Source organism: Mariniflexile soesokkakense, assembly GCF_039650365.1.
In the GTDB taxonomy this organism is placed as follows: domain Bacteria; phylum Bacteroidota; class Bacteroidia; order Flavobacteriales; family Flavobacteriaceae; genus Mariniflexile; species Mariniflexile soesokkakense.
The window spans coordinates 519,043-576,713 of the sequence record NZ_JAZHYP010000001.1; the positions used below are offsets into that span (position 1 = coordinate 519,043).

Annotated in this window: 53 protein-coding genes, 6 tRNA genes and 1 riboswitch (2 of these 60 only partly in view); of the genes, 19 read left to right on the forward strand and 40 right to left on the reverse strand. The window is 33.5% G+C overall.

The genetic code is table 11. The features are described from left to right. From VP395_RS02355 to recR, 3 genes are all read right to left on the reverse strand, one after another. Positions 1 to 1,140, reverse strand: partial view of a dihydrolipoamide acetyltransferase family protein gene (locus VP395_RS02355; protein ID WP_346240105.1) — the 5' portion only. 198 nt of this gene lie to the left of the window's left edge; 1,140 of the gene's 1,338 nt are visible here — the first part of the coding sequence; the start codon lies at positions 1,138 to 1,140; its stop codon lies beyond the left edge, outside the window. 85 nt (positions 1,141 to 1,225) lie between these two features. Beyond that, complete coding sequence (locus tag VP395_RS02360) at positions 1,226 to 2,326, reverse strand: glycosyltransferase family 2 protein (protein WP_346240106.1); 1,101 nt, start codon at positions 2,324 to 2,326, stop codon at positions 1,226 to 1,228. A gap of 7 nt (positions 2,327 to 2,333) precedes the next feature. Beyond that, entirely contained in the window at positions 2,334 to 2,951 is a 618-nt protein-coding gene (gene recR, locus VP395_RS02365; RefSeq protein WP_346240107.1) for a recombination mediator RecR, read from the reverse strand. 90 nt (positions 2,952 to 3,041) lie between these two features. On the opposite strand from recR, the gene VP395_RS02370 reads away from it, so the two are divergent. After that, complete coding sequence (locus VP395_RS02370) at positions 3,042 to 4,499, forward strand: sodium:solute symporter (protein ID WP_346240108.1); 1,458 nt, start codon at positions 3,042 to 3,044, stop codon at positions 4,497 to 4,499. Here the strand turns inward: VP395_RS02370 and VP395_RS02375 are convergent. After that, positions 4,476 to 4,838: a CoA-binding protein gene (locus tag VP395_RS02375; RefSeq protein WP_346240109.1), complete on the reverse strand. Its 363-nt coding sequence runs from the start codon at positions 4,836 to 4,838 to the stop codon at positions 4,476 to 4,478. The two genes, VP395_RS02370 and VP395_RS02375, sit on opposite strands and share 24 nt — an antisense overlap. 92 nt (positions 4,839 to 4,930) lie before the next feature. On the opposite strand from VP395_RS02375, the gene VP395_RS02380 reads away from it, so the two are divergent. Next, positions 4,931 to 7,399: a TonB-dependent receptor gene (locus tag VP395_RS02380; RefSeq protein WP_346240110.1), complete on the forward strand. Its 2,469-nt coding sequence runs from the start codon at positions 4,931 to 4,933 to the stop codon at positions 7,397 to 7,399. A gap of 474 nt (positions 7,400 to 7,873) precedes the next feature. On the opposite strand, the gene VP395_RS02385 is transcribed toward VP395_RS02380, so the two are convergent. Further along, entirely contained in the window at positions 7,874 to 8,881 is a 1,008-nt protein-coding gene (locus VP395_RS02385; protein ID WP_346240111.1) for a 3-oxoacyl-ACP synthase III family protein, read from the reverse strand. A 242-nt stretch (positions 8,882 to 9,123) separates the two neighbouring features. On the opposite strand from VP395_RS02385, the gene htpG reads away from it, so the two are divergent. The 4 genes from htpG (at position 9,124) to VP395_RS02405 (ending at position 15,190) form a co-directional block, all read left to right on the forward strand. After that, positions 9,124 to 11,034 (forward strand): molecular chaperone HtpG, encoded by a 1,911-nt coding sequence (gene htpG, locus VP395_RS02390; RefSeq protein WP_346240112.1) that lies wholly within the window; start codon positions 9,124 to 9,126, stop codon positions 11,032 to 11,034. 107 nt (positions 11,035 to 11,141) lie between these two features. Continuing rightward, a complete protein-coding gene (locus tag VP395_RS02395) occupies positions 11,142 to 11,777 on the forward strand; it encodes an MOSC domain-containing protein (protein WP_346240113.1) in 636 nt (211 codons plus the stop codon). 68 nt (positions 11,778 to 11,845) lie between these two features. After that, positions 11,846 to 12,805, forward strand: a complete 960-nt coding sequence (locus VP395_RS02400; RefSeq protein WP_346240114.1) for a tRNA dihydrouridine synthase — start codon at positions 11,846 to 11,848, stop codon at positions 12,803 to 12,805. Between the two features lie 159 nt (positions 12,806 to 12,964). Further along, the gene (locus VP395_RS02405) at positions 12,965 to 15,190 is read left to right on the forward strand and encodes a B12-binding domain-containing radical SAM protein (RefSeq protein WP_346240115.1); all 2,226 of its coding nucleotides are present in this window, start codon (positions 12,965 to 12,967) and stop codon (positions 15,188 to 15,190) included. 38 nt (positions 15,191 to 15,228) lie between these two features. Here the strand turns inward: VP395_RS02405 and VP395_RS02410 are convergent, their stop codons facing one another. From VP395_RS02410 to VP395_RS02420, 3 genes are all read right to left on the reverse strand, one after another. Continuing rightward, positions 15,229 to 16,092 carry a hypothetical protein gene (locus tag VP395_RS02410; RefSeq protein WP_346240116.1) on the reverse strand — a complete coding sequence of 288 codons (864 nt, stop codon included), beginning with the start codon at positions 16,090 to 16,092 and terminating at the stop codon, positions 15,229 to 15,231. Further along, positions 16,092 to 16,898 (reverse strand): HipA family kinase, encoded by an 807-nt coding sequence (locus VP395_RS02415; RefSeq protein ID WP_346240118.1) that lies wholly within the window; start codon positions 16,896 to 16,898, stop codon positions 16,092 to 16,094. The genes VP395_RS02410 and VP395_RS02415 overlap by 1 nt, the downstream gene beginning before the upstream one ends. 327 nt (positions 16,899 to 17,225) lie before the next feature. After that, the gene (locus VP395_RS02420; RefSeq protein ID WP_346240119.1) at positions 17,226 to 18,089 is read right to left on the reverse strand and encodes a bestrophin family protein; all 864 of its coding nucleotides are present in this window, start codon (positions 18,087 to 18,089) and stop codon (positions 17,226 to 17,228) included. Positions 18,090 to 18,566: 477 nt separating this feature from the next. Between VP395_RS02420 and VP395_RS02425 the strand changes: the two genes are divergently transcribed. Together VP395_RS02425 and VP395_RS02430 are read left to right on the forward strand one after the other, a co-directional pair. Further along, positions 18,567 to 19,805 (forward strand): DEAD/DEAH box helicase, encoded by a 1,239-nt coding sequence (locus tag VP395_RS02425; RefSeq protein ID WP_346240120.1) that lies wholly within the window; start codon positions 18,567 to 18,569, stop codon positions 19,803 to 19,805. A 114-nt stretch (positions 19,806 to 19,919) separates the two neighbouring features. After that, entirely contained in the window at positions 19,920 to 20,846 is a 927-nt protein-coding gene (locus tag VP395_RS02430; protein WP_346240121.1) for a sterol desaturase family protein, read from the forward strand. A 123-nt stretch (positions 20,847 to 20,969) separates the two neighbouring features. Here the strand turns inward: VP395_RS02430 and VP395_RS02435 are convergent, their stop codons facing one another. Continuing rightward, a complete protein-coding gene (locus VP395_RS02435) occupies positions 20,970 to 21,635 on the reverse strand; it encodes a M15 family metallopeptidase (protein WP_346240122.1) in 666 nt (221 codons plus the stop codon). A gap of 44 nt (positions 21,636 to 21,679) precedes the next feature. Here VP395_RS02435 and VP395_RS02440 point away from each other — a divergent pair, with 44 nt between their 5' ends. Together VP395_RS02440 and VP395_RS02445 are read left to right on the forward strand one after the other, a co-directional pair. Continuing rightward, positions 21,680 to 22,039, forward strand: coding sequence for a DoxX family protein (locus VP395_RS02440; protein ID WP_346240123.1), 360 nt, complete (start codon positions 21,680 to 21,682; stop codon positions 22,037 to 22,039). A 585-nt stretch (positions 22,040 to 22,624) separates the two neighbouring features. Beyond that, positions 22,625 to 23,326, forward strand: a complete 702-nt coding sequence (locus VP395_RS02445) for a DUF4369 domain-containing protein (RefSeq protein WP_346240124.1) — start codon at positions 22,625 to 22,627, stop codon at positions 23,324 to 23,326. 64 nt (positions 23,327 to 23,390) lie between these two features. Here VP395_RS02445 and VP395_RS02450 read toward each other — a convergent pair. Both VP395_RS02450 and VP395_RS02455 read right to left on the reverse strand, forming a co-directional pair. Next, positions 23,391 to 23,464: transfer RNA gene (locus VP395_RS02450), tRNA-Thr, on the reverse strand. 59 nt (positions 23,465 to 23,523) lie between these two features. Then, positions 23,524 to 23,793, reverse strand: a complete 270-nt coding sequence (locus tag VP395_RS02455) for a hypothetical protein (protein WP_346240125.1) — start codon at positions 23,791 to 23,793, stop codon at positions 23,524 to 23,526. A 432-nt stretch (positions 23,794 to 24,225) separates the two neighbouring features. On the opposite strand from VP395_RS02455, the gene VP395_RS02460 reads away from it, so the two are divergent. Continuing rightward, positions 24,226 to 24,591 carry a hypothetical protein gene (locus VP395_RS02460; RefSeq protein WP_346240126.1) on the forward strand — a complete coding sequence of 122 codons (366 nt, stop codon included), beginning with the start codon at positions 24,226 to 24,228 and terminating at the stop codon, positions 24,589 to 24,591. 38 nt (positions 24,592 to 24,629) lie between these two features. On the opposite strand, the gene VP395_RS02465 is transcribed toward VP395_RS02460, so the two are convergent. Genes VP395_RS02465 through idi form a run of 3 tightly spaced genes read right to left on the reverse strand, consistent with a single transcriptional unit; the run spans position 24,630 to position 26,588 of the window. After that, entirely contained in the window at positions 24,630 to 25,601 is a 972-nt protein-coding gene (locus VP395_RS02465) for a type I phosphomannose isomerase catalytic subunit (protein WP_346240127.1), read from the reverse strand. A gap of 55 nt (positions 25,602 to 25,656) precedes the next feature. After that, entirely contained in the window at positions 25,657 to 26,067 is a 411-nt protein-coding gene (locus tag VP395_RS02470) for a 6-pyruvoyl trahydropterin synthase family protein (RefSeq protein WP_346240128.1), read from the reverse strand. Then, entirely contained in the window at positions 26,064 to 26,588 is a 525-nt protein-coding gene (idi, locus tag VP395_RS02475) for an isopentenyl-diphosphate Delta-isomerase (protein WP_346240426.1), read from the reverse strand. The genes VP395_RS02470 and idi overlap by 4 nt, the downstream gene beginning before the upstream one ends. Before the next feature lie 118 nt (positions 26,589 to 26,706). Between idi and VP395_RS02480 the strand changes: the two genes are divergently transcribed. Beyond that, the gene (locus tag VP395_RS02480; protein ID WP_346240129.1) at positions 26,707 to 28,293 is read left to right on the forward strand and encodes a peptide chain release factor 3; all 1,587 of its coding nucleotides are present in this window, start codon (positions 26,707 to 26,709) and stop codon (positions 28,291 to 28,293) included. Between the two features lie 138 nt (positions 28,294 to 28,431). Further along, complete coding sequence (locus tag VP395_RS02485) at positions 28,432 to 28,665, forward strand: (4Fe-4S)-binding protein (protein WP_346240130.1); 234 nt, start codon at positions 28,432 to 28,434, stop codon at positions 28,663 to 28,665. Positions 28,666 to 28,716: 51 nt separating this feature from the next. On the opposite strand, the gene VP395_RS02490 is transcribed toward VP395_RS02485, so the two are convergent. From VP395_RS02490 to VP395_RS02605, 24 genes are all read right to left on the reverse strand, one after another. Further along, complete coding sequence (locus VP395_RS02490) at positions 28,717 to 29,034, reverse strand: DUF3467 domain-containing protein (protein WP_346240131.1); 318 nt, start codon at positions 29,032 to 29,034, stop codon at positions 28,717 to 28,719. A gap of 89 nt (positions 29,035 to 29,123) precedes the next feature. Then, positions 29,124 to 33,425 carry a DNA-directed RNA polymerase subunit beta' gene (gene rpoC / locus VP395_RS02495; protein WP_346240132.1) on the reverse strand — a complete coding sequence of 1,434 codons (4,302 nt, stop codon included), beginning with the start codon at positions 33,423 to 33,425 and terminating at the stop codon, positions 29,124 to 29,126. A 74-nt stretch (positions 33,426 to 33,499) separates the two neighbouring features. Next, the gene (gene rpoB, locus VP395_RS02500) at positions 33,500 to 37,312 is read right to left on the reverse strand and encodes a DNA-directed RNA polymerase subunit beta (RefSeq protein ID WP_346240427.1); all 3,813 of its coding nucleotides are present in this window, start codon (positions 37,310 to 37,312) and stop codon (positions 33,500 to 33,502) included. Positions 37,313 to 37,437: 125 nt separating this feature from the next. After that, a complete protein-coding gene (gene rplL, locus VP395_RS02505) occupies positions 37,438 to 37,815 on the reverse strand; it encodes a 50S ribosomal protein L7/L12 (protein WP_346240133.1) in 378 nt (125 codons plus the stop codon). A 66-nt stretch (positions 37,816 to 37,881) separates the two neighbouring features. Next, positions 37,882 to 38,403, reverse strand: coding sequence for a 50S ribosomal protein L10 (gene rplJ, locus VP395_RS02510; protein WP_346240134.1), 522 nt, complete (start codon positions 38,401 to 38,403; stop codon positions 37,882 to 37,884). Between the two features lie 19 nt (positions 38,404 to 38,422). Then, positions 38,423 to 39,112 (reverse strand): 50S ribosomal protein L1, encoded by a 690-nt coding sequence (gene rplA, locus VP395_RS02515; protein WP_346240135.1) that lies wholly within the window; start codon positions 39,110 to 39,112, stop codon positions 38,423 to 38,425. 20 nt (positions 39,113 to 39,132) lie between these two features. Beyond that, complete coding sequence (gene rplK, locus VP395_RS02520) at positions 39,133 to 39,570, reverse strand: 50S ribosomal protein L11 (protein ID WP_209655996.1); 438 nt, start codon at positions 39,568 to 39,570, stop codon at positions 39,133 to 39,135. Between the two features lie 76 nt (positions 39,571 to 39,646). Beyond that, on the reverse strand, positions 39,647 to 40,201 hold the full coding sequence (gene nusG, locus VP395_RS02525; RefSeq protein WP_132216628.1) for a transcription termination/antitermination protein NusG: 555 nt from the start codon (positions 40,199 to 40,201) through the stop codon (positions 39,647 to 39,649). Between the two features lie 9 nt (positions 40,202 to 40,210). After that, positions 40,211 to 40,405 carry a preprotein translocase subunit SecE gene (secE, locus tag VP395_RS02530; protein WP_346240136.1) on the reverse strand — a complete coding sequence of 65 codons (195 nt, stop codon included), beginning with the start codon at positions 40,403 to 40,405 and terminating at the stop codon, positions 40,211 to 40,213. Between the two features lie 120 nt (positions 40,406 to 40,525). Next, positions 40,526 to 40,598: transfer RNA gene (locus tag VP395_RS02535), tRNA-Trp, on the reverse strand. Between the two features lie 61 nt (positions 40,599 to 40,659). Beyond that, complete coding sequence (gene tuf / locus VP395_RS02540; RefSeq protein ID WP_346240137.1) at positions 40,660 to 41,847, reverse strand: elongation factor Tu; 1,188 nt, start codon at positions 41,845 to 41,847, stop codon at positions 40,660 to 40,662. A gap of 66 nt (positions 41,848 to 41,913) precedes the next feature. Then, positions 41,914 to 41,985: transfer RNA gene (locus tag VP395_RS02545), tRNA-Thr, on the reverse strand. Between the two features lie 118 nt (positions 41,986 to 42,103). Continuing rightward, positions 42,104 to 42,176 (reverse strand) — tRNA-Gly (locus tag VP395_RS02550). 75 nt (positions 42,177 to 42,251) lie between these two features. Beyond that, a tRNA-Tyr gene (locus VP395_RS02555) sits at positions 42,252 to 42,333 on the reverse strand. A 73-nt stretch (positions 42,334 to 42,406) separates the two neighbouring features. Then, positions 42,407 to 42,480: transfer RNA gene (locus VP395_RS02560), tRNA-Thr, on the reverse strand. A 100-nt stretch (positions 42,481 to 42,580) separates the two neighbouring features. After that, positions 42,581 to 42,883: a ribosome hibernation-promoting factor, HPF/YfiA family gene (hpf, locus tag VP395_RS02565; RefSeq protein WP_346240138.1), complete on the reverse strand. Its 303-nt coding sequence runs from the start codon at positions 42,881 to 42,883 to the stop codon at positions 42,581 to 42,583. Positions 42,884 to 42,919: 36 nt separating this feature from the next. Next, positions 42,920 to 43,810: a tyrosine-type recombinase/integrase gene (locus VP395_RS02570; protein ID WP_346240139.1), complete on the reverse strand. Its 891-nt coding sequence runs from the start codon at positions 43,808 to 43,810 to the stop codon at positions 42,920 to 42,922. Between the two features lie 121 nt (positions 43,811 to 43,931). Continuing rightward, positions 43,932 to 44,126, reverse strand: coding sequence for a 30S ribosomal protein S21 (gene rpsU, locus VP395_RS02575; RefSeq protein ID WP_346240140.1), 195 nt, complete (start codon positions 44,124 to 44,126; stop codon positions 43,932 to 43,934). 85 nt (positions 44,127 to 44,211) lie between these two features. Beyond that, entirely contained in the window at positions 44,212 to 45,378 is a 1,167-nt protein-coding gene (locus VP395_RS02580) for an acyl-CoA dehydrogenase family protein (protein WP_346240141.1), read from the reverse strand. A 14-nt stretch (positions 45,379 to 45,392) separates the two neighbouring features. Further along, positions 45,393 to 46,274 carry a ComEA family DNA-binding protein gene (locus VP395_RS02585; protein WP_346240142.1) on the reverse strand — a complete coding sequence of 294 codons (882 nt, stop codon included), beginning with the start codon at positions 46,272 to 46,274 and terminating at the stop codon, positions 45,393 to 45,395. Positions 46,275 to 46,283: 9 nt separating this feature from the next. Continuing rightward, positions 46,284 to 47,960, reverse strand: coding sequence for an alanine/glycine:cation symporter family protein (locus VP395_RS02590; protein ID WP_346240143.1), 1,677 nt, complete (start codon positions 47,958 to 47,960; stop codon positions 46,284 to 46,286). A gap of 104 nt (positions 47,961 to 48,064) precedes the next feature. After that, entirely contained in the window at positions 48,065 to 49,087 is a 1,023-nt protein-coding gene (locus VP395_RS02595; RefSeq protein ID WP_346240144.1) for a potassium channel family protein, read from the reverse strand. Positions 49,088 to 49,090: 3 nt separating this feature from the next. Further along, positions 49,091 to 49,318, reverse strand: coding sequence for a PspC domain-containing protein (locus VP395_RS02600; protein WP_346240145.1), 228 nt, complete (start codon positions 49,316 to 49,318; stop codon positions 49,091 to 49,093). A gap of 52 nt (positions 49,319 to 49,370) precedes the next feature. After that, positions 49,371 to 50,642 carry a DUF2851 family protein gene (locus VP395_RS02605; protein WP_346240146.1) on the reverse strand — a complete coding sequence of 424 codons (1,272 nt, stop codon included), beginning with the start codon at positions 50,640 to 50,642 and terminating at the stop codon, positions 49,371 to 49,373. Positions 50,643 to 50,724: 82 nt separating this feature from the next. On the opposite strand from VP395_RS02605, the gene VP395_RS02610 reads away from it, so the two are divergent. The 6 genes from VP395_RS02610 (at position 50,725) to VP395_RS02635 (ending at position 56,397) form a co-directional block, all read left to right on the forward strand. Then, positions 50,725 to 51,120, forward strand: a complete 396-nt coding sequence (locus VP395_RS02610) for a DUF2721 domain-containing protein (RefSeq protein ID WP_346240147.1) — start codon at positions 50,725 to 50,727, stop codon at positions 51,118 to 51,120. Positions 51,121 to 51,146: 26 nt separating this feature from the next. Next, on the forward strand, positions 51,147 to 53,231 hold the full coding sequence (locus tag VP395_RS02615; RefSeq protein ID WP_346240148.1) for a beta-galactosidase: 2,085 nt from the start codon (positions 51,147 to 51,149) through the stop codon (positions 53,229 to 53,231). A gap of 31 nt (positions 53,232 to 53,262) precedes the next feature. Further along, positions 53,263 to 54,072 (forward strand): amidohydrolase family protein, encoded by an 810-nt coding sequence (locus tag VP395_RS02620; protein ID WP_346240149.1) that lies wholly within the window; start codon positions 53,263 to 53,265, stop codon positions 54,070 to 54,072. Beyond that, on the forward strand, positions 54,072 to 54,554 hold the full coding sequence (locus tag VP395_RS02625) for a CIA30 family protein (protein WP_346240151.1): 483 nt from the start codon (positions 54,072 to 54,074) through the stop codon (positions 54,552 to 54,554). The genes VP395_RS02620 and VP395_RS02625 overlap by 1 nt, the downstream gene beginning before the upstream one ends. 80 nt (positions 54,555 to 54,634) lie before the next feature. Next, positions 54,635 to 54,744, forward strand: a riboswitch (TPP riboswitch). A 59-nt stretch (positions 54,745 to 54,803) separates the two neighbouring features. Next, positions 54,804 to 55,409 (forward strand): nicotinamide riboside transporter PnuC, encoded by a 606-nt coding sequence (gene pnuC / locus VP395_RS02630; protein WP_346240152.1) that lies wholly within the window; start codon positions 54,804 to 54,806, stop codon positions 55,407 to 55,409. Beyond that, positions 55,378 to 56,397 (forward strand): acyl-CoA dehydrogenase family protein, encoded by a 1,020-nt coding sequence (locus tag VP395_RS02635; RefSeq protein WP_346240153.1) that lies wholly within the window; start codon positions 55,378 to 55,380, stop codon positions 56,395 to 56,397. The genes pnuC and VP395_RS02635 overlap by 32 nt, the downstream gene beginning before the upstream one ends. 444 nt (positions 56,398 to 56,841) lie before the next feature. On the opposite strand, the gene VP395_RS02640 is transcribed toward VP395_RS02635, so the two are convergent. Together VP395_RS02640 and VP395_RS02645 are read right to left on the reverse strand one after the other, a co-directional pair. After that, a complete protein-coding gene (locus VP395_RS02640; protein WP_346240154.1) occupies positions 56,842 to 57,246 on the reverse strand; it encodes a hypothetical protein in 405 nt (134 codons plus the stop codon). A gap of 293 nt (positions 57,247 to 57,539) precedes the next feature. Then, positions 57,540 to 57,671 carry the end of a helix-turn-helix domain-containing protein gene (locus tag VP395_RS02645; protein ID WP_346240155.1) on the reverse strand. 225 nt of this gene lie beyond the right edge of the window, so 132 of the gene's 357 nt are visible here — the last part of the coding sequence; the start codon falls outside the window, past its right edge; the stop codon is at positions 57,540 to 57,542.

Sequence of the window (57,671 nt, forward strand, 5' to 3'; positions counted from 1 at the left end):
TACTTGTGGTTGGTTGATAATAGGCGTTCCCATAATGCTACCAAAAGTTCCCACATTGGTGACTGTGTAAGTTCCGCCTTGCACATCGTCTGGTTTAAGTTGGTTTGCTCTGGCCCTATTTGCTAAATCGTTAACTTGTTTTGTCATACCCACCAAATTAAGCTGATCTGCATTTTTAATAACAGGGACAATTAAATTACCATCTGCCAACGATGCTGCCATACCTAAATTGATGTTTTTCTTTTTAACAATGGTATCGCCTTGCAAAGAAATGTTCATCATTGGGTAATCCCGAAGTGCTTTGGCAACCGCTTCCATAAATATAGGCGTAAACGTTAAATTTTCACCTTCACGCTTTTGAAATGCATCTTTAACTTTATTTCTCCAGTTCCATATTTTAGTAACATCGGCTTCAATAAAACTTTGAACGTGCGCCGCTGTTTGAACAGATTCTACCATATGATGCGCAATAAGTTTGCCCATTCTGGTCATTTCAATAATTTCATCTTCACCACTTACTACAACTGGGGCAGGGGCTGGTTTTGCCTTTTCAGGTTGAATGGGTTTAACAACTGGAGTTTCTATTTTAGAAGTAGCTGTAGCCTCATTAGCACCTTTGTTTTGAATATAATTTAGAATATCATTTTTAGTAACACGATTTTCGATACCAGTTCCAATAATACTATCGAGTTCTTGTTGTGAAACACCTTCTTCTTTGGCTATATTTTTAACCAAAGGTGAATAAAAACGGTCTTCACTTGAAACTACTGGCATAACCGTTTCTTTGGCAACAGCCATAGATTGACTTACAAGCTCTGCAGCTTTTTCTTCTTCTATAGGAGATTCATTAGATGACATTTCAGCAACTTCTTCAACATTTTCATCTACATCGCCATCTTCATCTGTTTGGATAATGGCTATAGTTTGTCCTACTTGAACAATATCATCTACATTAAAAAATTTCTCAACTAAAATACCATCCACTTCACTTGGTACTTCGCTATCAACCTTATCGGTTGCTATTTCCAATACCGCTTCATCCAATTCTATAGTATCTCCTACTTCTTTTAACCAAGATGTTATAGTTGCCTCAGCAACACTTTCTCCCATTTTGGGTAATTTTAGCTCAAACTTTGCCATATCAATAACGTAATACTTCTTTTCTAATTTCTGCTTGCAAAATTACTTAAAAAACATTGATTTTTTTAAATTATTTACAATAAAACTAATTTAAAACAATAACTTCACCCCTACTTATAGCCTTATCACTTCCAAGTATAAACTTAGTGTTTTTCGCCAATATCTTGTAAGTAATGGATTTATTTATATCCGTCTCCTCCATCATTGCGATAATTTCTTTATAACTTAATTTATTGGCATCAAAAATAACTTCCGTGTTCTTTTCAAGGTTATTTAAATTAGATTGTAAACTCACTTTTTTTTGTAAAGCTACTTGTAAAGCATTATTCATTTTATCAGAAACAAAAACATAACCACTAACACGTTTTATTTGATTTACAGATGGTTTTCTAAACAGGAAAACGACCCTTATACCAAGCCAAACAACCATATCGAACAATATGTTTTTCTTAAAATGCTTTTTATAGAATATTTGCATAGCACCATAAAAACGGCGTGCATAATGTTTATCTTTTAATGTACTTTCTCCTTTGAAATGAATCACAGAAGTTTCGCCACAATAATAGTTTTCATAACCAGACTTTAATACTTTATATGACAAATCGATGTCTTCACCATACATAAAGTAATCTTCATCAAACCCTTTTACTTCATGATACAAATCTCGTTTCATCAACATAAAAGCCCCCACCAGTATATCTACTTTACCTATTTCGTTTTCAGTTAAATGAATAGCATAATAGGCTTTTGAGTTTCCATATATTTTTTTAAATGCAGCACTTACATAAGGTATGTTGCGCTTACTTTCTGGCAGAAAAACACCAGCGCCATTGATGAGTTTACAACCTACAACACCTAGTTTTTCTTTAGTTTCTGCAAATATTAAAAGCAATGCAAACGTATCTTCAGCAACAACCGTATCAGGATTCAAAATGCACAAATATTCTCCGCTTGCTTGATTTACACCTATATTATTTCCTTTGGAAAAACCAAAATTTTCTTTATTCTCAATGAGAATGACTTCTGGAAAAAGTTCCTTCACCATTTGGCAACTATCATCTTCAGAATTATTATCTACTACAATAATTTCAGCATCAATATTAGTAATAGCTGCTTGTACACTTTTTATACAGAGTTCTAAAAAGTAACGGACATTATAATTTAATATGACAACAGATAACTTCAAAAGATCATTATAGTTTTAAAGAAGATTCAAACGGCACCCTGTTCACTATACTTCTGCCAAGAGTAATCTCATCGGCATACTCCAATTCATCTCCAACCGAAATACCTCTAGCAATAGTGGATGTAAAAACATGGTATTCTTGAATTTGTTTAAAAATATAAAAATTGGTAGTATCACCTTCCATAGTGGAACTTAGTGCAAAAATAAGTTCCTTTATTTTACCTTCTTTCACTTTATTAACTAAGGAAACAATATTCAAATCGTGCGGTCCAACCCCATCCATAGGTGAGATTTTTCCGCCTAAAACATGGTACAACCCTTTAAAGGAACTAGTATTTTCGATAGCCATGACATCACGAATGTCTTCAACAACACAAACAAGTGTTTCGTCTCTATTTGGGTTTGAGCAAATTTCACACAAATTAACATCACTAATATTATGACACGATTTACAAAACTTGATATCGTTTCGCATAGTTAGCAAAGCTTCAGATAATGCCGTTGTTTGATCTTTAGGCTGCTTCAACATATGGAGCACCAAACGCAAAGCAGTACGTTTACCAATTCCAGGTAATTGCGACATTTCGTTAACTGCTCGTTCTAATAATTTTGATGAGAATTCCATAGCTGCGAATTTACAATAATTGTTTGTTTTACCGCCAATGTAAATTTTGAATTCTTTATTTGTATATTTCGGCTTCATTCAAAAAAACCTATGCAACCAATACACGTTTTATTACTAATTGTAATTTATTTTGGAGTTTTAATATTCGTTTCATATTTAACCGGAAAGGATGACAGTAACGAATCCTTTTTTAAAGCAAACAAGTCGTCTCCATGGTTTTTGGTGGCTTTTGGTATGATAGGCGCTTCACTTAGTGGCGTTACTTTTATTTCAGTTCCTGGAGACGTTGGCAGTAATATGTTTGGATATATGCAAGTTGTTTTTGGCTACCTACTTGGTTATATGGTAATAGCTTTTGTACTTATGCCTGTTTACTACCGGTTAAATGTTACATCAATTTACGAATACTTAGGAGACCGTTTTGGAGTAGCAAGTCATAAAACTGGTGCTGCTTTCTTTTTTATTTCTAGAGTTTTAGGTTCAGCTTTCAGGCTTTTTTTAGTAGCAAGTGTTCTACATGAATTTGTTTTTAAACATTGGGAATTTCCATTTCCTGTTACCGTTATAATTTCGGTAGCACTCATTTTAGCATATACCTTTAAGGGTGGAATAAAAACAGTAGTTTGGACTGATACGATTCAAACATTACTTATGTTAATTGCACTAGTTGTAACAATCGTACTTATTTACCAACAAATGGGATGGGGTTTAGGTGATTTTATTGGAAGTGAAGCCATAAAGGAATACGATAAAATTTTCTTTTTTGAAGATATCCTAGCAAAGAACCACTTCATAAAACAGTTTTTAGGTGGTATGTTTATAGCCATTTGTATGACGGGTCTAGACCAAGATATGATGCAAAAAAACCTAACGTGCAAATCATTAAAAGACGCCCAAAAAAACATGGTTTCCTTTAGTATTGTATTGGTTTTTGTTAATTTCATATTTTTACTTCTAGGAGCCTTATTATTTGTTTATGCAGCGTCAAAAGGAATTGAAGTTCCAATGGTTGACGGTGTTGCAAAAACAGATTTGTTATATCCTGAAATTGCATTAAAATCTGACTTAGGTTTATCTGTAGCCATATTTTTTATGCTTGGGTTAATCGCTGCCGCTTATAGTAGTGCCGACAGTGCTTTAACTGCCTTAACAACATCGTTTTGTATTGATTTTTTAAATATTGAAAAACGTGAATTAAGCACTCAAAAAGGGACAAGAAAAAAGGTGCATGTTGGTATGAGTATATTGATGATTTTAGTAATCATCTGCTTTTATTATATATTAAACCAAAGTGTAATAAGTGGCATCTTAACAGTTGCAGGTTATACGTACGGCCCTCTGTTAGGCTTGTTTGCCTTTGGTATACTAACTAAATTTAAAATATACGATAAGCTAGTGCCGTATATTGCTTTGGCTTCTGTTGCCATAAGTTACTTAATTGCCAACATTCCATCAGAATACCTTGGAGGCTATAAATTTGGTTATGAGTTATTAGTTGTTAATGGTCTTATTACCTTTTTAGGTTTAATATTGATTCGTAGAAAGTAACACCAAAGTACACGCCTTTTCAAAAGGAATGTTGTTTTGCCTTAAAATGTTATAAAACTCAGGATTTTCGGTTCCGGGATTGAAAATTATGCGCTTTGGTTTTAACGAAATTATATAATCATAATAACCCTTTTGGTTTTTAGCATTAAGATACAATGTAACGGTATGTATATTTTCAAAAGGCCATAATTCTGTATTAATGGTTACGCCTGCAACCACTCCGGCCCTCCTCCCAAAAGCCACCGTTTCAATATGGTTATTCACTAACTTTTGAATTACAAAATTTGAATATCTACTTGGGTTTAAAGATGCCCCAAGCACCAATGTTTTTTTGCTCATAATGTTAAAAAGATGTTAATATACGCCAAAAAAAGTAACAGAACATAATCCTCGTCGTCTACTTTATAATCAATCAAAAAACAATCAATCAAATGAAAAAATTATTTTTAGCATGTGCTTTAATAATGTCTTTAATGAACAAAACATATGCCTCCAATCCAATGTCACCCGATGATAAAACCGGCACTATATCCGGAAAAGTATTAGACGCTACTTTAAACCAGCCCTTACCTTATGTAAATATCATAATAAAAAATGTTAAAGAAGAAGTTTTAACAGGTAGCATTACTTCTGAAGATGGTAGCTTTAAAATTGAAAAAGTTGAAGAAGGGAAAATAATAGTAAGCATCCAATATATAGGTTACAAAACTATTAGAAAAGAAGTCTCCATTAAAAAAGGCAATTACGACATAAACCTAGGGAACATATTTTTAGAAGAAGCTGCCGAAGGTTTGGACGAAGTTACTGTAGTAGCCGAAACCTCAACCATTCAACAAAAAATAGATAGAAAAGTTATAACCATAGGAAAAGATTTAGCCGCCACAGGAAGCGCCTCCGAATTAATGGTTGGTATTCCATCGGTTGGTGTTGATGCCCAAACTGGGGATATTAGCTTACGTGGAAACCAGAATGTACGTGTTATGGTCGATGGTAAATTATCTAACATACCTACTGCACAGCTATTAAAACAAATTCCTTCAACAGCTATAAAATCTATCGAATTAATTACTAATCCATCAGCTAAATACAATCCTGAAGGGATGAGTGGTATAATAAACATCATACTGCACAAAAATACCATGATAGGTTTTAATGGTAATATAAGCATCGGTTTAACCCATGAAACAGAAGCTAAATTTAATAGCTCGTTAGATGTGAATTACCGCAACGGTAAATTCAATTTATACGGCAGTTACAGTAATAACATCTCTAAAAACAGGAATGAAGGTTTCATATCTAGACCAGAAAACAACTCGGAACAATTCTTTGAATTTTTAGATAAAAGACAATCGCATTTATACAAAGTGGGTGTCGATTTTTATTTAAATGATAAAAATACGGTGTCTGTTTTTACAACTCAAAACACTTCAGAAAGCAGTAATTATGGTTTAACAGAAGCTTTTTTCTACAACAATTCATCATTCAACCAAAGTCAAGTAGTAAATTCTATTAGTGATAACCTATCGTCACAATATAATTTTGATTATAAACACGACTTTTCAAAAGAAGGTCACAATATAGAACTTGAGGTCGATTACAATATTTTTGAAGATAATAGACCCGTAGATTTTCTTTTCATATTAGGTTCTAACACCAATTATACAGATTTTAATAATACCGACAGAAAAAGCACAACCATAAACTTAGACTATGCAAACCCTTTGACAGAAAAATCAAAATTAGAGTTAGGCTTAGAGGCACGTCTATTTAATTCTGATATAGCTTATGCATCAACTGGCGATTCGTATAATAATTCTGGCGTATTAAGACCAACCCCAAGTACTGCGTTTGATTATTCAAGAGATATTTACTCAGCATATGCTAATTTCAACAAGCAATTTGAAAAATGGAGCTATCAATTAGGGCTACGTACCGAAAATGTACAAGAAGATGCCTTGGCTTTATCAACCGAAGCAGAAAGCACCCAGTCATTTAAAAATGATTATTTCGAATTATATCCTTCAGCTTTTATAACCTATTCACCTTCAGAAAAAAACTCATACCAATTTAGTTATAGCCGTCGTGTGGACAGACCAGGTATAGACCAAGTGAACCCTATTAAAGAATGGAGTTCGCCTCTAATTTCATCGTATGGAAACATTAACTTAAAACCACAGTTTACCAATTCTATTGAAGCGAATTATACCAGAACATTAAAAGATAAAAAAGGCACAATAACAGGTGGTATGTTTTACCGCATCATTACTAATGATATTAATCGAGCCTTATTTATAGACAGAACCGATATTAATTCTGGTCGAGTAATACTAACCCATGATAATTTTGATGACACCTCTGCTTATGGTGTAGAATTATCCTCAAATTACAAACCAACAAAATGGTGGAATATCAATTCTAGTTTTGATTTGTATTCACAAACCCAAAAAGGTATTGCTGAAAATTTAACTGCTCCTATAGAAACTGCAACTGTTGATGATATTGAAACTAACGTAGTTGAAATTGACAATGTGGCATGGAATTTTAGAATGTTTAACAATTTTAGTGTAAGCAAAACAGTATCGTTTACTGCATTTGGTTTTTACAGAGGAAAAAACAAATCGTTACAATTTGATATGAAACCTATGTATTTTGTAAATCTTGGCGCTCGAGTTGGTTTTGCACAAGGAAAAGGGACGTTCAGCTTTAATTTAAATGATGTTTTTGATACTATGGAATTTGCTTTTAATGGAAAAAAACCATTTGTACAAAACGGTGCTTTTAATTGGGAAAGCAATACCTGGAATGTTGGACTATCGTATAGATTTGGTGGCAGAAAATACCAGGCTAAAACTAGAAAAAACCGAGACAATAATGAAGAATCTGGAGGTGGATTCTTATAAAACATAATTTAACAGTCTGCTTAATAATTGATGGTTGGTATTATTATTAGACCGTTGAATAAGAAAACCCAAAGTTTATCAACTTTGGGTTTTTGCTTTATAGCATCTATTTTATTGAAAATTTTAAATTTAAAAAAATATTTTTCTACACAATAAACACAAAACCAAAACGTTATAGAAGCATACAATCTAACTGAACGGAAGAATAATTATTATAAGAGTTAGTCACCTTCACATAAAAAATTTCGTAATAAAGATTTGTATACATAACACAAAAACTCGAAAATTTGTTTTCGAGTTTTTGTATTATGTTAAATATGAGTTAAATAGCAATATTTATGCAATATTTTTTAATTTAATACGTCTAATATAAAGATTCTTCACAATAGTTAAGTGTTAGTTGAAGTTGATTAATAGCTAGAAAAGCCCGAAATGTAGAATTTCGGGCTTTTCGTTTTTTTTATATACTAATATTTATGCCCATTTAATAATAGCACTTCCCCAGGTAAAACCACTTCCAAAGGCAGCAAGCACCACATGGTCTCCTGGTTTTATTTTACCTTCTTCCCAAGCTTCGGTAAGTGCTATAATAACAGAAGCAGCAGTTGTATTTCCGTATTTCATAATGTTATTGAAAACCTGATCATCGTTTAAACCAAACTTCTTTTGAATAAATTGCGCAATACGCAAATTCGCTTGGTGCGGAATTAGCATATCAATATCTTCTTTCTGTAACCCATTTTTTTGCAAACCTTCTACAATAACTTCACTAAAACGAACTACCGCATGTTTAAATACAAACGTACCATCCATGTATGGAAAATACGATACATCTTCTTCTCCTGCTTCTAAAATTTCTGGCACCCAATGGGCAATACTTGGCGAAGCCACAATTAACTTATCGGCGTATTTACCTTCGCTATGTAAGTGCGTAGATAAAATACCTTTAGTATTATCTTCTTCTCTAGTTAATACACAAGCACCTGCACCATCGCCAAAAATAACGGTTACACCACGTCCACGTGTAGTTTTATCCAATCCGTTACTGTGGTACTCTGACCCTATAACCAAAATATTTTTATACATGCCCGTTTTAATAAACTGGTCGGCTACCGAAATGGCATACACAAAACCAGAGCATTGATTTCTTACATCTAAGGCACCAACGGTTCGCATATCCAGCAAATCTTGAATTTGTACACCACACCCTGGGAAATAAAAATCGGGGCTCAAAGTAGCAAAGACAATAAAGTCTATATCATCTTTCGTTAAACCAGAACGCTCTATGGCTATTTTAGCAGCTTTCGCCCCCATAATTGCAGAGGTATCGTCCGTTCCCTCTTTTATCCAACGGCGCTCTTTAATACCGGTACGCTCCTGTATCCATGCATCGTCAGTAGCCATCATTTTAGACAAATCATCATTTGTAACCACATTATCTGGCACATATTTACCTAATCCTATTATCTTTGAATTGTACATATCCCTCCTAATTTTATTATCACAAAGTACAAAATTAAATACTGAAATTCCAATCTTTTAAATTCCAAATTCTAATTAATAAATCCAAAATTGTAAATCGTATCTCGTAATTCATATATAATTAATGTCAGTTTGTCACACTTTCACTCTTGGTACTTTTTTTGACTACCAGTAAAGAGTTAATTAAAATTAAGTATAACCTATTTTTCGCTTTTGCGGAAAAGAAAAAATAATTATTTATTATGACAAAAGGAAGTATTAATGTTTCAGTAGAAAACATTTTCCCACTCATTAAAAAGTTCTTGTATAGCGACCACGAAATCTTTTTACGTGAGTTAATTAGTAATGGTACCGATGCTACTTTAAAGCTAAAACACTTAACAAGTATTGGTGAATCTAAATCTGAATACGGTAATCCACAAATTGAAGTTAAAATAGATAAGGAAGGTAAAAAACTTCATGTTATTGATCAAGGTTTGGGTATGACTGCCGAAGAGGTTGAAAAATACATCAACCAAGTGGCTTTTTCCGGTGCTGAAGAATTTTTAGACAAATACAAAGATTCAGCTAAAGATTCAGGAATTATTGGGCATTTTGGCCTTGGGTTTTATTCAGCATTTATGGTGGCTGAAAAAGTAGAGATTATCACAAAATCTCATACCGATGCACCAGCTGCTCATTGGACATGTGATGGATCTCCTGAATTTTCTTTAGAAGCTTCAGACAGGACAGAAAGAGGAACAGAAATCGTCCTTCATATTGCTGAAGATTCTACCGAGTTTTTAGAAAAATCTCGTATTAGTGCATTACTTCAGAAGTATAATAAGTTTATGCCTATTCCAATTAAATTTGGAACTAAAGAAATAAACGATCCAGAGCACGAACCTGCAACTATAACCGATAAAGACGGAAAAGAAACTAAAGAGCCACAACGTAAAATTACAGTTGATAACATTATCAATAATCCAAACCCGGCATGGACCAAACAACCAGCCGATTTAGAAAATAAGGATTATAAAGATTTTTACCGCGAATTGTACCCAATGCAATTTGAAGAGCCTTTATTCAACATTCACTTAAATGTAGATTATCCATTCAACTTAACTGGTATTTTGTATTTCCCAAAAATGGGTCAAGATATGAACATCCAAAAGGACAAAATTCAACTGTACCAAAACCAAGTGTATGTTACCGATAATGTTGAAGGCATTGTACCTGAATTTTTAACTATGCTTCGTGGTGTAATTGATTCTCCAGACATTCCATTAAACGTATCGCGTTCTTATTTACAAGCTGATGGTGCTGTAAAAAAGATTTCGTCTTACATTACCCGTAAAGTAGCCGATAAATTAAAGTCGTTATTTAATGATAACCGTGAAGATTTTGAAGCCAAATGGAACGATATTAAAATTGTTATTGAATATGGGATGCTTTCCGAAGATAAATTCTTTGAAAAAGCAGATGCTTTCGCATTATATCCTACTGTTGATGGTACTTACTATACATACGAGGAATTATTCAACAAAATAAAAGCAAACCAAACCGATAAAGATGACAAGTTGGTTATTTTATATGCTTCAAATCAAGATGCACAACACAGTTATATTGAAACTGCCAAAGCAAAAGGCTATGAAGTATTATTGTTAGATTCACCAATAGTATCACATTTAATTCAGAAGTTAGAAAGCGAAAAAGAAAACATTACGTTTGCACGTGTTGATGGCGACCACATTGATAATTTAATCAAGAAAGACGAAACCACTATTTCTAAACTTTCTGAAGAGCAAAAAACAGCCCTTGACACCCTGTTGAAAGAAGTGATTCCTTCAGAAAAATTCATGGTTCAATTAGAAGCTATGGATAGTGAAGCATCGCCTTTCATCATTACGCAACCAGAATTTATGCGTAGAATGAAAGAAATGCAAGCAACTGGCGGTGGCGGCATGAATATGTTTGGTAATATGCCAGAAATGTACAACTTGGTAGTAAACACAAACTCTAAATTGGTTAGTGAAATTTTAGAAACCAAAACGAAACCTAAACAAGAGCGTTTAATTAACCAAAGTTTAGATTTAGCACGTTTATCACAAGGCTTATTAAAAGGTGAAGAACTTACCAAATTTATTAAACGCAGTTATGAAATGATTAAATAGTTCTGAATTCCTTCGAAGGAAGGAATCTCATTATATTATTTCAAAATATAGCAATATCAAAACCACTTTGTTTTTTTACAAAGTGGTTTTTTCATTACTTTTAATCCATGCAAATCCTTTCTACCAACATAGCAAAACCAACCACCATCATTTTCGCTGGTGAAAAAGTTATAACTGGTATTTACAAAACGCCCACAAACCAACCTATTTATTTAGGTAAAGAAACTGTTAGTAGTGATGAAGTATCCGATAGAGAAAACCACGGTGGCGAGTTTAAAGCTTGTTATTTATTTTCAGAAAACCATTATGCCTATTGGAAAAACCTATACCCGAAATTAGATTGGAATTGGGGTATGTTTGGCGAAAATTTAACCGTGTCCAACTTAGATGAAACCAAAATTCATATTGGCGATATTTATAAGTTAGGTTCGGCATTGGTGCAAATAACCCAACCGCGAGAACCTTGTTATAAATTTGGTGTTAAATTCGGCACACAAAAAGTTTTAAAACAATTTATTAAACACGGTCGCCCTGGTACGTATGTTCGTATTTTAGAAGAAGGTTTTGTAAAAACAGGCGACCATCTCGAACTTATTGAAAAAGCAAAAAACAGTTTAACCACAGCGCAGTTTTACAAACTACTTTTTTCTGAAAGCAAAAATCAAAACCACCTAAAATTAGCTGTACATATCGAAGCACTTCCGCAGTATAAAAGAGACAAAATGCGTGAATACATTATATAATTCACACCATTTAAAATTCTTTAAAGTGTCTATTCTTTTAAAGTATATTTGCACAACTCAATTTTTAAATGGCAATCACTTTACTTTCTTCACCGCTTCAAGGTTTTACCGATTTTAGATTTCGCAACGCCTTCCATCATTATTTTGGAGGCATCAACACCTTTTACGCGCCCTACATTCGGCTGGATGGTAAAATGCTTATAAAATCGTCTTACCAACGCGATTTAAACCCCGAAAACAATACCACATTAGAGGTTATTCCGCAAGTAATGACCAATAATGCCGATGAGTTTCTATTCGTTGTAAAGTACATTCAAGAATTAGGATATAATGAACTCAACTGGAATTTAGGCTGTCCCTACCCCATGGTTACCAAACAAGGTATGGGCTCAGGACTAATTTGCAACCCCGAAAAAATAAATCATATTTTAGAACGTGCACATAACGAAACCGATGTTGTGGTGTCCATGAAAATGCGCATGGGTTACGAAAACCCTGAAGAAATTCTAGACGTATTCCCTATTTTAGACAATTATCCGCTTAAAAACATTGCTATTCATGCTCGTATAGGCAAGCAATTGTACAAAGGAGGCGTTAATTTAGAAGCTTTTCAAAAATGTGTAGATAGTACCAAACACAAACTATACTACAATGGGGATATCACTACCGTTGCTAAATTTCAAGAAATGCGAGACCGTTTCCCAAGCATCGACCATTTCATGATTGGTCGTGGCCTCATCGCCGACCCATTTTTACCCAGCATGATTAAAAACAACACCACAGAATATCCCGCAAACCGTTGGCAAATTTTTAGTGAGTTTCACGATACCATTTACCAACAATACGATGCGGCACTTTCCGGACCAACACCCATCAAAATGAAAATGTTGGGCTTCTGGGAATACTTTTCGCAGTCGTTTTCAAATCCGCAAAAAACCTATAAAAAAATCAAAAAAGCAGGTAGCCCAAGAAACTACACACAAGCCGTTGCTGAAATTTTGAATAACGAGAAAACAATTAACAATTAACAAAACTAAAAATTCCATCTTCCTACTACCTTTTCTAACTTAGTTTCTCTTTCTTCAACTTTGTTTCTTTGATTCTTTGCGCCTTTGCGGCTTTGCGAGACATAAACCAATCCAAGTACAAGTTTTAATTATATTTGCCATATATTTTAATTCACCATTTTGAAAGACCTCTTACTCATAACTCCCCCATTTACTCAATTAAATACGCCCTACCCTGCTACGGCATATCTTAAAGGCTTTTTAAACACTAAAAATATTAGTGCGTTTCAAATGGATTTGGGCATTGAAGTGATTTTAGAACTTTTCAAAAAAGACACCTTTCAAGACCTATTCGATATTGCTTTTGAAAACAACAGCATTGTTTCAGAAAATTGCCAGCGCATTTACGCTTTAAGAAATGCTTATTTACAACCTTTAGAAGATGCCATAGCCTTTCTACAAGGCAAAAAGCCAACGTTTGCCAGACAAATTTGCACCGATAATTTTTTACCAAGAGCCTCCCGTTTCAATCAGTTAGACGATTTAGATTGGGCATTCGGTTCCATGGGTATGCAAGACAAAGCAAAACATTTAGCAACCTTATTTCTTGAAGATTTATCCGATTTCATTATAGAATGCATCGACCCCAATTTTGGTTTCAGTCGTTATGCCGAACGCTTGGGGCAAAGTGCTAATTCGTTTGATGAGTTATATGCACATTTACAAGACGAACCCACTTTTATAGACGACATCACTTTAGAAATTCTTGACGAAAAACTTAAAACCATACAACCCAAATTGGTGTGTTTTTCAGTGCCATTTCCAGGAAATTTATACAGTGCCTTCCGTTGTGCGCAACACATAAAAACCAACTACCAAAACATAAAAATTGCCATGGGTGGTGGTTTTCCAAACACCGAATTACGGTCGGTAACCGACATTCGGGTATTCGAGTTTTTCGATTTCATCACTTTGGATGATGGCGAATTACCCATAGAATTATTATATGAACACGTCTGTCAGTCTGAGCCTGTCGAAGACGATCAAAAAGAACGAAATCACAATCATTCAAATCAATTCAAACGCACCTTCCTCCTAGAAAACGGAACAGTAGTTTACAAAAACAACAGCACCAAACCAGACTACAAACAAGCCGATGTTGGCACACCTGATTATTACGATTTATTGCTAAAAGATTACATTTCAGTTATAGAAATTGCCAACCCCATGCACAGTTTATGGAGCGATGGCCGCTGGAACAAACTTACCATGGCACACGGTTGCTACTGGGGAAAATGTACCTTTTGCGATATTTCTTTAGATTACATTAAAATATACGAACCCATTGCTGCCAAATTACTGGTAGATCGCATGGAACAATTGATGGAGCAAACGGGCGAAACAGGGTTTCATTTTGTGGACGAAGCAGCACCTCCTGCCCTCATGAAAGCCTTGGCTTTAGAAATTATAAAACGGAAACTGACCGTAACATGGTGGACAAATATTCGGTTTGAAAAAAACTTCACCAAAGATTTATGCTTACTATTAAAAGCCTCTGGTTGTATTGCGGTTTCTGGGGGATTGGAAGTCGCTTCCGATAGGTTGTTAAAACTCATCGATAAAGGCGTCACCGTAGCACAAGTGGCGCAAGTAACTCGCAATTTCACCGAAGCCAACATGATGGTGCACGCCTATTTAATGTATGGCTACCCAACGCAAACCGTTCAAGAAACGGTGGATAGTTTGGAAATGGTGCGTCAACTATTCGAAATTGGCGTCTTACAATCGGGGTTTTGGCACCAGTTTGCATTAACAGCGCATAGCCCGATTGGACTAAATCCGGCTGATTATCACATCATTCCCAACACAAAAAACATCACGTTTGCGAATAACGACGTAGACTTTACCGATACCACAGGCATAGACCACAGCCAATTTAGTTTCGGATTAAAAAAATCACTTTTCAATTTTATGCACGGTATTGGGTTCGATATGCCTTTGCAAGATTGGTTCGATTTTAAAATACCAAAAACCACGATTACCCCTGATTTTATTTATAATGCTTTAGAAACCGAAACCAATTTCAACATAAAACCAACCGCAAAAATTATGTGGTTGGGCACCGAACCTTTGGTAACCGAACAGTCTAAAACCAAAAAAGGCAACACCTTTTATTCGTTAAAATTGACGTTTCATAACACCACCGACACGTTCGAAATTACTTTAGATAAAGATAAAGGCACGTGGTTTTTAAACCAATTAGATGCTTTAAATAGAAGCAACAACCAACTTCCCTCCTTTTTAGAATTAAAAAAAGATTTTGAAACCCAATTTGAAGATTTTGAACTGTTTTGGTTTTCTAAACCTTTGAATGTTTTACGTGATAATGGGTTATTGGTTTTGTGATTGATTTTCTCTTGACTTTATCAGAAAAAACAACTACATTATTCTTCTGAATTTCGTTTTTCAAAATAAGGATGAACACCCTTTAAATCAATGTAGTCTTTTATTTTGTCAGTTTCACTTAAAGGAACATAATCTACAATATTACTTTCATAAATATGTTTCCAAATAGCATGATTTTTTTGAGCTAATTTCTTTTTCGGTTCATTCCCTACTAGGAAATAATGTCCTCCTCCTTTTTCGTAGTCAACTGCTTTTGTAAAGGAAATATATTTTGTCAAATCTCTTTCAAGGTCAACATATCTTTTAGAGAAATCTATTGTTTGACCTGCAACAATTTGACCATTCTCTCCAATAAAATTAACATTTACAGGAGAAATTAACTCTTTAAAATCATTTGGATTAATTGTAGCATCTAAATTAACCTTGGATCTTATTTTAGAATATAATTTTGTTCTAACTATATTAACTATATCATTCTTTGGTTCTTTTATTACTAATTCTTCATCATAATTAAAAATATATTTCTCAAATAACTTTAAAAATGTTATATCATCAAAAGCAATATCTATCGCTCTTGGTTCAGAAAATTTTACAATGTTATTAGAGTATCGATTGAGATAGCTAAAATATTTCTCATTAATCCACTTATGTGAAATGTCATTTTTAAGATTTAGTAAATCATTATTTTCAAAACTAGAATTCAAATCATTATTTAAGTTTTTAAAATAAGATTTTAAAAAACTATAATTCTGATTAGGAATTAGTTGTTTGACAATACCCAACTTCGTGTCTGATATCTTAAATTTGACATCTTCACCATTAGCCATAATTATCCCTATACTAATCTTTTCTTTAAGACTAGCATTTAGGGTTAAGTACATTATGCTAAAAAAGGTATTCATTATTTAATGTTTTCTTGAATTAGAGTTCTAAAATTATTTTCACAACTATTAAGCCATTCTTTAGTAAACAAATTTTTTCTTAATTGGTCTTCCAAAGAATTAATGTTAACTCCCCATTCTACAGGTATTAACGCAATAATATTATCAATGTTGTCTTCACACTCTTTAGTACAAAGGTAGAACTTCTTAACCAAGTTATCAACAATTTTAACAAGATTTCGTCCTCTCTTAAATAATATATTAGCTAATTGAGTATTAATCAATGATTCAAAATCATTGATTTGATAAACTCCTCTATGCAATGCGTTGGAGTTAAATATAGCATCGTGATCAAAAACAGTAAAGTAGATTTCATTTTGAATTGAGAAATCTATTAGCAAGTTACTATTATTGTGATTTCTATCTTCATTAGAAAGCCAAATATCAAAAAAAGCTATCATTAAAAAATCCTCTCTATTTACTATTTTCTTTCTAAAACTAGCATCCTCAAACATAACCAAAATAGTATCATCAATTTCCTTACTTGACCGAATATACTTTGAACCAAAACAAGGTTTATCAAAATTCACTCCTTGAACATTATGTGGAATATGCTCTTTTTTAACATTAATTAAAGCTATTTCGGGCGTATTTAAATCCCAAATTGTTGCGAAACTTGAGCCTAAAAGTTCATTAATTAATTTGGACACATCTCTACTATGTTTACAAATCCAATATTCTAAATCATCACAAGTAACTAACATCGGATTTCCCGCTGTTGGATAAACTTTATCTGGCTTATGAATTGTATGTAGTATTTGAAGCATTAATGAATCTGAAATTGCAAATTCAAATATATTACAATTCAGACAAAAAATAACAAAACTTTTGATAAAGTACTAACCACAACACGGTGTATAATTAATGGCTAGTTCTCGCCTACTTACGAAAATCCTCGCGGATTTTCTATTCGGTTTTATTTGCTAAATAAGGTCCTTAAACACGCCACTAATCATATACAAATACGTTAAACGAACCCTTCAAAATCTCATTAAAAACAGTATTGCACTTTAACCCAATCAAAAACCAAAACATTAAAAACTATATTTTAAAAAAACAACATCCAATTAAAAACTTAAGGTTGCTAATTTCTCTCAAAACACCTCCTCCACATGCTTTTTAATATTTGCTGCTATTTTATCAATAGGTAAATCGTTGGCATCAAAGCCAAATGGGTCTTCAATTTCTTCGGCAATTAATTCTAAACTCGCCAAAACATAAAACACAAAAACAACCACGGGTACGGCATAATAGCCTAAACTAAACACATAGCCAAAAGGCAAGGTCATGATGTAAAAAAAGATGAATTTTTTAATAAACGCACTGTACGAATACGGAATGGGTGTGTTTTTAATACGCTCACAAGCACCACAAATATCGGTAAACGATTGTATTTCGGCATTTAATATTATAAGTTGATCGCCGGTAATTTTTTTCTGTTCGTGCAAATCGTTCACCTTTTGGAAAATCATTTTCGCCACTTGGTTTGGGTGGTGTTTGTGTTGGTCTATCTTTAATTCGGCATGATCAAAAAGTTGCAAACTCGTTTCTTTATTGGTTAAATGTTTTACCAAAATAGAGGCATAACTTGGTATTAATTTTTCAAAATATTTTCTATCGTGTTCTTCTTTTAAAATAACATGCAGTTTTATGGCTAAATTTCGGCTGTTGTTTACCAAGGCGCCCCATAGTTTACGGCCTTCCCACCAACGATCATAAGCGGTATTCGTTCTAAAAACCAACAATAGAGAAATAACAAACCCCAACATACCGTGCATCACCGTAATGTTTGATAAATGGTTTTTTTCTGAAAGTTTCCAATACTCAAGTTCCAAATAGCCAACGCCGTAAGTGTAAAGTCCGATAAAAATCATCATAGGAAACAGTTTCCTAAACGTATCCGATTTATGAAATCTAAAAATAAAGGTAATCCAATCTTTGGGGTTGTATTGTACCATTGAAAATTATTGTTAACTGTTGGTGCTAATTAAGTTTAAATATTGAACTTTAATGATTTTACAGAAAAAAAAATATCCTTTTTTGTCATTTCGAGGAACGAGAAATCACATTAAATGATTCCCTTGTGCGATTCCTCCAATGTCGGAATGACAAAACATTAAATTTTTTATTATCAAACATTTAAGTCTTACCGTTTGTTATTAAATATTTAAAGCGGTAAAATTATAAAATGTTATGACCAAAATGAATCCTTTGTTTGTATTTATTTTTCAAAAGCCAAATGGGACTTCGATGTCACACTGAGCTTGTCGAAGTGCCATTTTAAAAGTCTTCGACAAGCTCAGACTGACATTCTGGAACTAATTGACATCTATTTTACATGAAATAAATAGTTTCTAAATAAACTTTTGAATTACACACAACGGGTTAAAATTACCCGATTAACTTTTGTGTATCTTTGTAGCAAATTATATTTCATGTCATTTAAAGACTTACAACTTAACCGCCCTATTTTAAGAGCCGTTGCCGAGGCAGGTTACGATAATCCAACCTTGGTTCAAGAAAAAACCATTCCTTTTGTTTTGGCAAAAAAAGACGTAATTGTATCTGCCCAAACAGGTACTGGTAAAACCGCTGCTTTTGCATTGCCTATTCTACAAATGTTGTTTGATAAGCAAGATGCTACTAAAAAAGGCAAAAAAATTAGAGCGTTGATAGTAAGTCCAACGCGCGAATTAGCCATTCAAATAAATGAAAATTTCAAAAAATACAGCACCTATACCAACTTAAGAACTACGGTTGTTTTCGGCGGTGCTTCTATAGAACCTCAAATTGATGTTATAAAAAAGGGGGTTGATATTTTAATCGCCACTCCTGGGCGTTTGCTCGATTTGCATAAACAAGATGTTGTAAACCTCGATTATATTGAAACCTTGGTTTTAGATGAAGCCGATTTAATGCTAGATATGGGTTTTATTGATGACGTGAGTAAAATTGAACGCCTTTGCACCCACGAAAAGAATATTTTATTGTTTTCGGCAACCATTCCTTTTAAAGTAGAACAACTGGCAAACACTATTTTAAATGAACCGGAACGTGTAGAAGTGGCACAAAATTCTTCTACCTCAAAAAACGTTAACCAAGTTTTATATTATGTGCCTAAACGCAATAAAATTGAATTGTGTTTACACTTACTACGTAACAACATAAAAGGCAGTATTCTTATTTTTAGACGTACCAAATTTGGTGTAGAAAAATTGGAACAAACCTTAAAGAAAAACGGCTATAAGGTAGATAGTTTACATGGTGATAAAAGTCAGAATTTAAGAGAAGAGGCATTAAAAAACTTCAAAAGTAATAACGTAAATATTTTAATTTCTACCGATGTGGCTGCACGTGGTATTGACATTAATGAATTGGATGCGGTGATAAATTTCGATTTACCAAACGTGCCCGAAACCTACGTACACCGTATTGGTAGAACCGCCAGAGCTGGAAAATTGGGAACTGCATATTCGTTCTGTTCTGCGGATGAAAAAACCTATGTACAAACCATTCAGCAACTTATTCAATTGCAATTGGATGTTATTGAAGATCATCCTTATCCGTTAGACCCAAAAGCCAAAAAAGAAATCCATAGAACACCCGGAAAAAGCAAACACAAAAAAGGACGTAAAAGCGAAGGTTCTAAAAAGAAAAAGAAACGCTGGTACTAAAACGTTCGTGATTCCGTTATATAATAAGTATCTTCACCAAAATTAAAAAAAACATCAAAATTCCTTTTACCATTTCCTTTTACCATTCTAACGCTTTTAAAATTTAAAAAATAAATGAATTTTACAAACCCGTTAGTATATGGCATCCCCTGTTTTTTAGGACTGATTTTATTGGAGCTTACTTACAGCAAAACCCACGACGATAAAGACCTTTACAAATGGAAAGATTTAGGTTCTAGTTTAACTATGGGCATAGGCTCGGTAGTTTTGGCGCCTTTAATAAAAACGGTTTCTGCCATCATCATCTTTAATTATTTGTATGAATTGTTCAATCCTATGGTTGATGGTGTACGTACCAATATTATGGGTTGGGAATCTTTTGGTTACTCATGGCCTGTTTGGTTAGCTTGCCAGTTTTTAGATGATTTAACCTATTATTGGTTTCATCGCCAAAACCACATGGTACGCTTTTTATGGGCAGCACATATTGTGCATCATTCTTCCGATAATTTCAACCTAGGAACCGCTGTTAGAAACGGCTGGTTCACAATTTTATATAAACCTTTATTTTATATGTGGTTACCTGCTATAGGTTTTCCACCAGAAATGGTGATTGTATGCTTAGGCGTCGAGGCACTTTGGCAATTTCAATTGCATTCTGCTTATGTTCCAAAAATGGGTATTATTGAAAAAATTTTCAATACACATACTATGCATCAGGTTCATCATGCTAAAAATTTAGAGTACATGGATAAAAACCATGGTGGATTTTTAAATATGTTCGATAAACTTTTTGGTACTTGGAAAGAACTGGATGATGATATAGATATTGAATATGGCGTTACAAAACCACCAAATTCTTATAATCCGTTGGTGATTTTAACCCATGAATATAAAGATATTTGGAGCGATATGAAGAAGAGTTCGAATTTATATCACAAATTCATGTATGCTTTTGGACCACCTGGGTGGAGCCATGATGGAAGTACCTTAACCATCAAACAAATGCGAGAAGAATTAGGAAATAAAGAGACTGTATAATAAAAAGTGTCGCTGTATGTCATATTGAGCTTGTCGAAATATTTTCAACTTTTCAATAATCAATATAGGTTTCGACAAGCTCCTGACAACTAAAACATTATACACTTTTTATACAAATTCATTTTATTTCACAGGAAAATCGAAATAAGTATTTGGAAAGGGTTCATTTTTTAAAGTAAAATGCCACCATTCTTTATAGAAATTCACAAAACCATGTTGCGTCATTACTTCTAGCAATAGCTTTCTATTGGCCTTTTGTGTTTCTGTAATGTCTTTATAATCGGTCCAAGATTCTTTCCCAAAAAAATCATACATACTTCCCATATCCAACGGTTTACCTGTATTGCCATCTATAATTGTAACATCTACTGTACTTCCTTTACTGTGCCCAGACCTTGTGGCAATGTAATCTTCAACAAACAAATTCAATTTATCAACATCAGGATAATAATTTGCCTTGTTAATGGTATCATTCAAATCTTGTGCCCAAGACATAAAATGGTTTACTGCGCGTTGTGGCCTGTAACCATCGTACACTTTTAAACATAAATTTCTATCCAGCAATACCTTTTGAACTTCTTTTAAAGCCAAAGCCGTCTCTTTAGTTAATATGAGTTTATTTGAGTGGTAACCATCTACACGTTTGCCAACAAAATTGTTTTTGGTATTGTACTTTAATTCTACCACTAAATCTGGAATAATAGGCTTTACATACACAAAACCGTCGGGTAATTGCGCAAACACCCCCAAACAAACAAATACAAATAAAAACGTAATATTATATTTCATATATATTTCTAATTATGCTAATTTAGGAAAAATTAAATTTTAGCATGAACTATCCTTGGCATTTATACGCAATGGCGGCACTTTATATTGTTGCAGGAACCAATCATTTTATAAAACCGAAACTTTACACACGTATTATGCCCTATTATATACCCAAGCATACTTTATTGGTGTATTTAAGCGGTGTTGCAGAAGTGTTTTTAGGTATTATGGTTTGCATTCCTTTGGTTAAAAATATAGCCATCATTTTTATAATAATAATGCTTTTAGTATTTCTATTGGTACACTTTTATATGCTTACTAGCAAAAAAGCTTCGGCAGGATTACCAAAATGGGTACTTATTTCTAGAATTCCCTTACAGTTTCTACTTATGTATTGGGCTTATTCTTATTTCAACTTATAAAATCAAAAAAGCATAGGAAAATATAAAGCACAAAAAAACCGAGTTCCCTCAAACTCGGTTTTCTCTAATTTGCTTTATTTATTACGATGTAGATTTAGGGTCTCTATTTCAACAACATAATGCAAATATTAATTAATTAATCCATTGAACTAAAAAGTATGTCATTTAGTACACTTCAAAGATATAATTAAAAACGAATACTAACGATAAAATACATTATAAATCGATGAAATACATTTAATTTTAACATTTAACGACGAAATATTGCATTTCATCGATTAAAAACATGTTTTAGAAATGTGTATGACTAAAAAAAGCATCCTTTTTGGGGATGCTTTTTAACTAACTAACCAACTAAAATATGAATTACTATTCAAAGTTTAAAGTAACCACTCAATAAACCACGTATGAATATAATTATTATTTAAATATCAATTTCTGTGCCAAAAACCAAAATTAGAATTTAAAATAAAAAATAAATCACATAAAAAATACACACACAAGAATCTTATAAAATAGCAACAAGCCGTTAGTATTTAAACTATAATTATAAGATATTTGCTTTTTATAAAAACAAACCCATTAATGAAAAAAGCACTATACATTTTCCTATCTCTATTAATTATAGCTTGTAGCAAAGAGGAACACGATTTAACTGTAAAAGTTAGCGTAAACGGATTAAAAAAAGGGGTTCTTTATTTGAAAAAAATAAAAAACAACAATTTAATTACTGTTGATACCGTAGCTGTGAACGGGAATTCTGATGTTGAATTGCATGCCGCTTCTTTAGAATCGCCTGAAGTATTTTATTTGTTTTTAGATAAAAACAGTTCAGAAAAAGACCAAGTTAAATTTTTTGCTGATAAAGGCGTAACAGAAATAAAAACTTCTGTTAAGAATTTTGGATATGAAGCCAAAATAAATGGTTCTAAACAGCAAAAGGTATATGAAGATTACAAGTTGGTCATGTCTCGTTTTAACGAACAAAATCTAGACTTAATAAAAGAACGCTTTGAAGCATTGCGAAAAGGCGATACCGCTAAATCTAATACTATTCAAGAAAAATCGGATAACAACTTAAAACGCCGTTATTTATACACGGTAAATTTCGCCTTAAATAATAAAGATAGTGAAGTTGCTCCTTACCTAGCGCTAACAGAAATCTATAACGCTCAAGTTAAATTTTTAGATACTATAAACAAGTCTTTAACACCTAAAGTTAAAGCTTCTAAATATGGTAAGGAATTACAAGGATTTATTGATGATATAAAACAATCGGAGAAATAAAATAATCAACTTATTATAATACAAAAAGACCTTTCAAATTGAAAGGTCTTTTTAATTATTTGAGAGCCGATGGAGGGACTCGAACCCACGACCTGCTGATTACAAATCAGCTGCTCTAGCCAGCTGAGCTACATCGGCGTTTCACGGGTGCAAATATAATAGCAAAAATCAAATTTGCAAGCAGTCCGCAAAAAAAATTATGCTAATTTATTTATTTTTTCAATTAACGCTTTTCCTTTAGCTTCTAACTCATTGTTAATCTTCTTAAAATGCGCTTTTGAGTTATCTACATTTTTTGCATTTACTTTTGCAATTAATTCGTCGAATGTAGCAATTGCTTCTTCAATAATTGCTTCACTTTTTTTGTTGTCTTTACTTGCGTTTGTTAACTCCCAAACATAAGCTGCTTCTATAATATCTCCTAAAACGTAATTAATATCTTTTTTTAGGTTTCTAACATTTGCCATAATTCAATATTTTAATTTCACGCAAAATTACATTAATCTTAAATAAAATTTTCATAAAAGCTTACTAATTTTATAATTATTATTATATTTGGTCTTAATGGATGCAATAAAATTGTCATATAACCTAATTAGTAACCGAACCTCTCAACAGGATAAGTCGGTGGCATGTTTTATGGCCGAAAACAAAACTTATATGCATCTTGAATAAACGTTAAATAATACAATTTTATCTATAACAATAAAGGTGCTTTTTTTAAGGCACCTTTTTTATTTTAAATCAATTAAATCTTTAAAAATTATGAAAACACTAAAATCAATGAAACAGAAAATCCAATTTTTTATCAACGCCACTATTTGCTCTAATGTTGCATATAGCACGTACCATACTTACAACTTAACACCTTTATTATTATACCCTTAAAAAACATAACCATGAATACACATCACATAAACACCCCGTTTATAGTAACAAAAGACATAAGCAATGCTAACGGTTTTTTATTGCCTCATATACTTTATGACAAAATAAAAACGATTGCCACCTACCCCGTAAAAGAATTTTATTTACAAGACATCCCAGAGATTGGCGATTTTAAATTTAAAATGTATAAAAATGCATTTGTAAATGATAAACTTACCATTCTAGCCCAATTAGTAAAACAAAACAAAGAAGGCTATTGGGTAAATATTACTGTTACAAAGGAAAAATCTACAACAAATCATCAAGAACGTATTTGTAGTGCGTTGTTTGACTTTCCTGTAGAGAAAAAGTACAGTACAAATAGAACAGCTTGTTAAATAAAATTCCCAAGAGTAACTCTTGGGAATTTCTTTTTTTATAAATATACTTCCAATAAAGTTGCTTCTTTAGAAACTATTTCATAAGCTTTAATGGCTGCAGGAAGTAAAATGGTTTCTCCTTTTTTTATCACTTCTGAAAAACCATTAGCCTTAATTTCTCCTTCACCATCTACACACATATATATAATAAAGGAATCGTGATTATTTTCTTTATGAATACTTTTATTAACCTTTAAATAGTTAGTTGTAAAATATGGGCAACTAACCATCTCGTTTGATTGATTTTCGGTTTTATTATAAGTTACTCTAAAATTATCTGGCATATTAAAATCGATAGCATCAATAGCTAAATCATTATGCAGTTCGCGTTCGTTACCATCGGCATCTACCCTGTCCCAATCATAAACCCTATATGTAATATCACTAGTTTGTTGAATTTCTGCCACCATAACACCTGCCCCAATAGCATGCACACGACCAACTTCAATAAAATAGGTATCTCCCTCCTTAACTTTATCAAAATTTAAAATTTCAGTAAGTGTTTTATTCTCTAAATGCTTTAAATACTTTTTAGGTGTCATATCTTGATTAAAACCAACAATAAGATTAGAACCTATATCCGCTTGAAATACATACCACATTTCTGTTTTCCCAAAAGAATTATGTCGTTTTGCAGCTAATTCATCATTAGGGTGCAGTTGTATAGATAAATCTTCTTTAGCATCTATAAACTTGATAAGCAACGGGAACTTATCTTTAAAAATTTTATAATTCTGAAGCCCTAACAAATCAGATTTAAAAGTTGCTAAAAGTTCTTTTAATGTTTGTCCTTTTAAACTACCGTTACTAACAATAGATGTATCTCCTTCTACATCACTAATTTCCCAACTTTCACCAATATTTGGTAAATCGCTGTTTTTATTAAGTAAGGTTTTTAATTTTTGTCCACCCCAAATTTTATCTTTTAAAATAGGGTAAAATTTAATTGGGTATAAGTTATTCATCATTTTAAACTTAATTTATTACCTACAAGGTACCTAAACCTTGCAGAATAGTCATTTTTTAGTTTCCTGAATAGGTTACAAAATTACGTGGTGTTTCAAAAAGTGTTATTTCTAGATTGAATTTAGAATCTAGTTTTGGTTTGATTTTATTATAAATAACCACAACAATATTTTCGGCAGTAGGATTTAAATCTTTAAATTCAGGTACTTCAATATTCAAATTTTTATGGTCGAAAGCATCTTCAACTTCATCTTTAATGATGTCCTTTAGAACCTTCATATCTATTACATAGCCTGTTTCAATATCAATCTCACCAGTAACACTAACAATTAATTCATAATTATGCCCATGAAAATTTGGGTTGTTGCATTTACCAAACACTTCATCATTCTTTTCGTGTGTCCAATCTTTTCTATATAAACGATGCGCAGCATTAAAATGTGCTTTTCTACTAACCGTTACTTTCATTTTATAATGTTTATATGTTCGTAGAATTTATCAAAAATAATTTTAAACCATTCGGTGTATAATTCCGGTTGGTTTAATATATCCTCTTTTACAGCTTCTAGCGTCATCCATTTCCAATTGGCTACTTCATCTGGATTAATTTCTGGAATACTATTGTATTTACCTAAAAGCACATGGTCGAATTCATGCTCAGTCAATCCATTATCAAAAGGGGCTTTATAAATAAACGAAATAGTTTCTTCTAATTCTACAACAAAGCCCATTTCTTCCATTAATCGACGTTTTCCTGCTTGAATACTGGTTTCACCTACACGTTGGTGGCTACAGCATGTATTTGTCCACAATAAGGGCGAATGGTATTTGTGGGCTGCTCGCTGCTGCAACATTAATTCATTTTTATCATTAAAAACAAATACTGAAAATGCCCGGTGCAACAAGGCTTTTTCGTGCGCCTCCATTTTAGGCATTGTACCTATTGGTTCGTCGTTTTCGTTTACAAGAATTACTTTTTCTTCTTCCATAGAAAACAAAAATACCAAGTAAAACATTAATATAATAATTCTATCTATAAAATCTAAAATGAGGATTCTGAAATCATAAATTATAAAGTATCTTTGCAGACCAATTTGCAAGATTATTATGAGTTTTATTAAGGAGATTAACAGACGACGAACCTTTGGTATTATTTCGCATCCAGATGCAGGTAAAACAACCTTAACTGAAAAATTATTATTATTTGGTGGAGCTATACAAGAAGCTGGAGCCGTAAAGAGTAATAAAATAAAAAAAGGTGCAACCAGTGACTTTATGGAGATTGAACGCCAAAGAGGGATTTCTGTTGCTACGTCTGTATTGGCTTTTGAATACAACGGCACAAAAATTAATATTCTTGATACTCCTGGACATAAAGATTTTGCTGAAGACACCTTTAGAACACTTACAGCAGTAGATAGTGTTATTGTGGTAGTTGACGTTGCCAAAGGTGTAGAGGAACAAACCGAAAAATTGGTTGAAGTTTGCCGCATGCGTAATATACCTATGATTGTGTTTATTAATAAAATGGACCGAGAAGGTAAAGATGCTTTTGATTTATTGGATGAAATTGAACAAAAATTAGGTTTAAAAGTGGTGCCCTTAAGTTTTCCAATTGGTATGGGCTATGATTTTAAAGGCATTTATAATATCTGGGAGAAAAACATTAATTTATTTAGTGGTGATAGTAGAAAAGACATTGAAGAAACCATTGAAATATCAGATTTGGATTCACCCGAATTGAACAAACTTATCGGGGATAAAGCAGCAAAAACACTAAGAGAGGAAATAGAATTAGTTGAAGGCATCTATCCGGAATTTGATAAACAGACCTATTTAGATGGGCATTTACAACCTGTGTTTTTTGGGTCAGCTTTAAACAATTTTGGTGTTCGTGAATTATTAGATTGCTTTATTGATATAGCACCAAAACCCCGACCAAAGCAAAGTGAAGAGCGTTTAGTGGAGCCTAATGAAGACAAATTTACTGGATTCGTTTTTAAAATTCATGCGAATATGGATCCCAATCATCGTGATAGATTGGCATTTATAAAAATTGTATCCGGTACTTTTGAAAGAAATAAACCATACTTACATGTTAGGCATGGCAAAAAGTTAAAATTTTCGAGTCCGAATGCTTTTTTCGCAGAGAAAAAAGAGATTGTAGATATATCTTATCCAGGCGATATTGTGGGTTTACATGATACGGGAAACTTTAAAATTGGAGACACCTTATCTGAAGGTGAGATTATTAATTATAAAGGAATCCCAAGTTTTTCACCAGAACATTTTAGATATATTAATAATGCCGATCCTTTAAAATCCAAACAATTATTTAAAGGTATTGACCAATTAATGGATGAAGGTGTCGCTCAGTTATTTACACTAGAACTTAATGGGCGAAAAGTAATTGGAACTGTAGGTGCGCTTCAATATGAAGTTATTCAGTACCGATTAGAACATGAATATGGCGCAAAATGTACGTATGAAAACTTAAACGTATTTAAAGCATGTTGGATAGATCCTAAAGGATCAAAAACTGATGAATACAAAGAATTTGTACGTGTAAAACAAAGGTTTTTGGCTAAAGACAAACAAAATCAATTGGTATTTCTAGCAGATTCTTCCTTTTCTTTACAGATGACTCAGCAAACATATCCAAGTATAAAATTCCATTTCACCTCTGAGTTTTAACAAATCAACGATTATATTTTTAACAAAAATAAGATATTCATAATTTTAAGTGTCTTGTATTAATAAATTATTATTTTTGTGATAATATTTTACGATATTCGAAATTAATAGAAATTCAGAACCCAAATTTGAAAACCTATGGAGTCTTATAAAAATGAATTCAGTAATAACGAAATTACTGTTAGCTTTGAACCCTGCAAGTGTGTACATGCTGAAAAATGTGCCCAAGAATTATCAGATGTTTTTAGTACTAGTATAATACCGTGGATTAATTTAGATGGTATCGAGACTAAACGTATTATTAACCAAATAAAAAAATGCCCTTCTGGTGCATTAACATATCGCAAGAATACGAGCAAACAAGCTTCATAAATAGATTTGTAAAATACATCCCATTGAAAATTTCAATGGGATGTATTAGTTTTATGCTTGACCAGTTGGACCAAAATTTAAAGGTATAGGAGGTTGTTCGTAATCTTTTATTTCACCATGGGCATTTTCAAATCTAGATACATTTTCACCTAAAGCTTTAAGCAAACGCTTTGCATGTTGTGGTGTTAAAATAATTCTAGATTTCACTTTACTTTTAGGAACCCCTGGCATAATGCTAACAAAATCTACAACAAACTCTGAAACAGAATGATTAATAATAGCTAGATTGGAATATATTCCTTCGGCTACTTGTTCGTCTAATTCAATATTAATTTGTCCTGGTTTTGGGATATCTTTTTCGTCTGCCATAATCTTAATAATTTTAAATAAAAAAAGCCTTCAAGTTATTTTACATGAAGGCTTTTATCTTTTGTTTCCTGCCTTCGCAGGAACTACAATTAGTTATAATTTAATTCTTGTTTTACTTGCATCATTTCGTCAAACTCTTCTTTAGAGCCAACAATAATATCAGTATATCTACGCATACCTGTACCTGCTGGAATTCTGTGTCCAACAATTACATTCTCTTTCAAGCCTTCTAAACTATCAACTTTACCAGCTACTGCTGCTTCGTTAAGTACTTTAGTGGTTTCTTGGAAGGATGCTGCCGATATAAATGATTTCGTTTGAAGCGATGCTCTTGTTATCCCTTGTAATATAGGTGTGGCTGTTGCTGGTTTCGCATCTCTAGCCGTAACAAGATTTTTATCTTCTCTTCTTAAAATAGAATTTTCATCTCTTAATTCACGTGATGAAACAATTTTACCTGGTTTAAAGGTTGAAGAATCTCCTGCGTCTTCAACAACTTTTAATCCGAAAATGGCATCATTTTCTTGGATAAAGTCATCTTTATGAACTAATTGATCTTCTAAGAAAAGTGTATCACCAGAATCAATAATCTGTACTTTACGCATCATTTGTCTTACAACAACCTCAAAGTGTTTATCATTAATTTTCACACCTTGTAAACGGTAAACCTCTTGTACTTCGTTTACCAAATATTGTTGTACCGCTGAAGGGCCTTTAATATTTAAAATATCATCCGGCGTTATAGAACCATCTGATAAAGGCATACCTGCTTTAACGTAATCATTTTCTTGAACAAGAATTTGATTAGATAGCTTAACCAAGTATTTTTTAACTTCACCTAATTTAGATTCTACGACAATCTCGCGGTTACCACGTTTGATTTTTCCGAAAGAAACCACCCCATCAATCTCACTTACAACAGCAGGATTTGAAGGGTTTCTAGCTTCGAATAACTCGGTTACACGAGGTAAACCACCTGTAATATCACCTGCTTTAGCAGATTTACGAGGTATTTTAACTAAAATTTTGCCTACACCAATTTTCTCTCCGTCGTTAATCATTAAGTGAGAACCAACTGGTAAGTTGTAAGAACGAATAGTCTCTCCGCTAGCATCTTCAATATGAAGTGTTGGAATTAACTTCTTGTTTCTAGATTCAGAAATTACTTTCTCTTGGAAACCTGTTTGCTCATCTATTTCAACTTGGTAAGTGATACCTTGTTCAATATTCTCGTATTTAATCTTTCCAGCAAATTCTGAAATAATTACACCGTTATATGGATCCCAAGTACAAACTACATCGCCTCTTTTTAATTCCTGACCGTTTTTAATCTGTAAATTAGATCCATAAGGAATATTATTTGTACTTAAAGTAATACCTGTTTTCTTATCAACTAATTTAAGTTCAGAGGTACGAGAAATAACAATGTCGATATCTTTACCTTCACCATCTTTGCCTTTAACAGTTTTTAAATCTTCAATTTCGGCAATACCGTTAAATTTAACAGCTAATTTGTTTTCTTCTGAAATGTTACCAGCAATACCACCCACGTGGAAGGTACGAAGTGTTAACTGTGTACCTGGTTCACCAATAGATTGTGCAGCAACTACACCAACAGCTTCACCACGTTGTACCATTTTACCTGTAGCTAAGTTACGACCGTAACATTTAGCACAAATACCTTGTAACGCTTCACAAGTTAATGCTGAACGCACTTCTAAACTTTCAATTGGAGAATTTTCTATCTTTCTGGCAATATCATCTTCAATTAATTGTCCTGAAGCTACTAACAACTCATCTGTTAATGGATCGTAAACATCATTCAATGCCACACGACCAACAATTCTTTCTTCTAAAGTTTCAACAACTTCGTCGTTTTTCTTTAATGGTTCTACTTCAACACCTCTTAAAGTTCCACAATCTTCAGTATTAATAATAACATCTTGAGAAACATCTACCAAACGACGGGTTAAGTAACCAGCATCGGCTGTTTTAAGAGCGGTATCCGCAAGTCCTTTACGAGCACCGTGAGTAGAGATAAAGTATTCTAAAATTGAAAGACCTTCCTTAAAGTTAGAAAGAATCGGGTTTTCAATAATTTCTCCACCACCTGCATTCGATTTTTTAGGTTTCGCCATTAATCCACGCATACCTGTAAGCTGACGAATCTGTTCTTTAGATCCACGCGCACCAGAATCAAGCATCATAAACACCGAGTTGAATCCTTGTTGGTCTTCACGAATACGCTTCATAGACAATTCAGTCAATTCCGCATTTGTAGAAGTCCAAATATCAATAACTTGGTTGTAACGCTCGTTGTTGGTAATAAGTCCCATATTATAGTTACCCATAATACCATCAACAAACTTGTTAGCTTTATCAATCATTCCTTGTTTTTCCGGTGGAATGATAATATCACCTAAACTAAATGATAAACCTCCTTGGAATGCAAACTTAAATCCTAAATCTCTAATTGAGTCAAGGAAATCTGCCGTTTCAGGAACTGATGTATATTTTAAGATATTACCAATAATATCTCTTAATGATTTTTTAGTAAGTACTTGGTTGATATATCCAGCTGCTTGTGGCACTTTTTGGTTAAATAACACACGACCAACTGTTGTTTCAATAATTGTTGGTGCTAATTTTCCATCTTCATTAATATCTAAAGTCCTAACTTTTATACCCGCGTTTAAGTCTACTCTTTTTTCATTGAAAGCGATTTCAACTTCTTCTGGTGCATAAAATATTAAACCTTCACCTTTTACTTTAACTTCTGGTGTAGACGTACGTAACTTGGTCATATAATAAAGACCAAGTACCATGTCTTGAGAAGGTACCGTAACTGGTGAACCATTTGCAGGATTTAAGATATTATGAGATGCCAACATTAATAATTGACACTCTAGAATAGCTTCTGGTCCTAATGGTAAATGTACAGCCATTTGATCCCCATCAAAATCCGCATTAAATGCAGTACACACTAGCGGGTGCAATTGAATCGCTTTACCTTCAATTAATTTAGGTTGGAATGCTTGAATACCCAAACGGTGTAACGTAGGAGCACGGTTTAGTAATACTGGATGTCCTTTAAGAACGTTCTCCAAAATATCCCAAACCACTGGTTCTCTTTTATCTATAATTTTCTTTGCAGATTTTACAGTTTTTACAATACCTCTTTCAATTAATTTTCTAATTACGAAAGGTTTGTAAAGTTCTGCTGCCATATTTTTTGGCAATCCACATTCGTGTAATTTTAATTCAGGTCCAACAACAATTACCGAACGCGCTGAATAATCCACACGTTTTCCTAAAAGGTTTTGACGGAAACGTCCTTGTTTACCTTTTAATGAATCTGACAACGATTTTAATGGTCTGTTAGAATCGGTTTTAACAGCTGAAGATTTACGTGTATTATCAAATAACGAATCTACAGATTCTTGTAGCATACGTTTTTCGTTACGTAAAATTACTTCAGGAGCTTTAATCTCAACTAAACGTTTAAGACGATTATTACGGATAATAACACGACGGTATAAATCATTTAAATCAGACGTTGCAAAACGACCACCATCTAACGGCACTAACGGACGTAACTCTGGTGGGATGATTGGAATAACCTTCATAATCATCCACTCCGGACGATTTTCACGGTTATTGTTAGATTCCTTCAAAGACTCAACAACCTGTAAGCGTTTTAAAGCTTCTGTTTTACGTTGTTTAGACGTTTCAGTATTCGCTTTATGACGCAATTCGTAAGATAAAGCCTCTAAATCGATTCTTGATAATAATTCAATTAAACATTCAGCTCCCATTTTAGCAAGGAACTTGTTTGGATCATGATCATCTAAATATTGATTGTCTTGAGGAAGTGATTCAAGAATATTTAAATATTCTTCTTCTGTTAAGAAGTCCATTTTTTCTACTGGCTCACCTTCTTCATTTTTGGCATTACCAGGTTGAATTACTACATAACGTTCGTAGTAAATAATCATATCTAATTTCTTAGATGGTAAACCTAATAAATACCCTATTTTATTTGGCAACGAACGGAAATACCAGATATGAGCAACAGGAACCACCAAATTAATGTGTCCTACTCTATCACGACGTACTTTCTTTTCTGTTACTTCAACACCACAACGGTCGCAAACGATACCTTTGTAGCGAATTCTTTTATATTTACCACAAGCACATTCGTAGTCCTTTACTGGACCAAAAATACGCTCGCAGAACAAACCATCTCTTTCAGGTTTGTGAGTTCGATAATTGATAGTTTCTGGTTTTAAAACCTCACCTCTAGACTCTGCTAAAATAGACTCTGGTGATGCTAAACCAATAGAGATTTTATTAAATCTTCTTACTGTATTCTTATCTTGTTTTCTTGCCATGTTCTTTTAGTATTCAGTCTCAGTCTCAGTGTTCAGTTTAAAATTAAACTGAACACTGCAACTGCATACTTTTTTTATTCCTCTAATCTGATATCTAAACCTAAACCTTTTAATTCATGCATTAATACATTGAAAGATTCTGGTAGTCCTGGATCTGGCATTGGTTCGCCTTTTACAATAGCTTCGTACGTTTTAGCTCTTCCAATAACGTCATCAGACTTTACTGTAAGGATTTCACGTAGTGTACTAGATGCACCGTAAGCTTCAAGTGCCCAAACCTCCATCTCACCAAAACGCTGTCCACCAAATTGTGCTTTACCACCAAGAGGTTGTTGTGTAATTAATGAGTAAGGTCCTATAGAACGTGCGTGCATTTTATCGTCAACCATATGTCCTAATTTCAACATATAGATAACACCAACGGTTGCAGGTTGATCGAAACGATCTCCTGTACCTCCATCATATAAATAAGTATGACCGTATCTTGGAATTCCAGCTTCATCAGTCAACTCATTAATTTGATCGATAGTAGCACCATCAAAAATAGGAGTAGCGTATGTACGTCCTAATTTTTGACCAGCCCATCCAAGAACAGTTTCATAAATCTGGCCGATGTTCATACGAGATGGCACCCCTAGTGGATTCAATACAATATCAACAGGTGTTCCGTCCTCTAAGAAAGGCATATCTTCTGCTCTTACAATACGAGCAACAATACCTTTATTACCATGGCGTCCTGCCATTTTATCACCAACTTTAAGTTTACGTTTTTTTGCAATATAAACCTTAGCTAATTTAATGATACCTGCTGGTAATTCATCTCCTACAGAAATAGTGAACTTCTCACGTCTTAAAGAACCCTGTAAGTCGTTTTCTTTAATTTTGTAGTTGTGAATTAAATCGGCAACTAATTGGTTTGTATGGTCATCTGTTGTCCATTTTCCAGACACTAAATGTGCATAATCATCAACAGCATTTAACATTTTTTGAGTGAATTTTTTACCTTTTGGTAATACTTCTTCCCCTAAATCATTAAAAATACCTTGAGCCGTTTTACCGTTTACAATATTGAATAATTTTTCGATTAAAATTTCCTTTAAATCATCAAATTTTCTATCGTATATAGCTTCTAATGCAACAATATCATCTTTATCTTGAGCTCTCTTACGTTTATCTTTTACTGCTCTAGAGAATAATTTTTTCTCAATAACAACACCATTTAAAGATGGCGACGCCTTTAACGAAGCGTCTTTTACATCGCCTGCTTTGTCTCCAAAAATAGCACGTAATAATTTTTCTTCTGGGGTTGGATCAGATTCTCCTTTTGGAGTAATTTTCCCAATTAAAATATCGCCAGGTTTCACTTCTGCACCAATGCGAATCATTCCATTTTCATCTAAATCTTTTGTAGCTTCTTCAGAAACGTTAGGAATATCATTAGTCAACTCTTCGTTACCTAATTTCGTATCTCTAACTTCTAATGAATACTCATCAATATGAATAGATGTAAAAATATCTTCACGTACAACTTTTTCAGAAATAACAATCGCATCCTCAAAGTTATAACCTTTCCAAGGCATGAAGGCAACTTTCATGTTTCTACCTAATGCCAACTCTCCTTTTTGAGTTGCATAGCCTTCACATAAAACTTGACCTTTAACTACTTTATCTCCTTTTACCACGATTGGTTTTAAGTTGATAGAAGTACCTTGATTGGTTTTTCTGAATTTGATTAATTGGTATGTTTTAACATCACTATCAAAACTTACTTTAGCCTCATCTTCAGTACGATCGTATCTAATTTTAATTTCATTAGCATCCACATAAAGTACTTCACCGCTTCCTTCTGCATTGATCAATACACGAGAATCTGATGCTACTTGACGTTCTAAACCTGTACCAACAATTGGAGCTTGAGGCAATAATAATGGAACTGCTTGACGCATCATGTTCGATCCCATCAAGGCTCTATTCGCATCATCATGCTCTAAGAACGGAATTAAAGAAGCCGAAATAGACGAGATTTGGTTTGGCGCCACATCTGTATAATGCAGATTTGCAGGATCCATTACTGGGAAATCGCCTTCCATACGTGCAATTACCTTATCGTGTAAAATTTTACCGCTTTCATCTACTTTCACAGTAGCTTGAGCGATTAATTTTCCTTCTTCTTCTTCAGCACTTAAATATACTGGTTGATTTTTAATGTCTACCACACCATCAGTTACAGGGCGGTAAGGCGTTTCAATAAAGCCCATTCCATTCACTTTAGCAAATACTGAAAGTGATGAAATTAAACCAATATTTGGTCCTTCAGGAGTTTCAATTGGACATAAACGGCCGTAATGTGTATAGTGAACGTCACGTACCTCGAAACCTGCTCTTTCACGAGATAAACCTCCTGGTCCTAGTGCAGATAAACGACGCTTATGAGTAATCTCCGCTAATGGATTTGTTTGATCCATGAACTGAGATAACTGATTTGTTCCAAAGAAAGAATTGATAACAGACGATAAAGTCTTAGCATTAATTAAATCGATTGGAGTAAATACCTCATTATCACGAACGTTCATACGCTCACGAATAGTACGTGCCATACGTGCTAAACCAACACCAAACTGTTGAGATAATTGTTCACCTACTGTACGTACACGACGGTTAGATAAATGGTCAATATCATCAATCTCAGCTTTAGAGTTGATAAGCTCAATTAAATATTTAATAATGGTAATAATATCTTCTTTGGTAAGCACTTGCTTATCCATTTCAATATTAAGACCTAATTTTTTATTCATTCTGTAACGCCCAACTTCACCTAAAGAGTAACGTTGGTCACTGAAGAATAATTTATCAATGATGCCACGTGCAGTTTCCTCATCTGGTGGCTCCGCATTACGTAATTGTCTATAGATATGTTCAACAGCCTCTTTTTCAGAGTTTGTTGGATCTTTTTGAAGGGTGTTATGAATAATGGCATAATCGCCTTGCTCAGCACTTTCTTTGTGTAAAAGAATCGCTTTAACATCTGCTTCAATAATTTCTTCAATATTATCTTTATCTAAAATAGTATCACGATCAAGAATAATCTCGTTACGCTCAATTGATACTACCTCTCCTGTATCTTCATCAACAAAATCCTCATGCCATGTATTTAAAACACGCGCCGCTAATTTACGTCCTTGGTATTTTTTTAATCCTGTTTTAGATACTTTAATTTCTTCAGCTAAATCGAAAATCTCTAAGATATCTTTATCACGCTCAAAACCGATTGCACGGAAAAGCGTTGTAACAGGTAATTTTTTCTTTCTATCAATGTACGCATACATTACCTGATTAATATCTGTAGCAAATTCAATCCAAGATCCTTTAAAAGGAATTACCCTAGCTGAATATAATTTTGTTCCATTTGCATGGAATGACTGACCAAAGAATACCCCTGGTGAGCGATGTAATTGAGATACTACAACACGTTCTGCACCATTGATAACAAAGGTACCGCTTGGTGTCATGTAAGGTATGGTTCCTAAGTACACATCTTGAACAATGGTCTCGAAATCCTCATGTTCAGGGTCTGTACAATACAACTTTAACCTTGCCTTTAGCGGAACGCTATAAGTAAGACCTCTTTCAATACACTCATCGATAGCATATCGTGGTGGATCTACAAAGTAATCTAAAAATTCTAAAACAAATTGATTACGAGAATCTGTGATTGGAAAGTTTTCCATGAAGGTATTGTATAGACCTTCATCGCCTCTTTCATCCGATTTAGTTTCTAATTGGAAAAAATCCTGGAAGGATTTAATCTGAATATCCAAGAAATCTGGGTATTCTGTTCTATTTACAATAGACGAGAAATTTAATCTTTCAGCTTGTGTTGATAACATCAATGGACGGAATTTTGATTAAAAAATAATAGTTGTGGCGTATGTAATGATTATATACGCAAAATGGTTTAGGTCTTGAAGACTTCTCCCCAGACCTAAACCTTTATGATTTTAGGTAACTAAGCTTATTTAAGCTCAACCTCTGCTCCTGCTTCTTCTAAAGATGCTTTTAAAGCTTCAGCTTCGTCTTTAGAAACACCTTCTTTAACAGGACTTGGTGCACCATCAACTAATTCTTTAGCTTCTTTCAATCCTAAACCAGTTAATTCTTTAACCAATTTAACAACTGCTAATTTAGAAGCACCAGCAGCTTTTAATACAACTGTAAACTCAGTTTGAGCTTCAGCAGCATCATCACCACCTGCAGCAGGACCAGCAGCAACCGCTACAGCAGCAGCAGCAGGCTCGATACCATACTCATCTTTTAATATTGTAGCTAACTCGTTTACTTCTTTTACTGTTAGGTTAACTAATTTTTCTGCGAAATCTTTTAAATCTGCCATTTTTCTATCGTTTTTAATAAATTTTTAATTTTAATATAATTGTAATATAGTGCGTACTGTTTAATACTATCCTTCTTTTTCAGATAGTGTTTTTAAGATACCAGCTAGTTTTCCACCACTTGATTTAAGTGCTGAAACAACGTTTTTAGCAGGCGATTGTAATAATCCTACAATGTCTCCTAATAATTCCTCTTTAGACTTGATATCAACTAACATGTCTAATTGGTTATCGCCAATATAAACACACTCCTCAATAAAAGCTCCTTTCAATAAAGGCTTCTCTGATTTTTTGCGGAAGGTTTTTATTAACTTTGCTGGAGCATTACCTGTTTCAGAATACATCACAGATGTATTTCCTTTTAAAACTGTTGGAAGGTTTCCGAAATCTCTTTCAGATGCTTCCATTGCTTTTTCAAGTAATGTATTTTTAACGACTGCTAGCTTTATGTTTGCTTTAAAACAAGCGCGACGTAACTCTGAGGTGGTTAATGCATTTAATCCTGAAATATCTGCTACATAAATGTTAGCATTACTGGCTAATTCTGCAGTTAAGTCCTCAATTACTTGTGATTTTTCTTCTCTTGTCATAATAAAAGTATTTAACTAATTAACCAACTTTAGGATCAACAGCAACACTAGGACTCATAGTACTAGAAAGGAAAATACTTTTTACGTAAGTACCTTTAGCAGTTGTTGGCTTAAGTTTTATTAATGTTTGAATTAATTCTGTTGCATTACCAGCAATTTTATCAGCACTAAAAGATGCTTTTCCTATTGCAGCATGCACGATGCCGGTTTTATCAACTTTAAAGTCAATTTTACCAGCTTTAACTTCGGTTACAGCTTTAGCAACATCCATAGTTACTGTACCAGTTTTTGGGTTAGGCATTAAACCACGAGGACCTAATACACGCCCTAAAGGACCTAATTTACCCATTACACTTGGCATAGTAATAATAACGTCTACATCAGTCCAACCATTCTTGATTTTGTCAAGATATTCGTCTAATCCAACGTAATCTGCTCCAGCCTCTTTAGCTTCTGCTTCTTTGTCTGGAGTTACTAATGCTAATACTTTCATGTCTTTACCAGTTCCGTGAGGTAATGAAACCACTCCTCTAACCATCTGGTTTGCTTTACGTGGATCTACTCCTAAACGTACAGCAATGTCTACTGATGCATCAAACTTTGTATTAGTAATTTCTTTTACTAATGCAGATGCTTCATCAAGAGAGTAAACTCTCCCTTTTTCTATTTTTGCTAAAGCTTCTTTTTGCTTTTTTGTTAATCTTGCCATTTTTTAATGTCTTTTATAGATTACTTTGGTGCGTTTCCAGTCACGGTTATACCCATAGACCTTGCGGTACCAGCTATCATTGTCATAGCAGATTCGATAGTAAATGCATTTAAATCTACCATTTTATCTTCTGCTATAGTTTTGATTTGATCCCATGAAACTTTAGCTACTTTTTTTCGGTTTGGTTCTCCTGAACCACTTTTTAACTTGGCCGCTTCTAATAATTGTACTGCAGCCGGAGGTGTTTTAATAACGAAGTCGAAAGACTTGTCTTTATATACGGTGATAACAACAGGTAATACTTTACCTGGTTTATCTTGTGTTCTAGCATTAAATTGCTTACAGAACTCCATAATGTTAACCCCAGCAGCACCTAAAGCGGGTCCAACCGGTGGCGACGGATTCGCAGCACCTCCCCGAACTTGTAACTTAACTACTTTACCAATTTCTTTTGCCATTTTTAATAATTTAAGTCGATACGCTTCTTTTATAAGGAAGCAAAAGAACGTATCATTTTATATAGTGTAACAATTATTATACTTTTTCAACCTGCATATAACTTAGCTCTAATGGTGTTTTTCTTCCAAAAATCTTCACCATTACTTCTAGTTTACGCTTTTCTTCATTTATTTTTTCGATAGTACCATCAAATCCATTGAATGGGCCATCTATAACTTTAACAGTTTCACCTTTAGTAAAAGGAATTGCCACAGTTGAATTCTCTTCAACCGACAACTCGTCTACTTTACCTAACATTCTGTTTACTTCAGATTGTCTTAACGGCACAGGATCTCCACCTTTTGTTTCACCTAAAAAACCAATTACGTTTGTAACCGATCTGATGATATGAGGAATTTCACCTGATAAATTAGCTTGAATCATGATGTAACCAGGGAAAAAAACTTTTTCTTTGTGTATTTTTTTTCCATTACGTATTTGAATCACGCGCTCAGTTGGAACTAATACTTGATCAACATAATCTTGAAAACCTAATCGAGCAATTTCATTCTCTATATAAGTTTTAATCTTATTCTCTTGACCACTTACAGCCCTAACAACATACCATTTTTTTTCGCTTACCTCAGACATATTTATTCTTTAACCAATCAATTGAAAATATAATGCTATCACTTTACTGAATACCGTATCTATTCCCCAAATTGCCAAGGAAAATATAATTGAAAATACAGCAACTAAAACAGTTAAACTTTGTGCTTCTGCCCAAGTTGGCCAGCTCACATTATTTTTAAGTTCGCCAAATGATTCTTTTACGTAATTTACAATTCCAGCCATTTATATATTTTTTTCAACAGATTAAAAATTTCTGTCTATCAATTTAAAATTGATTTAAGTGAAATCTTTTTTTCTTAATTCTCTTTAAGCTATTACTTTTAAGTAATATGCTTTTCTATGCACGGGTTGAGGGACTCGAACTCTCGACACCTGGTTTTGGAGACCAGTGCTCTACCAACTGAGCTAAACCCGTAAACATAAGTCAAGGTATTCCGAATAAACGGAATACCTTAGCTTATTATATATTAAACTAATTAGTCTAAAATTTCAGTTACCTGACCTGCACCTACTGTACGTCCACCTTCGCGGATAGCGAAACGTAAACCAACATTCATTGCAATTTTTTGGATAAGCTCAACATTAATTGTTAAGTTATCTCCTGGCATAACCATCTCAACACCATCAGGCAATTGGATGTTACCAGTTACGTCAGTTGTACGTACGTAAAACTGTGGACGGTAATTGTTATGGAATGGAGTGTGACGTCCACCTTCTTCTTTTTTCAAGATATAAACCTCAGCTTTGAATTTAGCGTGTGGTGTTACAGATCCTGGTTTAACGATAACCATACCTCTAGAAATTTGAGTTTTCTCAATACCTCTTAATAAGATACCAGCATTATCTCCAGCTTCACCTCTATCAAGGATTTGACGGAACATTTCGATACCAGTGATAGTAGATGTTAATTTCTCAGCACCCATACCAATAATTTCAACTGGATCTCCAGTTTTAGCAATACCAGTTTCAATACGACCAGTTGCTACAGTACCACGACCAGTAATAGAGAACACATCTTCGATAGGCATTAAGAAAGGCTTATCAATTTCTCTTAACGGTTCTTCGATCCAAGTATCAACAGCTTCCATTAATTGCATAACAGTATCTACCCATTTAGCTTCACCGTTAAGTGCGCCTAAAGCAGAACCAGCAATTACAGGTCCATTATCTCCATCATATTCGTAGAAAGATAATAAATCTCTAATTTCCATATCAACCAACTCTAATAACTCCTCATCATCAACCATATCCACTTTATTCATGAATACAACCATACGAGGAATACCTACTTGACGTCCTAAAAGGATGTGCTCACGAGTTTGTGGCATTGGACCATCAGTTGCAGCTACAACTAAAATAGCACCATCCATTTGAGCAGCACCAGTTACCATGTTCTTTACGTAATCCGCGTGACCTGGACAGTCAACATGAGCGTAATGACGGTTTGCTGTTGAATATTCTACGTGAGAAGTATTAATTGTAATACCTCTTTCTTTTTCTTCTGGAGCGTTATCAATCTGATCGAATGATTTCGCTTCTGATAAACCTGCATCAGCTAATACTTTAGTAATAGCAGCAGTTAAAGTTGTTTTACCGTGATCTACGTGTCCAATTGTACCAATATTTAAATGTGGTTTTGAACGATCGAAAGTTGCCTTTGCCATGTTTTTTAAATAATTTAATCTTAGTTATATAATAATATTAGTGTATTCTAATTTAATTCTAAATTGAGCCAATGACGAGAATTGAACTCGTGACCTCTTCCTTACCAAGGAAACGCTCTACCCCTGAGCTACACCGGCGGTTTTAATTGCTGGTTTCAAGTTTAAGGTTTCACGTTTAAACTAAAACTCATAAGTTTTTACATCCTCTCTCCAAATCAATTTTGAATTGAGATTCCTGCCTTCGCAGGAATTTTAGAGCGAAAGACCGGGTTCGAACCGGCGACATTCAGCTTGGAAGGCTGACGCTCTACCAACTGAGCTACTTTCGCATTTTTCAACAAGCTTTCACTTGTATGGTTTCAATATTTCAAAATTTAAAAATCACTACCTACGCAGCAATTTTGTGGGGAGAGCAGGATTCGAACCTGCGAAGACGTAGTCAGCAGATTTACAGTCTGCCCTCGTTGGCCGCTTGAGTATCTCCCCAATAACTTATTTTAACACTTTTTAAAGAACTTGAAAACGAAATCAACAACACTTCGTTTTTTGTTTTTTTTTGAGCCGATGGAGGGACTCGAACCCACGACCTGCTGATTACAAATCAGCTGCTCTAGCCAGCTGAGCTACATCGGCATTTTTACACTTTTTACGCATAAAAAAAGCCCGCTATTTCTAACGGACTGCAAATGTATAGATTTATTTTTTTATTCAAAACATTTTTAGAGAAATTTTATTATAAATGTGCTCTTAATTTTTCTTTTCTCTTTTTTAACTGTCTTTCTAACGAAGCTGCAGCCATATCTACGCCTTCTTCAAAGCTCTTGCATTGCTTTTTTACTACAAAACTATCACCTGGCACACTTAGCTTTGCTTCAAATATTTTATTTTCTTTATCACTAGTGTTTTCTACTTTCAAAAAAACATCTGATTGAATGACTTTATCATAAAACATATCTAATTTATCCATTCGTTTTTGAATAAAGTCTATTAACTTTTTGTCTGCATTAAAATTAACTGATTGGGTGATTACTTTCATTCTTTTTGTTTTTTGGTTAGACAATAATGCTCAATACTATTTTTTACTTCTTGGATGTGAATTTACATGCACCTTTTTTAACTCTGCTATACTATTATGAGTATAAACTTGGGTAGCTGCCAAACTTGAATGACCAAGAAGTTCTTTAACAGCATTTAAATCGGCACCTTGGTTAAGTAAATGAGTTGCAAAGGAATGCCTTAATATATGCGGACTCTTCTTTACTTTGGTAGATGCATTACTAAAATAATCATTTATTATTCTGTAAACAAGCGTTTCATAAACTTTAACTCCTTTTTTTGTTAAAAACAAATAATCGCTATCGGTAACATGCTCTAGCCCACTTCGCTCTTTCAAATATAAATGCAAGGTGCTTATTACTGATTCTAATAACGGAATAATACGCTCCTTATTTCTTTTACCTAGTACTTTTAACGTTTTATTATGTAAATTGAAATTTAGCAACTTTAGCTCTAACAACTCAATTCTTCGTATGCCTGTTGAGTAAAATAATTCGATGATGAGTTTATTTCGAATGCCTTCAAAATCATTTTCAAAATTAAAATCATCTAAAGCGGTTGATACTTCAGTTTCTGAAAATGGTATTTGAATCTTTTTACTTGTTTTTAAAGCTTTATGTTTTACTAATGGGTTAACCTGTACGGTTCCTGTTTTTAAAAGAAATTTATAATACGTGTTTAATGCCGAAACTTTACGGTTAATACTTCGGTTGGACAAGCCACTTTCTACCAAAGAAACAATCCATGTGCGAATTTGAGCATAATTAACGTTGTTGATTGAATCGGTTTGGTATTCTAATTTAATAAACTCTAAAAAAACATCTAAATCATTTTGATACGCCTTAACGGTTAATGCAGAATAGTTTTTCTCCAACAAAAGGTAATCTGTAAACGATTTGAAAGGCATAATTAAGGGTTTAAAGTTTAAAGTTAAAAGTTTAAAAGTTATACTGCAACTTTAATACGGGTATTGGCGCAAAAAAAATCCCGCTGGTTAGCGGGATTTTAATTTATATATGAGAACGATATTATATATCTTCTGCATCTCTTAAACCTTGAATGTATTGTGCTTTTTGTATTTGCGCTCTACGTTCTACAGATGGCTTAGTAAATTGTTTACGAGCATTTAACTGACGTTTAGTTCCAGTTTTATCAAACTTTCTTTTAAAACGCTTTAGCGCTCTATCTATATTTTCTCCTTCTTTTATTGGTATTATTAACATAGTGTCTTAACCTCCTCTCTTTTAGATTTTCAGGGTGCAAATATAAAAACAATTATCAATTTACAATTATCAATTGATAATTATTTTATGTTGCTGGCCTATATTCTTTTTTGTCAATAATCATCTTCGCTAAAATTTCCCTTAAAATCTCTGAAGTACCACCTCCAATAGGTCCTAACCTACTGTCTCTAAACAGTCTTGCCATGGGATAATCTTCCATATAACCGTAACCTCCTAAAAACTGTAAACATTGATAAATAACCTCGTCGGCCATTTTTGTTGACTTGAGTTTTGACATGGTGGCGTGTTTTACAACATATTCACCTTTATTTAATCTGAAAGTTACCGAATAATTAAATTCTTTACAGATTTCCATATCGGTATATAAGTCGGCTATAGTATGTCTTAATGCTTGAAATTTATCGATTGATTTGCCGAAAGCCATTCGATCGGACATATATTGCAATGCATATTCTAAAGCAAATTCCGCACGTGCATGAGCGTTAATTCCCATAATTAATCGTTCTAACGAAAAGTGTTGCATGATATATGAGAAGCCCTTATTTTCATCCCCCATTAAATTAGCAACGGGCACTTTTACATTATCAAAAGCAATTTCACCTGTATCGGATGCACGCCATCCTAATTTATCTAATTTGGTTGCAGATACACCTGTCGATTCCCTGTCTATTACAAAAATACTAATGCCTTTATTTCCTAACTCGGGGCTTGTTTTTGCGGCTACTACTAAATAATCGCTATATACCCCGTTAGTAATAAATGTTTTGGATCCATTTACAATATAGTGGTCACCACTTTTAACAGCCGTAGTTCGCATGCCTGCTACGTCGCTACCACCAAAAGGCTCTGTAATACATAAACAGCCTATTTTATCGCCAGCAATACTTGGCGCTAAATACTGTTGCTTGATAACTTCACTACCTTCGGCATTAAGATGCGTCATAGCTAAATAAACATGTGCCCAAATTGCCGCCGCAAACCCACCTGAGTTAATTTTCTGCAGTTCTTCTAAAAGGATAACAGAATAAAATAAATCTAAATTTAAACCGCCATAAGCTTCGGGATAATTGATGCCAAAAAAGCCCATATCTCCAAATTTTTTCCAGATAAATCTATCTATCACACCTGTTTGTTCCCAAGTTTCAATGTACGGAACGACTTCTTTTTGTAAAAAATCTTGAAGGCTTTTTCTAAAAAGATGATGTTCTTCTGTGAAGTACATACTATTCATTTATACGCTCGTTTTCAGTCAAGCGACAAATATAATTTAATTATATCGATTTTATTTACTGGAAAGTCTTTTACTTTTTTTAATTCGTCGAAGGACTTGAAGCCCTCTCTTAACTGACGCTGTTCAACAATGCTAAATGCCAAATTATAATCGATATGCTGAATAGTTACCAACTCATTGATTGTTGCTTTATTTAAACCTATTTTCTTTATAAGTCTTGGTGTTTTTACTATAAATTCCTGATTAATTTTTTCTAAAACTTCAGGTGTTAAACCATAAATATCTTGAAGCTGAATATTATCAATAAAACCTCCTGAAAATTTATTTCTAAACTTTACTATCCTATCGGAAAGCACTTCGCCAATACCATTTATTTTTTGCAACTCTTGTGCTGTTGCTTTATTTAAGTCTTGTTTTTGTTGAAAAGTTTTAGGTTTTTTATTGAACGCTTCCTTCTCTACCGGTTTAGAAGTAGGATTCGAAATCCAATCTGGAAATTTAAAATATGGCGAAATAACTTGTAAAAGCGAATCGGATATTTTGGTTACTTCTTGAAACTGCTGCACGGAATTAATCCAATTATTTTGTTTTCTAAAGGCAAGTAACCTATCAATTTCTTCATTAGTCATTCCTAGTGAAGCTCCTTTATAATCTGTTATATAATTAGGATTGAAAGGGTATGTTTTTGGTTTGCTTTCCTCTATTTCTACCAAACGAAGCGAGTCTATCTCATTATTAAATTTAGCAAGTTCGGTTTTGTTTATTTGGATGTCTTCAGAAAAAAAATCAATATAAAAATAAAACCATTGTAGAATAACAATGAGCAGTATTAACAAAAAAATCCCATTTCGCTGACTTTTAGAAAACGTGAAATGGGATGATTTTAAAAAATTCATTTTTAACTATTACATATGTTTAGTAATATCTTCTGCACCATCTTGAATAGCCTCCTTTTTAATAGAAATTGCAGACATATATCGCTTCATTTCTTGTCTTACTTTCGGGAATAAGAATAATAATCCAATCATGTTAGGAAACACCAGTGCTAAAATCATAGCATCAGAAAACTTAATTACAGCATCTAAAGTTGCAGCAGCACCAATTACTACAAATAATAAGAATAATATTTTATAAACCATATCGGCTGTTTTTCCTTTTCCGAATAAGTATTTCCAAGATTGTAACCCATAATAAGACCATGAAATCATTGTTGAAAAGGCAAATAACACAATAGCTATAGTAAGCACATACGAAAAGTGAGGAATAACAGAATCAAAAGCCATTGATGTTAAATCAACTCCATTAATTGTATTTCCATTAGAATTTAAAATAACACTACTTCCGTGTTCTGCGGTATAGTTAAATACAGATTGTGCATCTGTTCCATTAATATTGAAAAATATAATAACTAAAGCAGTCATTGTACAAATAACAACCGTATCAATAAAAGGTTCTAAGAGTGCAACAATACCTTCAGAAGCCGGATATTTAGTTCGAACAGCAGAGTGAGCAATAGCAGCAGAACCGGCGCCAGCTTCATTCGAAAATGCGGCTCTTTGGAAGCCAATTATTAATACACCAACCATTCCACCAAGTCCTGCCATTGGTGAAAATGCACCATCAAAAATTAATTGAAAAGCGAAACCAATATCGCTAATGTTAGCAAAAATTATAACTATAGAAGCCAAGATATAAAGTCCTGCCATGAAAGGCACAATTTTTTCGGTAATTTTAGCTATACGTTTTATACCACCTATAATAACCACTCCCACTATAGCTGCGAGAACGATACCTATAATAACACCATTAGAACCTCCTTCTAATTTAAGCAACGTACTAATTTGAACTGCGGCTTGATTAGATTGAAATGCATTTCCACCTCCAAATGAAGCTCCTACACAAAGCACAGCAAATAATACTCCTAAAATTTTTCCAAAAGTACCAAATCCAATTTCTTTCAAGCCCTTAGAAAGGTAATACATAGGGCCACCATAAATAGTACCATCAGGACCTACATCTCTATATTTTACACCTAATGTACATTCTACAAACTTGGTCGACATCCCTAACAAACCACAAACAATCATCCAAAATGTAGCACCAGGCCCACCTAAACCAATGGCTACAGCTACACCTGCAATGTTACCCAAACCAACAGTGCCTGAAACCGCCGTAGCTAATGCTTGAAAGTGAGAAACTTCACCGTGTGCACTTTCGTCTCTTATTGTATTTGGTATATCTTCTACCGCTAAAGCTTCATCATTATTATAAAGTTTGTCAACGCCATGTTTTTCAATATCCACATATTTACCTCTTACCGTATTAATGGCAGTCCTAAATTTTGTAAAAGCAGGGAATTTAAAAAAAACAGTGAAAAAAGTGGCTCCTAATACTAATAACAATACCACAAGAGGAATATGGTATTCTCCCAAAGGTATTCTAGTTAAAACAAAACCTTCCCACCAAGTAGCTACAGGCATAAAAGCATTATTTACTTTTTCGTCGAGACCAATCTCGGTGTCTTGAGCAAATGTTAAAAATGGTAAAATTAAAGCAAGAATTGAAAGAAGATATTTCTTCATAGAGATGTTGAATTAGTTTGTTTTTTTGAAAGATTCACACTAAAAAGCAGCAAGATGCTAAAAAAAAATGATTTTTTAAAACATTGGCTGTTAAATTAGAAGATTCAATATTCAATATTATAAGTAGAGTTTAGTACCTCAATTTGTTCTGGTCTGCCTAAAACAATGATTTTAGAATTTGGAGCCAATTGTAATTCTGCTTCAGGATTCACTATATACTCTCCGTTTTCATCTTTATAACCAATTATAGTACAACCTGTTTTTTTACGAAGATCTAAATCTTTAATAGTTGTTATTTTTTGTTTGTTAAATAACTTTTCTACCGCCACTTCTTCAACATTAATATTTGACTTCCCTACAATAGATAAGTTATCCAAAAACTCCATTAAACCAGGGACCACTACCAAAGATGCCATATGGTCACCACCAATTTTATCGGGTAGAATAACATTATTAGCCCCTGCAAATTTTAATTTATTATATGATGATTCGTTAGATGCGCGACTAATAATATTAATATTTTTATTGATTTGTCTTGTAGATAGCACTACAAACAAATTGTCTGCATCATTAGGTAATGCCGAAATAAAATTAGATGCCCGATCTATTCCTGCTTGCATGAGTACTTCGTCTTCATTCGCATTCCCTATTACGTAATGCACATTATCTAATTGCAAGCGCTCTTCCATGTCTTTACTTTTCTCTATAACTACAAATGCTTTTTTGTGAGCCAATAATTTACTTGCTGCTTGTTTACCATTTCTACCATAACCACAAATAACCACATGGTTTTTAAAACTATTAATCTCTTTTTGCATCTTTTTATATTTTAATTCTTCAAGATTATTTTTACTTAAAATATATTCGGTAATTATAGAAAGTGCATAACCCATTATTATAACACTAGCTAATATTAAAAATATGGTGAAAATTTTAGAATTGTAATCTAATGGTACTACCTCGCCAAAACCTACGGTAGTTAAAGTAATCACTGTCATGTAAACAGCATCAATCCACGAATAATCTGAAATGAACTTATACCCTACAATACCAATTAACAATATAACAACCAGAAAAAAAATAGCTGTATAAATTTTGGTTCTAAAAAACTTGATAAGTGGGTTCATAAATTATAAATCGAAAACAGAAGATCGCTTAGTATAAACTAAATCTTTAATATGCATCCAAAATGCCAAAAACAGGTACAAAGCAAAACCAAATCCAAGCGTTACAAAAGTTAAATACATGAATGATGTTCTAACAACTTTTGCCCTAATGCCCAAACGCTCTGCAATACGTTGGCACACGTAATAACCATGCTTCTGAAAAAACAATAGTGGTTTATAAAATCCGTTCATGCTGCAATTTAGTATTAAGTTTATTAGTTTAAAAGTTTATGAGTTTATTTCTTTATGGATTTATGAGTGAATTACCAATAGCACATTGCAAGCATTTGTTTTTATTACAGTATTCATTTTTAAGTTGAATGAGTGCTTGCGACTGCAATGATGAATTTGAAACTTTCTTCAAACCATTAAATGCATCTACTATACCGTTTTTTTCTGAAGCAATCTCTGATGCAATTTTCAAAATCACGGTATCAACCTCCTCCCCTTTTTCTTTTGAATAACAGAATTTAACAGGCAACACCGTGTTGATTAACAATAAATCTATAAACGATCTAGTTAGTGTTTTTGTTGATGTTTTAGATGTTTTTTGAAACGTGTAATGTGAACTCCAAAACGATGATGCAGAAACTTTAAACAGTTTATAGAACGCTTCTAAACTTTCAGCTTCCATCACATTTGAAAACAAATTTTTATGTTCATAATATAAACTTGCTAATTGCGAAAGTCTGATGGTTGGAAAATTTGGTGGTCGCAATCTAAAAAACTGTAAAGGTGTAACCGTATTGTTTTCTAAATTAAACTTTTGTTTTAAAAATTTATACTCTTTAACCAAATCTGTATAATAAGCATTTTCAAAGCCTTCTTCTAACATTCCTGCTTGCCCAAACAATAAAGCTTCTAACGTTTGTTTATTTACTTGAGATTTTCTAACAACAGGAAAATCGATGGATTTGGCGATACTATAGAATGATTCTCCGTTTACTTTCAGTCCGAAATTTTTAGCTAGCATAATAAAAAATACCGCTTCCCAATCATTTTTTGTTTCTTTCAATAAATTTTGAATTGTTTCCGATTTACGTTCTAAGCGCTCAAAGTACAACCGTTCAAGCCAATTGTTACGTAGAAAACCTTCAACCGATGCAAAATCGTTTTCACAATTAATCCATTTACCATTTTTCAAAAAGAGTTTTTCATAATTATTTAAAACCTCTTTTCTAGTAAAATCTTTTAATTGCAACGTAGGAACTACAGTATTATCGCTTCTAAACACATCAGTATCATGATCCCAAACCACATGCAAAATAATAGTATCGTAAGCTTTATCTTGTTCATGGTTATGTAAAAACCAATCGGATGATTTTACATGAATTTCTACATTGCCGGCCCAAAGTTGATTGCCAATTTTAAGTTGTGCATTAAAAAAATCGGGCCCTGAATTGAAATTATGCTGCCCAACAGAAGCTACTAAAACAGAATCTCCTTGTGTGGTTTCCAAATTATTCTGTTCAAATTTTCTATGTTTCCAGATATAGTGTAAAAAATCTTCTTGCATGCACCTAAAGTAAAAAATAATTTGAAGCTAAATATACCCGTTAAAACTTTAAAGTTTCTAAATTTGGTTAAATTCTTATAAAATGGAAGATTTAACACTTACCACACCTGCAGTCCTTTTTTCTGCAATCTCTTTAATAATGCTAGCATATACCAATCGGTTTTTAGCTTACGCTTCAGTTATTAGAGATTTACACAGCAAGTATAAAAAGAATAAAGACAAGGTTTTAATTGCTCAAATAAAAAACATAAAACAACGCCTGTACCTAACACGATCTATGCAAATTTTCGGAATTTCTAGTTTATTGCTATGTGTTTTAACTATGTTTTTAATTTATATACAACAGCAAACTATGGCCATTTGGGTGTTTGGTGCTGCTCTTATTTTATTAATTATATCATTGGCATTATTAATTATGGAAATTCAAATTTCTGTAAAAGCCTTAGAACACCATATTAGCGATATTGAAAACAACTAATAACACTTTCAACTAAACTAAACACAATGACGTTTAAAATAAAAACATTTCTAACTGCTTTTTTTATAATGCTAAACATAAATTGTTTTGCACAACAGTTCGACCATTTTTTTCCAACAAAAAACTTAACAACAGTAGGTGTTTACTATTACCCCGAACATTGGAACCCTACTCAATGGGAACGCGACTTAAAAAACATTGCTGAAATGGGATATGAATTTACCCATTTTGGTGAATTTGCTTGGGCACAACTAGAACCCGAAGAAGGCAAATACGATTTTAAATGGCTAGACACTGCTTTAGAACTTGCAGCGAAATATAACTTAAAAGTTATTATGTGCACATCAACCGCAACACCTCCTGTTTGGTTGGTACGTAAACACCCCGATGTACTTGCTACTATGGAAGATGGCTCTAAAATGGATCATGGTTCACGTCAACATGCTACGTTTTCAAATAATTACTACCGCTCTTATTCCATGAAAATGATTGCAGAACTAGCTAAAAAATACGGCCACGATAAGCGTGTTATAGGTTGGCAAATAGACAATGAACCACGTCGTTCTCTTGATTATGGAAATGATGCTTTAAATCGTTACCGAGAGTGGTTGAAAGAAAAATACAAAACCATTGATGTTTTAAATGAAGCTTGGGGAAATAATTTTTGGAGCGGAACCTATAGCCATTTTGATGAAATTAACCTGCCTCTGCACAAACAATGGGGCATGAATTTACATTCACAGTTAGACCATTACCGATTTGCCGACCATGAAACAGCTTCGTTTCTTGATGAGCAAGCTATTGAAATTCGAAAGTATGCCACTAAAAACCAATGGATAACATCTAATTATATCCCTATGTACGATGTTGGTTATGTGGGCATGAGCAAAGAATTAGATTTTGATTGTTATACGCGGTACATGGTTTATGGTAGCGATTTAGGCATTGGATCTCAAGGCTACCGGGTTGGTGAATACTCGCGTATTGCTATGGCAAACGACTTTTTTCGCCCATTAAAAGGCATGTACGGTGTTATGGAATTACAACCCGGACAAGTAAACTGGGGCAGTATCAATCCACAACCATTACCTGGCACTATACGTATGTGGTTATGGCACGTATTTGCTGGTGGCAGTAAATTTACTTGCACTTATCGCTACCGCGCACCATTGTATGGCTACGAACAATATCATTACGGCATTGTAGGTACCGATGGTGTTACTCCAACTACAGGTGGCAAAGAATTCAATCAGTTCATTAATGAAATTAATAAACTACGGAAGAAATTTAATGCTAAGGTAACGTTACCGGAATCATATTTAAAGCGAAAAACAGGTGTTTTGTTCAATTCCGATAATGTTATGGGTATCAATTTGAACAAACAAACCAAAGAATGGGATACTGAAGCACACTTTTTAAAATACTATAAGGCTGTAAAATCATTTGGTGCTCCAGTAGATTTTGTTAGAGATTCTACTAATTTCTCAAACTACCCGGTTTTAATAGCACCAGCTTACCAAATGATTGACCAACAAATGATTGATAAATTAACCTCCTACGCCCAAAACGGTGGTAATTTAGTGTTGAGTTGCCGTTCGGGAATTCAAAATAGAAACGGACATCTTTGGGAAGCTAAATTTTACGAACCCATCTGGAAACTCATAGGTTCAGAAATTGAATCTTACGATTTGTTAATGCCTCAATCAACTGGAAAAACCAAATTTAACAACCAAGAATTTGAATGGACAAGTTGGGGCGATTTATTAAAACCTTTTAAAGGAACAGAAACTTGGGGCACTTACAATAGTGAATTTTATTCTGGAACTCCTTCAATTGTCCATTATAAATTAGATAAAGGCACCGTAACCTATATTGGAGTTGATTCAAAAAATGGTGATCTTGAAAAACAAGTATTAACCAAATTATACAAGCAACAAAATATCGCTATTGAAAACTATCCTGAAGGTATTATGGTTGAATATCGCGACGGTTTTGGTATTGCTGTAAATTATTCTGACAAACCATATAACATGAATTTACCTCAAAACTCCGAGATTTTAATAGGTAACAAGACATTAAAAACTGCAGATGTATTAGTTTGGAAATATTAAAACCTAAAAATTAATTAAAAAATAGCACACTATGATTATTGACGTACATACTCATATTAACAACTACCACGAAGAGCGTGTAGTTTCTTTAAACGATTGCCTAGACAAGCTAACAGACACTATGTTAGAAAACAAGGTAGATTATTCCTTAGTGCTTTCATCTTATAAAGTAAACGAACACAGACCAAGCACTAAACAAGTGGTAGAAGCAATAAGCGGGCGAAATAACCTTGGGGTCGTTGCTGGCATTAGTTACCTCAATTACAACTACCGCGATTTAAAAGAAATTAGTGAATACCTGGAATCTGGACTTATTAAAGGTTTAAAGTTTTACCCTGGTTACGAACCTTTTTACCCCAATGATATTCGATTGAAAGTGGTGTACGATATGGCTATTGAATTTGATGTACCTGTTATGTTCCACTCTGGAGACACCTATGCCCCAACAGGAAAAATAAAATATTCACACCCTTTGCATATTGATGATTTAGCGGTGGATTACCCCGATTTAAAAATCGTCATTTGCCATGTTGGAAACCCGTGGATTAAAGATTGTATGGAAGTAGTTTACAAAAACCAAAACGTACATGCAGATATTTCTGGGTTGGTATTAGGCGATTTCTCCGATAAGTTTGAACGCTATATGAAAAAAGAAATTGAAGAAATGATAACCTATGCTGGCGACCCCAAATACTTACTTTATGGGACTGACTGGCCAATTTCGAATATGAAATCGTATTTGAAATTCATGAACCAATTAGAACTTCCTGAAGAAAAAAAGGAATTGATTCTTTGGAAAAATGCTGCCGATTTATTTAAAATTGATGTTAGCAAATTGTAATGGAATTATTCAACTTTAATACCTCTAGTGATATTACCAACTGGAAAACCATTAACGACGTGGTTATGGGTGGTAAATCCAATAGTTTATTTACTTTAAATGATGCTGGTTTTGGTGTTTTTAGTGGTCAAGTTTCTTTAGAAAACAATGGCGGTTTTTCGATGGTGAACTATTGTTTTGACACTAAAAACACCTCAATGTACACCAAAGTATGCCTTAAAATAAAAGGAGATGGTAAAACTTATCAGTTTAGAATTAAAAGTCATGCAACCGATAAACACTCTTATATAGCACTATTTAATACAACTTCAAATTGGACCACTATCGAAATTCCATTTAGCAGTATGTATCCTGCATTTAGAGGTAAAACCTTAGATTTACCAAACTATTCAGGGGAACAGATGGAACAAATTGCTTTTTTAATTGGGAACAAGAAAGAAGAAGTTTTTAAATTAGAAATTGACAGTATTCTACTTAAATAGTGTGGTAAGATGCTGCTGGCATAATTCAATTAAACAAAAAAGCAGATTCACTTTTATTATACCATCTTTAGTTCTAGATTTGCAATAGAATGGGGTGCTTGTTTTAAACAGGCTGAGATGATACCCAAGAGTTTTTAACTCGGTACCTGATCTGGGTAATGCCAGCGTAGGGATTTTATGGAATCGGTTTTCACCTCTTTCCATTTATGGCTCGTCTCCTCTCATTTCATTCGTTTAAAACTAAAAACAATGACGACCGATTTTTTTTCACCAATTATTATCTTACAATGGCTTGGTACTGGCTTCGGCATTACCCAAGTACTTCTTGCTCGAAAAAATAATATTCACAATTATTTATTTGGCATTATTTCCATACTCATTGGTATTTGGGTGCTTTATGCCTCAAAATTGTATGCCGACATCCTACTGCATCTTTACTACTTAACCATGAGCATTTACGGTTGGTTTTATTGGAAGTTTGGCAAGCAAAAAGAAGAAGTTCCTATTACGTACGCCAATTGGCAAGAACACCTAAAAGGCATTGGCATTGTAGTAGGTTGTTTCATCATTATGGCATATTGGCTATCTGAACACACCAATTCCGATGTGCCTTATTGGGATGCTACCACCACCGCTTTTGCCTGGGCTGGTATGTGGCTTATGGCAAGACGGAAAATGGAAAACTGGATTTACTTAAACGTTAGCAACATCATTTCCATTCCGTTATTATTTTATAAAGAACTATACATTTATGCTGGTTTAACTATATTCCTATTTGCAGTTGGCACATCTGGGTACTTTAAATGGCGACAAATTATATTAAATGAATCAAGAAATCAATACAAAACCGCTTAGTCCAAACCTATTGGAAGCTCCTGAATTTTCATCCGAAACTTTGGAATGGATAGCCAATAGAAACCTTTGGAGTTTATGGGTTCCAAAAGCGTTTAACGGATTGGAACTATCCCTAACCGAAGGTTTAAAGAAACTTCAAGCCCTTGCTAAAATCGATGGCAGTTTAGGCTGGACCGTTACACTTTGCAGTGGTGCCACCTATTTTATTGGAAATTTACACCCCGAAATTGCCAACCATATTTTTTTAAACCCAAAAAACACCGTGTGTTTTGGAGGTAGTGGTGGTGTTTTTGGTGAAGCGGTAAAACAGGGTGATGATTATATTATTTCTGGGGAATGGCATTACGCCACGGGCGCTCCTTACCTCTCTCATTTTACATTGAACGCTAAAATTATTGACAACGGAAAACCTGTTTTGAATGCCGATGGAACTCCTTTGGTTTATTCGTTTGTGATTCCAAAAGAAGCAGTTAGCATTATTGAAGACTGGCATACTATGGGTTTAAAAGCCACAGCCACCCATTCGTTTAAGGTAGAGTCGGTAAAGGTTTCTTCAAAATATGCGTTTGTTTACAATACCTTTTATTTGCCACAACCTATTTTTAAAATACCGTTTTCGGTATTTGCCGATTTAACGCTTTGGGTGAATTATTTAGGAATGGCGGAGCATTTTTTTGATGAAGCTTCTAGTGTTTTAGAACAAGACCCATTAAAGCCATTTATTCTGATGCTTTATAAAACCAACAAACAACTTTATAAATTTGCTGAAGCTATTGAAGTATTTACTGCTAACGAAACCGAAATTACAGAAGCCTATATAGAAACTGTACACGCCACCGCATCGGCATCGGTAAAAGAAATTACGGAAGCTATTATAAAAGTATATCCGCTATTGGGTATGAAGGCTTGTAGTGAAACCCATGTACTAAATAGAATTTTTAGAGATTATTTTACGGCTACGCAGCATCATAATTTTACTAGAAAGTAAGGAACTTCTAGTGCTTAACTCTATAATTGAACTTGTTTTTTAGCTCAGTTCTTTGTTGTAAAACGTTTTTTATACTCCAATCCATAGCATCTTAAAGTAATATACAATAAGGGTCAATATTCCAGTTGCTATAATAGAAATATTTGATTTTAATATTTTAGAAATTATCATGAGAAAAAGACCAATAGTTAATATAATTCCTCCATGAATAAATGGGGCGTTTATATCAACAATTATTCGCTTAAACTCATCAAACAATTCAGCGTTTTTTGAATACTTATTCATTATCGTAAATATTATAAAAGTCATGAACGTAATCCAAAGCAATAGTCCGTTTGCAATATATACCATCCATTTATTTTTATTTAATTTACTTAAATTCATATTTTAAATAATCTCAAACAGAGTTTTAATTTTTGCTTAAATGTTGTAAAATGTTTTTTTTTATTCATTATTCAAATCAGTCCATAAAGAATAGGCTCCAAGAAAAAGTCCGATAGCAATACAAATTCCAAAAAGTCCAATATATTCTTTTTCTGAAATAGCGGTTGAAATGAAAATGTAAATTATTGTGAAAGAGCATGCTATTCCAAATATTGAGAAAAGTTTTAGCATTCCAGTTCCAACAATTTTATTGAAATTATTATTCATTCGAGATGAATCCTTTGATAGGCTTGAAAAAAACAAATAGAGCATATGATATCCGACATTAATTGCTATTAGAGCAAAAATCCGTTCTTTTAGGTCTATATCAGTCAAAAAAATCACAAGAAGAATACTGAAAATCAGATTTACATATCCAAAAATTTTATAGTATTTTTTTATGTCAGATTGATTGATTATTTCCATTCAGGTTGCGTTTCGTAAATGTTTTACAACAATTGAATATAAACAATTATCCATATCCAATTTATGTATTCACAAACATAATAAATATTCACTTACAAAAAACTCCTATTTTATTTAACTAAAAAATAGACAGATAGCTTCGTGATTTGACATAACATTATAAACAAACAGTGTACTTTGGTGATGGTGCGTTAGGGGTTGCAGTGAAAAGCCCACAGCGAGGTACGTTAAGATTTTAAGAAGTAAGCAAGGACTAGCAATTGCTTAAAGCCCAATTTAGCCATTGGCTTTATTTAATAATCTTGAACTAAAACTTCGGTTGGAATATTTAGATTGGTGTTAAGTTTTCTAATCATATCCAAAGTAAGTTTTCTTTTTTTATTTAGTATCTCACTTACTCTACTTTTAAAGCCAATAACTTCTGC

Coding starts and splice junctions, on each gene's coding strand:
- VP395_RS02585 (WP_346240142.1), bottom strand. CDS start 46,274: ATGAATTTTTTAAAATCATCCCATTTCACGTTTTCTAAAAGTCAGCGA.
- VP395_RS02425 (WP_346240120.1), top strand. CDS start 18,567: ATGTCATTTAAAGACTTACAACTTAACCGCCCTATTTTAAGAGCCGTT.
- VP395_RS02635 (WP_346240153.1), top strand. CDS start 55,378: ATGAATCAAGAAATCAATACAAAACCGCTTAGTCCAAACCTATTGGAA.
- VP395_RS02490 (WP_346240131.1), bottom strand. CDS start 29,034: ATGGCAGACGAAAAAGATATCCCAAAACCAGGACAAATTAATATTGAA.
- VP395_RS02455 (WP_346240125.1), bottom strand. CDS start 23,793: ATGGCAAATGTTAGAAACCTAAAAAAAGATATTAATTACGTTTTAGGA.
- VP395_RS02465 (WP_346240127.1), bottom strand. CDS start 25,601: ATGATGAATAACTTATACCCAATTAAATTTTACCCTATTTTAAAAGAT.
- VP395_RS02380 (WP_346240110.1), top strand. CDS start 4,931: ATGAAAAAATTATTTTTAGCATGTGCTTTAATAATGTCTTTAATGAAC.
- rplL (WP_346240133.1), bottom strand. CDS start 37,815: ATGGCAGATTTAAAAGATTTCGCAGAAAAATTAGTTAACCTAACAGTA.
- tuf (WP_346240137.1), bottom strand. CDS start 41,847: ATGGCAAAGGCAACTTTCGATCGTTCAAAACCACATTTAAATATTGGT.
- VP395_RS02480 (WP_346240129.1), top strand. CDS start 26,707: ATGAGTTTTATTAAGGAGATTAACAGACGACGAACCTTTGGTATTATT.
- rplJ (WP_346240134.1), bottom strand. CDS start 38,403: ATGACAAGAGAAGAAAAATCACAAGTAATTGAGGACTTAACTGCAGAA.
- VP395_RS02410 (WP_346240116.1), bottom strand. CDS start 16,092: ATGAATACCTTTTTTAGCATAATGTACTTAACCCTAAATGCTAGTCTT.
- VP395_RS02600 (WP_346240145.1), bottom strand. CDS start 49,318: ATGAACGGATTTTATAAACCACTATTGTTTTTTCAGAAGCATGGTTAT.
- VP395_RS02395 (WP_346240113.1), top strand. CDS start 11,142: ATGCAAATCCTTTCTACCAACATAGCAAAACCAACCACCATCATTTTC.
- VP395_RS02640 (WP_346240154.1), bottom strand. CDS start 57,246: ATGGAAATAATCAATCAATCTGACATAAAAAAATACTATAAAATTTTT.
- VP395_RS02570 (WP_346240139.1), bottom strand. CDS start 43,810: ATGCCTTTCAAATCGTTTACAGATTACCTTTTGTTGGAGAAAAACTAT.
- VP395_RS02370 (WP_346240108.1), top strand. CDS start 3,042: ATGCAACCAATACACGTTTTATTACTAATTGTAATTTATTTTGGAGTT.
- rpsU (WP_346240140.1), bottom strand. CDS start 44,126: ATGTTAATAATACCAATAAAAGAAGGAGAAAATATAGATAGAGCGCTA.
- pnuC (WP_346240152.1), top strand. CDS start 54,804: ATGACGACCGATTTTTTTTCACCAATTATTATCTTACAATGGCTTGGT.
- rpoC (WP_346240132.1), bottom strand. CDS start 33,425: ATGGCAAGAAAACAAGATAAGAATACAGTAAGAAGATTTAATAAAATC.
- VP395_RS02400 (WP_346240114.1), top strand. CDS start 11,846: ATGGCAATCACTTTACTTTCTTCACCGCTTCAAGGTTTTACCGATTTT.
- nusG (WP_132216628.1), bottom strand. CDS start 40,201: ATGTCTGAGGTAAGCGAAAAAAAATGGTATGTTGTTAGGGCTGTAAGT.
- VP395_RS02415 (WP_346240118.1), bottom strand. CDS start 16,898: ATGCTTCAAATACTACATACAATTCATAAGCCAGATAAAGTTTATCCA.
- secE (WP_346240136.1), bottom strand. CDS start 40,405: ATGGCTGGAATTGTAAATTACGTAAAAGAATCATTTGGCGAACTTAAA.
- VP395_RS02580 (WP_346240141.1), bottom strand. CDS start 45,378: ATGAATAGTATGTACTTCACAGAAGAACATCATCTTTTTAGAAAAAGC.
- rplK (WP_209655996.1), bottom strand. CDS start 39,570: ATGGCAAAAGAAATTGGTAAAGTAGTTAAGTTACAAGTTCGGGGAGGT.
- VP395_RS02615 (WP_346240148.1), top strand. CDS start 51,147: ATGACGTTTAAAATAAAAACATTTCTAACTGCTTTTTTTATAATGCTA.
- VP395_RS02430 (WP_346240121.1), top strand. CDS start 19,920: ATGAATTTTACAAACCCGTTAGTATATGGCATCCCCTGTTTTTTAGGA.
- VP395_RS02420 (WP_346240119.1), bottom strand. CDS start 18,089: ATGGTACAATACAACCCCAAAGATTGGATTACCTTTATTTTTAGATTT.
- VP395_RS02610 (WP_346240147.1), top strand. CDS start 50,725: ATGGAAGATTTAACACTTACCACACCTGCAGTCCTTTTTTCTGCAATC.
- VP395_RS02460 (WP_346240126.1), top strand. CDS start 24,226: ATGAATACACATCACATAAACACCCCGTTTATAGTAACAAAAGACATA.
- VP395_RS02445 (WP_346240124.1), top strand. CDS start 22,625: ATGAAAAAAGCACTATACATTTTCCTATCTCTATTAATTATAGCTTGT.
- VP395_RS02485 (WP_346240130.1), top strand. CDS start 28,432: ATGGAGTCTTATAAAAATGAATTCAGTAATAACGAAATTACTGTTAGC.
- VP395_RS02620 (WP_346240149.1), top strand. CDS start 53,263: ATGATTATTGACGTACATACTCATATTAACAACTACCACGAAGAGCGT.
- VP395_RS02435 (WP_346240122.1), bottom strand. CDS start 21,635: ATGAAATATAATATTACGTTTTTATTTGTATTTGTTTGTTTGGGGGTG.
- VP395_RS02595 (WP_346240144.1), bottom strand. CDS start 49,087: ATGAACCCACTTATCAAGTTTTTTAGAACCAAAATTTATACAGCTATT.
- rplA (WP_346240135.1), bottom strand. CDS start 39,112: ATGGCAAGATTAACAAAAAAGCAAAAAGAAGCTTTAGCAAAAATAGAA.
- hpf (WP_346240138.1), bottom strand. CDS start 42,883: ATGAAAGTAATCACCCAATCAGTTAATTTTAATGCAGACAAAAAGTTA.
- VP395_RS02385 (WP_346240111.1), bottom strand. CDS start 8,881: ATGTACAATTCAAAGATAATAGGATTAGGTAAATATGTGCCAGATAAT.
- htpG (WP_346240112.1), top strand. CDS start 9,124: ATGACAAAAGGAAGTATTAATGTTTCAGTAGAAAACATTTTCCCACTC.
- VP395_RS02605 (WP_346240146.1), bottom strand. CDS start 50,642: ATGCAAGAAGATTTTTTACACTATATCTGGAAACATAGAAAATTTGAA.
- VP395_RS02590 (WP_346240143.1), bottom strand. CDS start 47,960: ATGAAGAAATATCTTCTTTCAATTCTTGCTTTAATTTTACCATTTTTA.
- VP395_RS02440 (WP_346240123.1), top strand. CDS start 21,680: ATGAACTATCCTTGGCATTTATACGCAATGGCGGCACTTTATATTGTT.
- VP395_RS02375 (WP_346240109.1), bottom strand. CDS start 4,838: ATGAGCAAAAAAACATTGGTGCTTGGGGCATCTTTAAACCCAAGTAGA.
- rpoB (WP_346240427.1), bottom strand. CDS start 37,312: ATGTTATCAACACAAGCTGAAAGATTAAATTTCTCGTCTATTGTAAAT.
- VP395_RS02625 (WP_346240151.1), top strand. CDS start 54,072: ATGGAATTATTCAACTTTAATACCTCTAGTGATATTACCAACTGGAAA.
- VP395_RS02470 (WP_346240128.1), bottom strand. CDS start 26,067: ATGAAAGTAACGGTTAGTAGAAAAGCACATTTTAATGCTGCGCATCGT.
- idi (WP_346240426.1), bottom strand. CDS start 26,588: ATGGAAGAAGAAAAAGTAATTCTTGTAAACGAAAACGACGAACCAATA.
- recR (WP_346240107.1), bottom strand. CDS start 2,951: ATGGAATTCTCATCAAAATTATTAGAACGAGCAGTTAACGAAATGTCG.